Source organism: Bradyrhizobium sp. JR4.3 (assembly GCF_040547695.1).
Classification (GTDB): Bacteria; Pseudomonadota; Alphaproteobacteria; order Rhizobiales; family Xanthobacteraceae; genus Bradyrhizobium; species Bradyrhizobium canariense.
Genome location: NZ_JBEPQF010000007.1, coordinates 223,319 through 280,368, shown reverse-complemented (window position 1 = coordinate 280,368; position 57,050 = coordinate 223,319). Strand labels below are relative to the sequence as shown.

At 65.3% G+C, this 57,050-nt stretch carries 51 protein-coding genes and 1 tRNA gene (1 of these 52 cut by a window edge); 27 read left to right on the top strand and 25 right to left on the bottom strand.

All coding sequences use genetic code 11. The features are described 5' to 3' along the window. A protein-coding gene (locus tag ABIB91_RS14755) for a tetratricopeptide repeat protein (RefSeq protein ID WP_219684687.1) crosses the window boundary here: on the top strand, positions 1–1,412 show its 3' portion. Its footprint begins 391 nt before the window's first position; only the last 1,412 of its 1,803 coding nucleotides appear in the window; the start codon falls outside the window, past its left edge; it ends in the stop codon at positions 1,410–1,412. Between the two features lie 27 nt (positions 1,413–1,439). Then, positions 1,440–2,324 carry a 4-(cytidine 5'-diphospho)-2-C-methyl-D-erythritol kinase gene (locus tag ABIB91_RS14750; protein WP_354162088.1) on the top strand — a complete coding sequence of 295 codons (885 nt, stop codon included), beginning with the start codon at positions 1,440–1,442 and terminating at the stop codon, positions 2,322–2,324. On the opposite strand, the gene ABIB91_RS14745 is transcribed toward ABIB91_RS14750, so the two are convergent. The 5 genes from ABIB91_RS14745 to ABIB91_RS14725 all read right to left on the bottom strand — a co-directional run bounded on the left by ABIB91_RS14745 (position 2,321) and on the right by ABIB91_RS14725 (position 6,972). After that, complete coding sequence (locus ABIB91_RS14745; protein ID WP_354162085.1) at positions 2,321–3,181, bottom strand: alpha/beta fold hydrolase; 861 nt, start codon at positions 3,179–3,181, stop codon at positions 2,321–2,323. The two genes, ABIB91_RS14750 and ABIB91_RS14745, sit on opposite strands and share 4 nt — an antisense overlap. Positions 3,182–3,188: 7 nt before the next feature. Further along, on the bottom strand, positions 3,189–3,821 hold the full coding sequence (locus ABIB91_RS14740; RefSeq protein ID WP_354162083.1) for a LysE family translocator: 633 nt from the start codon (positions 3,819–3,821) through the stop codon (positions 3,189–3,191). Between the two features lie 60 nt (positions 3,822–3,881). Then, positions 3,882–5,138 (bottom strand): beta-ketoacyl-ACP synthase II, encoded by a 1,257-nt coding sequence (gene fabF / locus ABIB91_RS14735; protein WP_354162080.1) that lies wholly within the window; start codon positions 5,136–5,138, stop codon positions 3,882–3,884. A 1-nt stretch (position 5,139) separates the two neighbouring features. Further along, a complete protein-coding gene (locus ABIB91_RS14730; protein ID WP_354162078.1) occupies positions 5,140–5,655 on the bottom strand; it encodes a winged helix-turn-helix transcriptional regulator in 516 nt (171 codons plus the stop codon). A gap of 309 nt (positions 5,656–5,964) precedes the next feature. Continuing rightward, positions 5,965–6,972 carry a polyprenyl synthetase family protein gene (locus tag ABIB91_RS14725; RefSeq protein WP_007594965.1) on the bottom strand — a complete coding sequence of 336 codons (1,008 nt, stop codon included), beginning with the start codon at positions 6,970–6,972 and terminating at the stop codon, positions 5,965–5,967. 132 nt (positions 6,973–7,104) lie between these two features. Here ABIB91_RS14725 and ABIB91_RS14720 point away from each other — a divergent pair, with 132 nt between their 5' ends. The 6 genes from ABIB91_RS14720 to glyS all read left to right on the top strand — a co-directional run bounded on the left by ABIB91_RS14720 (position 7,105) and on the right by glyS (position 12,727). Further along, complete coding sequence (locus ABIB91_RS14720; RefSeq protein WP_007607161.1) at positions 7,105–7,332, top strand: putative signal transducing protein; 228 nt, start codon at positions 7,105–7,107, stop codon at positions 7,330–7,332. Continuing rightward, entirely contained in the window at positions 7,325–8,095 is a 771-nt protein-coding gene (locus ABIB91_RS14715; protein ID WP_354162074.1) for a tRNA1(Val) (adenine(37)-N6)-methyltransferase, read from the top strand. Before ABIB91_RS14720 ends, ABIB91_RS14715 begins: the two co-directional genes overlap by 8 nt. Positions 8,096–8,306: 211 nt before the next feature. Further along, positions 8,307–9,215, top strand: coding sequence for a S49 family peptidase (locus ABIB91_RS14710; protein ID WP_354162071.1), 909 nt, complete (start codon positions 8,307–8,309; stop codon positions 9,213–9,215). A gap of 116 nt (positions 9,216–9,331) precedes the next feature. Beyond that, positions 9,332–9,523, top strand: coding sequence for a hypothetical protein (locus tag ABIB91_RS14705; protein WP_354162142.1), 192 nt, complete (start codon positions 9,332–9,334; stop codon positions 9,521–9,523). Positions 9,524–9,692: 169 nt separating this feature from the next. Then, positions 9,693–10,628 carry a glycine--tRNA ligase subunit alpha gene (locus tag ABIB91_RS14700; RefSeq protein WP_354162068.1) on the top strand — a complete coding sequence of 312 codons (936 nt, stop codon included), beginning with the start codon at positions 9,693–9,695 and terminating at the stop codon, positions 10,626–10,628. Further along, entirely contained in the window at positions 10,628–12,727 is a 2,100-nt protein-coding gene (gene glyS / locus ABIB91_RS14695; RefSeq protein ID WP_354162065.1) for a glycine--tRNA ligase subunit beta, read from the top strand. The genes ABIB91_RS14700 and glyS overlap by 1 nt, the downstream gene beginning before the upstream one ends. Positions 12,728–12,992: 265 nt before the next feature. Here the strand turns inward: glyS and ABIB91_RS14690 are convergent, their stop codons facing one another. Next, complete coding sequence (locus ABIB91_RS14690; protein ID WP_007594952.1) at positions 12,993–13,346, bottom strand: DUF1236 domain-containing protein; 354 nt, start codon at positions 13,344–13,346, stop codon at positions 12,993–12,995. 223 nt (positions 13,347–13,569) lie between these two features. On the opposite strand from ABIB91_RS14690, the gene ABIB91_RS14685 reads away from it, so the two are divergent. From ABIB91_RS14685 to ABIB91_RS14675, 3 genes are all read left to right on the top strand, one after another. Then, positions 13,570–13,725, top strand: a complete 156-nt coding sequence (locus tag ABIB91_RS14685; RefSeq protein ID WP_007594951.1) for a DUF3096 domain-containing protein — start codon at positions 13,570–13,572, stop codon at positions 13,723–13,725. Positions 13,726–13,821: 96 nt separating this feature from the next. Then, positions 13,822–16,776, top strand: coding sequence for a pyruvate, phosphate dikinase (gene ppdK, locus ABIB91_RS14680; RefSeq protein ID WP_007594947.1), 2,955 nt, complete (start codon positions 13,822–13,824; stop codon positions 16,774–16,776). A gap of 473 nt (positions 16,777–17,249) precedes the next feature. After that, complete coding sequence (locus ABIB91_RS14675; RefSeq protein WP_354162060.1) at positions 17,250–18,701, top strand: cell wall hydrolase; 1,452 nt, start codon at positions 17,250–17,252, stop codon at positions 18,699–18,701. 62 nt (positions 18,702–18,763) lie between these two features. On the opposite strand, the gene nadC is transcribed toward ABIB91_RS14675, so the two are convergent. The 3 genes from nadC to nadA form a co-directional block, all read right to left on the bottom strand. Further along, on the bottom strand, positions 18,764–19,642 hold the full coding sequence (gene nadC / locus ABIB91_RS14670; RefSeq protein ID WP_354162057.1) for a carboxylating nicotinate-nucleotide diphosphorylase: 879 nt from the start codon (positions 19,640–19,642) through the stop codon (positions 18,764–18,766). 11 nt (positions 19,643–19,653) lie between these two features. Next, positions 19,654–21,261, bottom strand: coding sequence for an L-aspartate oxidase (locus ABIB91_RS14665; RefSeq protein WP_354162055.1), 1,608 nt, complete (start codon positions 21,259–21,261; stop codon positions 19,654–19,656). 179 nt (positions 21,262–21,440) lie between these two features. Further along, positions 21,441–22,547 (bottom strand): quinolinate synthase NadA, encoded by a 1,107-nt coding sequence (nadA, locus tag ABIB91_RS14660; protein WP_354162052.1) that lies wholly within the window; start codon positions 22,545–22,547, stop codon positions 21,441–21,443. Positions 22,548–22,877: 330 nt separating this feature from the next. Between nadA and ABIB91_RS14655 the strand changes: the two genes are divergently transcribed. The 9 genes from ABIB91_RS14655 (at position 22,878) to ABIB91_RS14615 (ending at position 36,878) form a co-directional block, all read left to right on the top strand. After that, entirely contained in the window at positions 22,878–24,131 is a 1,254-nt protein-coding gene (locus ABIB91_RS14655; RefSeq protein ID WP_219684676.1) for an MFS transporter, read from the top strand. 40 nt (positions 24,132–24,171) lie between these two features. Beyond that, complete coding sequence (acuI, locus tag ABIB91_RS14650) at positions 24,172–25,158, top strand: acrylyl-CoA reductase (NADPH) (RefSeq protein ID WP_219684675.1); 987 nt, start codon at positions 24,172–24,174, stop codon at positions 25,156–25,158. 112 nt (positions 25,159–25,270) lie between these two features. Further along, a complete protein-coding gene (locus ABIB91_RS14645) occupies positions 25,271–25,870 on the top strand; it encodes a hypothetical protein (RefSeq protein ID WP_007594937.1) in 600 nt (199 codons plus the stop codon). A gap of 164 nt (positions 25,871–26,034) precedes the next feature. After that, positions 26,035–26,286, top strand: a complete 252-nt coding sequence (locus tag ABIB91_RS14640; RefSeq protein WP_007594936.1) for a DUF6894 family protein — start codon at positions 26,035–26,037, stop codon at positions 26,284–26,286. 207 nt (positions 26,287–26,493) lie between these two features. Continuing rightward, a complete protein-coding gene (locus tag ABIB91_RS14635) occupies positions 26,494–28,227 on the top strand; it encodes a methyl-accepting chemotaxis protein (RefSeq protein WP_354162047.1) in 1,734 nt (577 codons plus the stop codon). A 328-nt stretch (positions 28,228–28,555) separates the two neighbouring features. Beyond that, complete coding sequence (locus ABIB91_RS14630) at positions 28,556–30,709, top strand: methyl-accepting chemotaxis protein (RefSeq protein WP_354162044.1); 2,154 nt, start codon at positions 28,556–28,558, stop codon at positions 30,707–30,709. A gap of 285 nt (positions 30,710–30,994) precedes the next feature. Continuing rightward, complete coding sequence (locus ABIB91_RS14625; RefSeq protein ID WP_354162041.1) at positions 30,995–32,737, top strand: methyl-accepting chemotaxis protein; 1,743 nt, start codon at positions 30,995–30,997, stop codon at positions 32,735–32,737. 194 nt (positions 32,738–32,931) lie between these two features. Beyond that, positions 32,932–34,902 carry a methyl-accepting chemotaxis protein gene (locus ABIB91_RS14620; protein ID WP_354162038.1) on the top strand — a complete coding sequence of 657 codons (1,971 nt, stop codon included), beginning with the start codon at positions 32,932–32,934 and terminating at the stop codon, positions 34,900–34,902. 287 nt (positions 34,903–35,189) lie between these two features. Continuing rightward, positions 35,190–36,878: a methyl-accepting chemotaxis protein gene (locus tag ABIB91_RS14615; RefSeq protein ID WP_354162036.1), complete on the top strand. Its 1,689-nt coding sequence runs from the start codon at positions 35,190–35,192 to the stop codon at positions 36,876–36,878. 3 nt (positions 36,879–36,881) lie between these two features. Here ABIB91_RS14615 and ABIB91_RS14610 read toward each other — a convergent pair whose 3' ends face one another. The 6 genes from ABIB91_RS14610 to ygfZ all read right to left on the bottom strand — a co-directional run bounded on the left by ABIB91_RS14610 (position 36,882) and on the right by ygfZ (position 43,601). Continuing rightward, entirely contained in the window at positions 36,882–39,596 is a 2,715-nt protein-coding gene (locus ABIB91_RS14610; protein WP_354162034.1) for a DUF2339 domain-containing protein, read from the bottom strand. A gap of 49 nt (positions 39,597–39,645) precedes the next feature. Then, the gene (locus ABIB91_RS14605) at positions 39,646–40,614 is read right to left on the bottom strand and encodes an NUDIX hydrolase (protein WP_007594925.1); all 969 of its coding nucleotides are present in this window, start codon (positions 40,612–40,614) and stop codon (positions 39,646–39,648) included. A 220-nt stretch (positions 40,615–40,834) separates the two neighbouring features. Further along, positions 40,835–41,341: a tyrosine phosphatase family protein gene (locus ABIB91_RS14600; RefSeq protein WP_007594910.1), complete on the bottom strand. Its 507-nt coding sequence runs from the start codon at positions 41,339–41,341 to the stop codon at positions 40,835–40,837. 144 nt (positions 41,342–41,485) lie between these two features. Then, a complete protein-coding gene (locus ABIB91_RS14595; protein WP_007594908.1) occupies positions 41,486–42,100 on the bottom strand; it encodes a YfbR-like 5'-deoxynucleotidase in 615 nt (204 codons plus the stop codon). After that, positions 42,097–42,723 carry a DNA-3-methyladenine glycosylase I gene (locus tag ABIB91_RS14590; RefSeq protein ID WP_007594906.1) on the bottom strand — a complete coding sequence of 209 codons (627 nt, stop codon included), beginning with the start codon at positions 42,721–42,723 and terminating at the stop codon, positions 42,097–42,099. The genes ABIB91_RS14595 and ABIB91_RS14590 overlap by 4 nt, the downstream gene beginning before the upstream one ends. Continuing rightward, the gene (gene ygfZ, locus ABIB91_RS14585) at positions 42,720–43,601 is read right to left on the bottom strand and encodes a CAF17-like 4Fe-4S cluster assembly/insertion protein YgfZ (protein ID WP_354162029.1); all 882 of its coding nucleotides are present in this window, start codon (positions 43,599–43,601) and stop codon (positions 42,720–42,722) included. Before ygfZ ends, ABIB91_RS14590 begins: the two co-directional genes overlap by 4 nt. Before the next feature lie 101 nt (positions 43,602–43,702). Between ygfZ and ABIB91_RS14580 the strand changes: the two genes are divergently transcribed. The 5 genes from ABIB91_RS14580 (at position 43,703) to ABIB91_RS14560 (ending at position 47,837) form a co-directional block, all read left to right on the top strand. Beyond that, positions 43,703–45,037, top strand: a complete 1,335-nt coding sequence (locus ABIB91_RS14580; RefSeq protein ID WP_219678670.1) for a dihydroorotase — start codon at positions 43,703–43,705, stop codon at positions 45,035–45,037. Between the two features lie 168 nt (positions 45,038–45,205). Next, positions 45,206–46,075 carry a sulfurtransferase gene (locus ABIB91_RS14575; RefSeq protein WP_219678668.1) on the top strand — a complete coding sequence of 290 codons (870 nt, stop codon included), beginning with the start codon at positions 45,206–45,208 and terminating at the stop codon, positions 46,073–46,075. Between the two features lie 105 nt (positions 46,076–46,180). Next, positions 46,181–46,885, top strand: a complete 705-nt coding sequence (locus ABIB91_RS14570) for an RNA polymerase sigma factor (protein WP_354162024.1) — start codon at positions 46,181–46,183, stop codon at positions 46,883–46,885. A 90-nt stretch (positions 46,886–46,975) separates the two neighbouring features. After that, positions 46,976–47,509 carry a DUF4142 domain-containing protein gene (locus ABIB91_RS14565; RefSeq protein ID WP_354162021.1) on the top strand — a complete coding sequence of 178 codons (534 nt, stop codon included), beginning with the start codon at positions 46,976–46,978 and terminating at the stop codon, positions 47,507–47,509. Positions 47,510–47,519: 10 nt separating this feature from the next. Beyond that, positions 47,520–47,837: a cupredoxin domain-containing protein gene (locus ABIB91_RS14560; RefSeq protein ID WP_007594893.1), complete on the top strand. Its 318-nt coding sequence runs from the start codon at positions 47,520–47,522 to the stop codon at positions 47,835–47,837. A gap of 92 nt (positions 47,838–47,929) precedes the next feature. On the opposite strand, the gene ABIB91_RS14555 is transcribed toward ABIB91_RS14560, so the two are convergent. The 4 genes from ABIB91_RS14555 to ABIB91_RS14540 form a co-directional block, all read right to left on the bottom strand. Next, positions 47,930–48,196, bottom strand: a complete 267-nt coding sequence (locus ABIB91_RS14555) for a hypothetical protein (protein ID WP_007594892.1) — start codon at positions 48,194–48,196, stop codon at positions 47,930–47,932. Between the two features lie 286 nt (positions 48,197–48,482). Further along, complete coding sequence (locus ABIB91_RS14550; RefSeq protein WP_007594891.1) at positions 48,483–48,860, bottom strand: TIGR02301 family protein; 378 nt, start codon at positions 48,858–48,860, stop codon at positions 48,483–48,485. A gap of 209 nt (positions 48,861–49,069) precedes the next feature. Further along, positions 49,070–49,504, bottom strand: a complete 435-nt coding sequence (locus tag ABIB91_RS14545) for an NUDIX hydrolase (protein ID WP_354162017.1) — start codon at positions 49,502–49,504, stop codon at positions 49,070–49,072. Between the two features lie 18 nt (positions 49,505–49,522). Beyond that, positions 49,523–50,023 (bottom strand): hypothetical protein, encoded by a 501-nt coding sequence (locus ABIB91_RS14540; protein WP_219678657.1) that lies wholly within the window; start codon positions 50,021–50,023, stop codon positions 49,523–49,525. A 63-nt stretch (positions 50,024–50,086) separates the two neighbouring features. Here ABIB91_RS14540 and ABIB91_RS14535 point away from each other — a divergent pair, with 63 nt between their 5' ends. Continuing rightward, a complete protein-coding gene (locus ABIB91_RS14535; protein ID WP_219678655.1) occupies positions 50,087–50,851 on the top strand; it encodes an SOS response-associated peptidase in 765 nt (254 codons plus the stop codon). Positions 50,852–50,976: 125 nt separating this feature from the next. Here ABIB91_RS14535 and ABIB91_RS14530 read toward each other — a convergent pair whose 3' ends face one another. The 6 genes from ABIB91_RS14530 to ABIB91_RS14505 form a co-directional block, all read right to left on the bottom strand. Beyond that, positions 50,977–52,170 (bottom strand): CaiB/BaiF CoA transferase family protein, encoded by a 1,194-nt coding sequence (locus tag ABIB91_RS14530; protein WP_354162012.1) that lies wholly within the window; start codon positions 52,168–52,170, stop codon positions 50,977–50,979. A 35-nt stretch (positions 52,171–52,205) separates the two neighbouring features. After that, the gene (locus tag ABIB91_RS14525) at positions 52,206–53,135 is read right to left on the bottom strand and encodes a hypothetical protein (protein ID WP_007594885.1); all 930 of its coding nucleotides are present in this window, start codon (positions 53,133–53,135) and stop codon (positions 52,206–52,208) included. Positions 53,136–53,416: 281 nt separating this feature from the next. Next, positions 53,417–53,998 carry an NUDIX hydrolase gene (locus ABIB91_RS14520; RefSeq protein ID WP_007594883.1) on the bottom strand — a complete coding sequence of 194 codons (582 nt, stop codon included), beginning with the start codon at positions 53,996–53,998 and terminating at the stop codon, positions 53,417–53,419. A gap of 9 nt (positions 53,999–54,007) precedes the next feature. Next, positions 54,008–54,451 (bottom strand): GNAT family acetyltransferase, encoded by a 444-nt coding sequence (locus ABIB91_RS14515; protein WP_354162008.1) that lies wholly within the window; start codon positions 54,449–54,451, stop codon positions 54,008–54,010. Beyond that, entirely contained in the window at positions 54,448–55,875 is a 1,428-nt protein-coding gene (locus ABIB91_RS14510; RefSeq protein WP_354162006.1) for an FAD-binding oxidoreductase, read from the bottom strand. The genes ABIB91_RS14515 and ABIB91_RS14510 overlap by 4 nt, the downstream gene beginning before the upstream one ends. A gap of 22 nt (positions 55,876–55,897) precedes the next feature. Continuing rightward, positions 55,898–56,887 (bottom strand): L-threonylcarbamoyladenylate synthase, encoded by a 990-nt coding sequence (locus ABIB91_RS14505; RefSeq protein WP_354127348.1) that lies wholly within the window; start codon positions 56,885–56,887, stop codon positions 55,898–55,900. 68 nt (positions 56,888–56,955) lie between these two features. Here ABIB91_RS14505 and ABIB91_RS14500 point away from each other — a divergent pair. Then, positions 56,956–57,032, top strand: a tRNA-Pro gene (locus ABIB91_RS14500). The last annotated feature ends 18 nt before the right edge of the window (positions 57,033–57,050 follow it).

The window sequence follows — 57,050 nt, the reverse complement described above, 5'->3', positions numbered from 1 at the left end:
ACGATCTCAAGTTCAAGAAGTACGCGACCGCGCAGACCAACATCAACCAGTCGATCCGCGGTCCGATCACCGATCTCGTCGCCACGCTGCTGTCGGGCTGGGCCGCCTATGGTGCGGGTGATGCCAAGGGCGGCGTCGCCACCATCGACAAGCTGGCCGGTCCGGAATGGTATCCGCTGTTCAAGGATCTCCATGCCGGCATGATCCTCGAGCTCGCCGGCAAGGAGAAAGACGCGGGCGCCCGGTTCGAGCGTGCCTACAAGCTCGACGATTCCATGTTGCGTGTCACCGAGGCCTATGCGCGCTGGCTGTCGCGCAACAAGGACTCGGCCGCCGCGACCACCGTCTACCAGGCTTTCGACAAGAAGCTCGCCCGCCATCCGCTGATCGTAGAAGGGTTGCGCGACACCAAGGCCGGCAAGAAGATGCCGCCGCTGGTCGATAGCGCGCAAGCCGGCGCCGCAGAAGCACTCTACGGCATCGGCGCCACACTGACCCGCCGCGGCGGCGAGGATCTGGCGCTGGTCTACCTCCAGCTCTCGCTCTACCTCCAGCCCACCCATCCCCTGGCGCTGCTCTCGCTTGCCGATCTCTATGAATCGGTGAAGCGGCCGCAGATGGCGATCAAGGTCTATGAGCGGGTGCCGGCGTCCTCGCCGCTCAAACGCAACGCCCAGATTCAGCTCGCCATCGATCTGGATTCCGCCGACCGCACCGACGAGGCGATCAAGATCCTCAAGGGCGTCACCACTGAGGATTCCAAGGATCTCGAAGCCATCATGGCGCTCGGCAACATCGAGCGCGGCCGCAAGAAGTTCGGCGAATGCGGCGCGACCTATTCGCAAGGCGTCGACGTGCTGCCGGCCGGCAACGACAAGGCCAACAGCGTCTGGTATTATTATCGCGGCATCTGCGAGGAGCGCTCCAAGCAGTGGGGCAAGGCCGAAGCCGACATGAAGAAGGCGCTGGAGCTGCAGCCCGACCAGCCCCACGTCCTCAACTATCTCGGCTATTCCTGGATCGACCAGGGCATCAATCTCGACGAAGGCATGAAGATGATCAAGCGGGCGGTCGAGCAGCGCCCGGATGACGGCTACATCGTCGACTCCCTTGGCTGGGCCTATTACCGCATCGGCAATTACGAGGACGCGGTGAAGAACCTCGAGCGCGCCATTGACCTCAAGCCCGAGGATCCCACGATCAACGATCACCTTGGCGACGCCTATTGGCGCGTCGGCCGCACGTTGGAAGCCAAGTTCCAGTGGGCGCACGCCCGCGATCTCAAGCCCGAAGCGGATGAGCTTCCGAAGATCGAGGCCAAGATTGCCAACGGAATGACCGACGACAATTCGAACTCCTCGGCTGCGCAGGCGGAGAAGGAGAAGAAGAAGGACGACGGCAAGGGCGGCTGAGTGAGTTGAAGGTGGGGCGTGTCGTCAATGCCGGCGTTGATTGAAGAAGGGCGCGCGAAGGTCAATCTGAGCCTTCGCGTGGTCGGCCGTCGTGCCGACGGCTATCATGATCTCGAAAGCGTGGTCGCGTTTGCCGACTGCGCCGACCGGCTCACGCTGGAGCCCGGCAGCGAGCTGAAGCTCACCACGACAGGGCCACTCGCGGCGGCCTGCGGCGATATGGCCGACAACCTCGTGTTCAAGGCGGCCAAGCTCCTGGCCGAAGCCGTCCCGAACCTGAAGCTGGGCGCCTTCGCGCTCGACAAGGTGCTCCCGGTCGCCGCCGGCATCGGCGGCGGCTCGGCCGACGCGGCTGCGGCGCTGCGATTGCTGGCGCATCTCAACGATCTTTCGCTCGAAGACCCGCGGCTGCAGAAGGTTGCGCTTGCGACCGGTGCCGACGTGCCGGTGTGTCTGTTCTCGCGCGCCTGCGACATGACCGGTGTCGGCGAACAGCTGCTGCCGCTCGCGTTGCCGAGCATGCCCTGCGTGATGGTCAATCCGCGCGTGCCGGTCGCGACCAAGGATGTGTTCCAGGCGCTGGGCCTGCGCAACGGCGAACTCCTGGTCGGCGCCACCTCCGTCCTCGACGCTCCGGCCTGGCCGGGCGAGGGCGCCTCCATTGCCGATTGGGTCGACACGCTCGAGACCGTCGCCAACGATCTCGAAGCCCCCGCGATGCGCATCGAGCCTGTCATCGGCGACGTGCTGGAAGCCTTGCGTGGCTCCGCCGGCGTCAAGCTTGCCCGCATGTCCGGCTCGGGTGCGACGTGCTTTGCGATCTATGGCGCATCTTCCGAAGCGCATGCCGCCGCCGAGACGATCCGCAGGGATCATTCCGGCTGGTGGGTGCACGCGGGGACGCTGAGCTAGGCCAGCCCGAGAAACTCCCGGATCTCACCTAACACCTCCTGCGGCTTGTCATGTTGCAGCCAGTGTCCGGCCCCGGCGATGGTCTCGACGCGCGCCTGCGGAAAGTAGCGCTCCAAGCCCGCGGCCCTTGCGCCAGCCAGAAAGCTTTCGCCGGCATTCAAGAGCAGCGTCGGACAGGCGATGCGCGACCACAGCGCGATGTGATCGTCCGGCCAGAGCCGGTGCGGCGCAGAGGCGCGCTGGTGGGGATCGAACTTCCAGCTATAGGTGCCGTCCTCGTTCTGCCGCGCGCCGTGGGTGGCGAGATGCAGCGCGAGGTCGCGGGATAGCCGCTTGTTGTGAAGCACCATCTGCGCCGCCGCATCTTCGAGCGTCGAATAACGGCGCGGTGCGCGGTCGTGCAGCTTGTCCAGCTGACCGACCCATTTGCCGATACGCTCATGCACCGGCGGTTTTGGTGTATCCGGCAACATCGTCACGCCGTCGAGCACGACCAGCTTCGAGACCTGTTCGGGGAAAGCCCCTGTAAAGATCAGGCTGACCATGCCGCCCATGGAGTGGCCGATGAGAGTGACTTGAGGCGCTGCGACGGCACGGACGAGCTGGGCCAGATCGTACACATACTCCGTCAGTGCGTAGCTGCCGCCTTTGGTCCAGTCCGAATCGCCGTGACCGCGCAGGTCGGGTGCGAGCACGTGGAAATGCGGCTGCAGCGACCGGGCGATGACGTCCCAGCTCCGGCAATGATCGCGGCCGCCATGAACCAGGATGGCGACCGGCGCGCCGTCGTTGCCCCAGTCGGCATAGTGCAGCCGCAGGCCGTGAGACTCGTAAGTGCGGCTTTGCGGGGCGGGCATGGTGGCGCTATCCATTCGCGGGTCGCCGCGCCAGTGCGAGCGACAGGCCGAGCCCTGCGATGAAGAGGCCGGAGCCCTGGGTGAGACGTCGCATCAGATGTGGCCTTCCGATCAACTGCGTGCGTGTCGCGGAGGCCATCAGCACCACCACGATGTCGGCGAGCGTGTTCAGCGTCACCGAGATCGCACCCAACATGATGAATTGCAGTGTCGGGTTCGATCCCGCGGGGTCAAGGAACTGCGGAATGAAGGCGAGGAAGAAGGCGGCGGTCTTCGGGTTCAGCGCCTCGACCAGCACGCCGTCGCGAAAGGCGCGCTTGTCGCCGACGGGCTCGCTGTCGAATGACAGCGTGCGGCCGGCGCTGCGAAAGGTCCTGATGCCGAGCCAGACCAGATAGAGTGCGCCGACAAACTTCACGGCGGCGAACAGCTCGGCGCTGGCAAGAATGATGGCGGAGATGCCGAGGCTGCCTGCGACCACATGAACCAGCCCGCCGAGCGCGGTGCCCACGGTCGATGCAAAACCGCTGGCGCGCCCTTCCGACAAGGTCCGTGCCGCGACGTAGAAAATACCGGGGCCGGGAACGGCGGCGATGAGACAAGCGGCGGCCAGGAACAGCCAGAAATTCGTGTTGATCATCCCGCTTTGGTAGCGATGCTTGCCGCGATTGCAAGGCCCCGTCGTCTACAAGGCTTGCGTTTAGCCCATCCGGCGGAAGATCACGCTGGCATTCACCCCGCCGAATCCGAACCCGTTCGAGATCGCGTGCTGCATCGGCATCGGGCGCGCCACACCGGCGATGATGTCGATGCCGTCAGCGGCGGGATCAGGGTTTTCGAGATTGAGCGTCGGCGGCGCGATCTGGTCGCGCAGGGCGAGCACGGTGAAGACCGCTTCCAGCCCACCCGCGGCGCCGAGCAGATGGCCGGTGGCCGATTTGGTCGCGCTCACGGCGATGCCGCGGTGACGACCGAACAGGGCGGCAATCGCGCCAAGCTCGCTCTCGTCGCCGGCCGGTGTCGACGTCGCATGCGCGTTCAGGTGCTGCAAATCCGCAGGCGCAAGCTTCGCCTGCCGGAGCGCGATCTCCATGGCGCGCCGCGCGCCGTCACCGTCAGGCGGACCCGATGTCATGTGATAGGCGTCCGCGGTCGTACCGTATCCGACAATCTCCGCGATCGGCGTCGCGCCACGCGCCAATGCATGCTCCAGCTCCTCGATCACCAGGATGCCGGCACCTTCGCCCATGACAAAACCGTCGCGGTCGCGATCGAACGGGCGCGAGGCGCGTGCGTCATTGAACCCGCTCGACAGTGCGCGGGCCGCAGCGAAGCCGCCGAGGCTGACGATGTCGATGCAGGCTTCCGCGCCGCCGCAGATCGCCACATCAGCCTCGCCCGCGCGGATCATGCGCGCGGCATCCCCGATCGCCTGAACGCCGGCGGCGCACGCCGTGACCGGTGTGCCCAGCGCTCCCTTGTAGCCGTATTTGATCGAGACGTGCCCCGCAGCGAGATTGGCGAGGAAAGAGGGGATCGTGAACGGCGACAGCCGGCGCGGGCCGCGCAGTTCGGTGATGCGCACCGCCTCCGCCATCGCCGGAAAACCGCCGACGCCGGAGGCGATGATCGTCGCGGTTCGTTCCTGTGCTGCCGCGTCCTGCGGTGTCCAGCCGGCCTGCGCCACAGCTTCTGCAGTGGCGAGCAGCGCGAACAGGATGAAGCGGTCCATCTTGCGCTGGTCTTTCGGCGCGGCGGCCTGCGCGGGATCGAAGCCGCCGTCCGCATCATCGGCCTTGTCGGGCACGAGGCCGGCAATGCGTGCCGGCAGCGCCTGCGACCATTCCGGCAGCGGGCGCAGCCCGCTTTGACCGGCCAGCAGCCGGCGCCACGACAGTTCGACACCGCAGCCAAGCGGCGACACCGCGCCCATTCCCGTCACGACGATACGACGCATGTCAGTCTCCAGCCGGCGCGACGGCCGGGTTCATGGCTTTGAGCGAGGTCAGCCGTTTGCGCATGACACGGCTGGCGCGGGGACCGGCGATGATGACCGCATTGGTGAGCGTAATCGGCTGCATGTCGGCGGCATCGACCACCACCGGATTGAATGGACGACGATCGCGCCGGTTCGCGAGCAGGATCGCTTCGCCCTTCGGTGCGAGATGCTTGTTGCCCCAGGCGAGCAGGGTCGCGACCACGGGGAAGAAGTCCCGGGCCTTGTCCGTCAGCACATATTCATAGCGCGGCGGCCGTTCATTGTAGCGGCGGCGGACGAACATGCCGCTTTCGGTGAGATGGGCCAACCGCCGCGACAGGATGTTCGGCGCGATCCCGAGGCTTTGCGAAAATTCGTCGAACTTCGTTGCGCCCTGGAAGGCATCCCGCAGGATCAAAATGCTCCACCATTCGCCGACCGTCTCCACGGCGCGGCCGACCGGACATTCCTGAATGGAGGGGGATTTGGGCTGCATGAGGGGAAGGTAGGAGAGTGGCTTGCAAAATGCAAGTCACTGGGCGAGCAGTGGCCGATGTGGGTGGAGGGAGCCAAGGCAGCTGCGAAGCTGAAGCTGTCGCTGCGCTCGCAATGACGGTGTTGATGAAGTGGCGAGGCTATCTCAACGATGTCGTCCCGGCGAAGGCCGGGACCCATACCCACGACCGTTGGTGCACGATGGTGGCCACAGCGCGCTCAGACAACGCTGACCGGGGTCATGGGTCCCGGCCTTCGCCGGGACGACGCTGAGGGTGTGGCGACCGGCAAGCGCTAAGGATGCGGAGCCCTAATGCGACCGTGCCAGACAGAACGCCACGACCTGCTCCAGCGCGCTCTTCATTGGCGAGGATGGGAACAGCGCCAGCGCGTCCACCGCCATGGCGCCGTAGTGCTGGGCGCGGCTGCGCGTGTCTTCGAGCGCACGATGCTTGTTCATCAGCCCGATGGCGTGGTCGAGGTCGGTGTCGCCGATTTCGCCGCGCTCGAGCGCGCGGATCCAGAAGGCGCGCTCGGTGTCGTTGCCGCGGCGGAAGGCGAGCACGACGGGCAGCGTGATCTTGCCCTCGCGGAAATCGTCGCCGGTATTCTTGCCGAGCTTCGCGCTCTTGCCGCCATAGTCGAGCACGTCGTCGACGAGCTGGAAGGCGATGCCGAGATTCATGCCGACCGAGCGGCAGGCGGTCTGCTCCGCCTTCGGACGGTTGGCGATCACGGGGCCGACCTCGCAGGCGGCCGCGAACAGCTCGGCGGTCTTGCCGCGGATCACGGCGAGATATTCGTCCTCGGTGGTCGCGGTGTTCTTGGCGGCGGCAAGCTGCATCACCTCGCCCTCGGCGATGGTGGCGGCGGCCGCGGAGAGAATGTCGAGCGCGCGGAGCGAGCCGACCTCGACCATCATGCGGAAGGCCTGGCCGAGCAGGAAGTCGCCGACCAGCACGCTTGCCTCATTGCCCCAGAGCATGCGCGCCGACAGCTTGCCGCGGCGCATCTCGCTTTCGTCGACGACGTCGTCATGGAGCAGGGTGGCGGTATGCATGAACTCGACGCTGGCGGCGAGCTTGATATGGCCGTCGCCGGTGTAGCCGGCGAGGTTGGCCATGGCCAGCGTCAGCATCGGGCGCAGGCGCTTGCCCCCGGAGGAGATCAAATGGTTGGCGACCTCCGGGATCATGGTCACGTCCGAACCGGTCCGCGACAGGATCGTGGCGTTGACGCGCTCCATGTCACCGGCGACAAGGGCAACCAGCTCTTCGATCGACGCGCCGGGAGTTTCGAAAGGTACGATGACGGCCACGCCGGTCTCCAATATTTGCCCCGGAAGGGCTATTCTGATGGAGAGACAATAGAAACTGGACGGGGATGCGGCAAGGGCCGTGGAACCATTGACATTTGGCGCTTAATCCCCGCCAGGCAGGAGGCTTGTGTTTTGCGAGAACTGGTTCGGACCAACGATATGGTGCTGGTGTCGGCGATCGGCGCGCTGCTCGACGGCGCCAACATCCATCATCTGGTGCTGGACCAGAACATGAGCATCATCGAGGGCTCGCTCGGCATTTTGCCGCGGCGGATCCTGGTCCACGAGGACGACGCCATCGAGGCCCGGCAGCTTCTGACCGAGGCCGGCCTCAGCCACGAACTGCGCGGCGATGAGTGAAGCACTGGCAGACCTCACCGAGGACGCCTTTCTCGGCGGGCAATTGCGGCTGAAGCAGAAGCGGTCCGGCCATCGCGCCGGGCACGATGCCATTCTGCTCGCGGCGGCGACGGAGGCGAGGGCGGGCGACCGCGTCGTCGATTTCGGCGCCGGTATCGGTGCGGCCGGGCTTGCGTTGGCGCGGCGCGTTGCCGGGATCAGGCTCGGCCTGGTCGAGATCGATCCCGAACTGGCGGAGCTTGCGCGCGTCAATGCGGCAGCGAATGCGATTGCCGCCGAGACGATCGTGCTCGACGTCACCGCGGACGCGCAGGCCTTCGCGGCCAGCGGGCTCGCGCCGGATAGTGTCGACGTGGTGCTGATGAACCCGCCCTTCAACGATCCCGCTCGCCATCGCGGCTCGGCCGACCAGGCGCGCCAGATCGCGCATGTGGCGACGGATGAGACGCTGAATGCCTGGGTGCATGCGGCGCGGCGCATCCTCCGCTCGAATGGCGCGCTGACATTGATTTGGCGCGCAGATGGGATCGCGGAGGTTTTGGCGGCGCTGTCTCGCGGCTTCGGCAGTCTTGTGATTCTGCCGGTTCACGGTGAAGCCGGGCGGCCCGCGATCCGCGTGCTGGTGCGCGCGGTCAAGGGCGGGAGGGCCCCGGCACGATTGTTGCCCGGCCTCATGCTCAACGAAGAGTCACGCGTGCCTAAAAAAGAGGTGATGGATATTCTGGAGGGAAGGGCGGTTCTACCCCTGGTGGAACCGTGCTGAGCTATTGCGGAAGCGATTCCGACTGGTGCTCTTGCGGAGTCGTCAGGCGGATCGCCATGAATAGCGCACCGATCAGCAGCATCAGCAGATAGATTTTCATGGTGTTCTCCGCTGGCCCATTGCAGCCTCTCAACGGGGTTTTTGCAAAACACGTTCCGGGCCCTTCCAATGACAGTCGCGTGATAAGAAATGGTTAATTAGAGGTAACGGCATGGCCGAACAATTGAACGATCGTGAGAGTTCCGGCCTGGCCGACAAGCTCATGCAATATCTGCCGGCGCGCTTCCGTCCCGGCACGGCCGTGGTGCCGGTGGTGCGGCTGTCCGGTGTGATCGGCGCGGTGACGCCGCTGCGTCCGGGTATGACGCTCGCGACCGTTTCGCGGGTGCTGGAGCGGGCGTTTTCGACGCGCAACGCCAAGGCGGTGGCGCTGGTGATCAATTCGCCCGGCGGCTCGCCGGTGCAGTCGCGCCAGATCTACCTGCGCATCAAGCAGCTCGCGGCGGAGAAGAAGCTGCCGGTGCTGGTGTTCGTCGAGGACGTCGCGGCCTCCGGCGGCTACATGATCGCCTGCGCCGGCGACGAGATCATCTGCGATCCGTCCTCGATCCTCGGTTCGATCGGCGTGGTCGGCGGCAGTTTTGGTTTCCAGGAGGCGATCAAGCGGCTCGGCATCGAGCGGCGCCTCTACACCGCCGGTGCGCACAAGGCGATGCTCGACCCGTTTCTCCCTGAAAACCCCGACGACGTCGCCAAGCTGAAGGCGCTCCAGCGCGAGATCCACCAGATCTTCATCGCGCTGGTGAAGGAGAGCCGCGGCGCGCGGTTGAAGGGCTCCGACGACACCCTGTTCACGGGCGAATACTGGGCCGGCGAGAGTTCGATCGCGCTGGGGCTCGCCGACAGCATCGGCGATCTCCGCTCAACTCTTCGTGCCCGCTATGGCGAGAAGGTTCTCACCCCCGTGATTGCCCAGCCGACCGGTCTGCTCTCCAGCCTTTTGGGCCGGAAATCGCCAGGCGCGGGGCAGCTTTCGGCCATGGAATCAATGGCCGGCCTGCCGGACGACCTGATCTCGGCGGTCGAGACGCGCGCGATCTGGGCGAAATTCGGGTTCTAGACGGAGCCCCTCCGCGCCATTTGGTCCCAAGGAGACTTGAGGCTGAACCAATTGCGGCGCGGCCCGGTCTGAGCAAGAATGCGCGTGGGGGCTGAGCATTGAACAAGGATCGACCGATGCCGCCGTTCGTCGCTTTCGCGGGCGTCCTGGGCGGGCTTGCCGTGGTCCGCTGGGCCTACAAGACCGCCGTCAGGATCAACCAGGAGCTGGAGGAGATGCGCCTCTCACGCGTCGCCGAGGCCGCCCATAGGGAGGCCGTCCAGACGCTGAAACAGGATCCTGTGACCGGAGCCTATCGACCGGGTTAGCTGGCGTCTTTCCATACGCCGTCATTCCGGGGCGATGCGAAGCATCGAACTAGGGTGCGCAGTTGCGCACCTGAGAAGCTCGACATTCCACCCCCTTCGCCTTGATTCCCACCCCTGCCGTCGATACGGTCCCGCGCGATTCAACCCCCCGCGAGAGCCCGATCTGACGATGGACGCCTCCTTGCCCGCCCATATGCGCCCGGAACGCTCGTTCCAGGGTTTTATCCTCGCGCTCCAGCGGTTCTGGGCCGAGCAGGGCTGCGTGATCCTGCAGCCCTACGACATGGAGATGGGTGCGGGCACCTTCCATCCGGCGACGACGCTGCGCGCGCTCGGGCCAAAGCCCTGGAATGCGGCCTATGTGCAGCCTTCGCGCCGACCCAAGGACGGCCGCTACGGCGAGAATCCGAACCGGATGCAGCACTACTACCAGTTCCAGGTGATCATGAAGCCGTCGCCGCCGAACCTTCAGGAGCTGTACCTGAAGTCGCTCGCCGCGATCGGCATCGATGCCGCCATGCACGACATCCGCTTCGTCGAGGACGATTGGGAGAGCCCGACGTTGGGCGCCTGGGGCCTCGGCTGGGAGTGCTGGTGCGACGGCATGGAAGTCAGCCAGTTCACCTATTTCCAGCAGGTCGCGGGTGTCGAATGCGCGCCGGTCGCGGGCGAGCTTACCTACGGGCTCGAGCGGCTCGCGATGTACGTGCAGGGCGTCGATCGCGTCTACGACCTCAACTTCAACGGCCGCGACGGTGACGCCAAGGTCACCTATGGCGATGTCTTCCTGCAGGCCGAGCGGGAATATTCGAAGCACAATTTTGAGATCGCCGACACCGCGATGCTGTTCGAGCAATTCAAGATGGCTGAAAGCGCGTGCAGAACGTACCTAGAAGCCGGCTGGAAAGATGGCAAGCGCGAGGCGCATTTGATGGCGCTGCCGGCCTATGACCAGTGCATCAAGGCGAGCCACGTGTTCAACCTGCTCGACGCGCGCGGCGTGATCTCGGTGACGGAGCGGCAGAGCTACATTCTTCGCGTGCGCGAATTGGCAAAGGCTTGCGGCGAGGCCTGGATCCATACTGAAGCGGGCGGAGCGGCCTGATGCCCGATCTTTTGCTTGAACTGTTCTCCGAAGAAATCCCCGCGCGCATGCAGGCCAAGGCGGCGGAGGACCTGCGCCGCATGGTCACCGACAAGCTCGTCGCCGAAGGCCTCGTCTACGAGGGCGCGAAGGCGTTCGCGACGCCGCGCCGCCTCGCGCTCACCGTGCACGGCATCCCTGCGCGCCAGCCTGACCTGAAGACCGAACGCCGTGGACCGAAGATCGGCGCGGCCGATGCGGCCGTGCAGGGGTTCCTCAAAGCGACGGGCCTGACATCGCTCGACGAGGCCAAGATCCAGCGCGACCCAAAGGGCGACTTCTACATCGCGCTGATCGAGAAGCCCGGCCGCGACGCCATCGACGTGCTCGCGGAAATCCTTCCCGTCATCATCCGCACTTTCCCCTGGCCGAAATCGATGCGCTGGGGCGCGCGCTCCGGCAAGCCGGGCTCGCTGAGCTGGGTGCGCCCGCTGCACGCGATCACCGCGACGTTCGGGCTCGAAACCGAAGAGCCCGACGTCGTGAAATTCGCGGTCGATGGCATCGAGGCCGGCCAGACCACCCACGGCCATCGCTTCATGGCTCCTAGCGCGATTTCCGTGCGCCGCTTCGAGGACTACGAAGCGAAGCTGAAGGCTGCCAAGGTCATCCTCGATCCGCAGGCGCGCAAGGACATCATCTTCGCCGACGCCAAGGAGCTGACCTTCGCGCAAGGGTTCGAGCTGGTCGAGGACCAGGTGCTGCTCGACGAGGTTTCGGGCCTCGTCGAATGGCCTGTCGTCATGATGGGATCGTTCGAGCCGGAATATCTGGCGATCCCGGACGAGGTGATCCGCGCCACGATCCGCAACAACCAGAAGTGCTTCGTCGTCAGGGATTCCAAGACGGGCAAGCTGACCAACAAGTTCGTCCTCACCGCCAACATCGAGGCGCCCGACGGCGGCAAGACCATCGTCGCCGGCAACGAGCGCGTGATCCGTCCGCGCTTGTCGGATGCGAAGTTCTTCTACGAGACGGATTTGAAGACGAAGCTCGAGGATCGTCTGCCGAAGTTCGAGCAGATCGTGTTTCACGAGAAGCTCGGCACTCAGGCTGAACGCATCAAGCGGATCGAACGCCTCGCCGCCGAGATCGCGCCGCTTGTCGGTGCCGATGTCGCGAAGGCGACGCGTGCCGCGCATCTGGCCAAGGCCGATCTGCTGACCGAAGTCGTCGGCGAATTCCCCGAGGTGCAGGGCCTAATGGGCAAATACTATGCGCTGGCCCAGGGCGAGGATGCGTCCGTCGCCGCGGCTTGCGAGGAGCACTACAAGCCCCAAGGTCCTGCCGATCGCGTGCCGACCGATCCGGTTAGCGTCGCCGTGGCGCTCGCCGACAAGCTCGACACGCTTGTCGGCTTCTGGGCGATCGACGAAAAGCCGACGGGCAGCAAGGACCCGTATGCGCTGCGTCGCGCGGCGCTGGGTGTGATCAGGCTGATCGCTGAGAACGCACTGCGTCTGTCGATCATGAAGACGGCGGCGTCCGCACTCGCCGGCTTGTCCTTGAAGCCTGCCGATGCGCAGAAGCTTCCGAGCGACCTGCTTGCTTTCTTCGCTGATCGCCTGAAGGTTCAGCTCCGAGAGCAGGGCGCGCGGCATGATCTCGTCGATGCCGTGTTCGCGCTCGGCGGCCAGGATGATTTGCTGATGATCGTTCGCCGCGTCGAGGCGCTCGGCAAGTTTCTCGAGACCGACGACGGCAAGAATTTGCTCGCCGGCATCAAGCGCGCCAGCAATATCCTGGGCATCGAGGAGAAGAAGGACAAGCGCACGTTCGACGGCGCGCCCGACGCTGCACTCTACAGCCTCGATGAAGAGAAGGCGCTGGCGAAGGCGATCGGCGAAGTGCAGGCGGAAGCAAGCGCCGCCGTCGCCAAGGAAGACTTCGCGGCTGCGATGAGCGCGATGGCAAAGCTGCGCCCGCCGGTCGATGCGTTCTTCGAGAAAGTTCGCGTCAACGACGAGGATGCGAAGGTGCGTGAGAACCGCCTGAAGCTGCTCAACGAAATCCGCAGCGCCACGCGTGCGGTGGCGGATTTCTCGAAGATCCAGGATTGACCTCGTGCCCCGGACGCGGCGCAGCGCTTCTTAGCGGTGCGCTGCAGAGCCGGGGCCCATGCCGCCGCAAAAGATTCTGGGTCCCGGCTCTGCGCCGCAACGCTACGCGCTGCGTCGCGTCCGGGACGCGAGAGCACGCACACACGAAGCACAAAAAGCCCCGCCCGGCGGGGGGAGGACCGGGCGGGGCCTGATGTCCGACTCTACTGCTCGCGTCAGCCTGATTGATGTGACGCGCCGGACACCTAGTCGATCCCTGAAGACGCTAGTCCATCACCTCGACGATGCGCCGCGAGCGCGGCTCGACCAGCACGGTCTCGCCGTTCACGACGGTGTAGCGATAGGTGGTGGCGCCGAAACGTTGCGGCACGTCATAATAGGTCACGCCGCTTTCAGGTAAGGTGGCACCGACCACCACGCGATCCGGGATGCGGAAAGCCGGCACACGTTGTTCGACGACATAGTCGCGGAACGCCGGCCGCTGCTCGACCGCAATGGTCGGACCGCTGTCGACGACGACGGGTGCGCGTCCCACTGTGACGCTGCTTTGCGCCTGCGCCGCAAGGGGCGAGCCGATCGCGGCCGCGAGCGCTGCAAGAGCAAGAATCCTGTTCCGCATGGGCAACTCCTTCGAGAAGGTTTTCGGGAAGCGCCAATGGCGCGACCGGTTGCCAATGCATGCGTCTTCGCGATGTTCCGGAAAACGGCCGCCGCATTCGCGGCATTTTCGGGCAGTTTTCGCGAAGCCGGGAACTCGCGCCCGCCCAGTGCGTCTCTACCCGCGGAACCTAGTCCGCTATGATCCCGCCGCGATTCGCCCCCACCCCACGGAAAGAAAGTTCATGCACATCACCGTCGCCCATATCTCGCCGATCCTGTCGCTGCTTGCGGGTGTGCTCATCCTGATCATGCCGCGCCTGCTGAACCTGATCGTCGCGATTTTTCTCATCATAAATGGTGCGATCGGGCTCGGATTGTTGAAGTGGCTCCATCTCTAGGCCTTCATTCTACGGAACTCTTCGACTTGCGCGGACCTGCCCAAAGTGGTGTAAGGCCCGCGATTACCCATTCCTCTCGCAGGTTGTGTGCAAGCTATGGCCAAAGCCGCCTCGAAAACTTCAGCGAAAATGCCAGCGAAATCAAAGTCCTCTGCCAAGGCGAAAGCCGCGCCGGCGGCCCGCAAGGCACTTGCCAAGCGCGCCCCGAAGCCCGTGGCCAAGGCTGCTGCCAAGCCGGCTGTGAAGCCTGCGGCCAAGGCCGTTTCCAAGGCTGTTGCGAAGGCGCCGAAGAAGCCGGTTGCGCCGAAGGTCGCCGCGAAGTCGGTACCGAGCAAGGCTGCTTCAACCAAGGCGGCGCCTGTTGCGGCCAAGGCCGGCAAGTGGGTGTTCACGTTCGGGGACGGCAAGGCCGAGGGCAAAGCGGAGATGCGCGACCTGCTCGGCGGCAAGGGCGCCAACCTCGCCGAGATGGCCAATCTCGGCCTGCCGGTGCCTCCGGGCTTCACCATCCCGACCTCGGTCTGCACCTATTTCTACGCGCACGACAAATCCTACCCCAAGGAATTGAAGTCGCAGGTTGAGAAGGCGCTCGACCATGTCGGCAAGTTGACCGGCAAGATCTTCGGCGATTCCAGGAACCCGCTGCTCGTCTCCGTGCGTTCCGGCGGCCGCGCCTCGATGCCGGGCATGATGGACACCGTGCTCAATCTCGGCCTCAACGACGAAACCGTGGAAGCGCTGTCGGAACTGTCGGGCGATCGCCGCTTCGCCTATGACAGCTATCGCCGCTTCATCACCATGTATTCGGACGTGGTGCTCGGCTTCGAGCATCATCATTTCGAGGAAATCCTCGACACCTTCAAGGACAGCCAGGGCTACACGCTCGACACCGATCTCACCGCCGACGACTGGGTCGATCTGGTCGGCAAGTACAAGGACGCGGTCGCGCGCGAAACCGGCAAGGATTTTCCGCAGGATCCGCACGACCAGCTCTGGGGCGCCATTGGCGCGGTGTTTTCATCCTGGATGAACGCGCGCGCGGTGACCTACCGCAGGCTGCACGACATTCCGGAATCCTGGGGCACCGCGGTCAACGTGCAGGCCATGGTGTTCGGCAACATGGGCGAGACCTCGGCGACCGGCGTTGCCTTCACGCGCAATCCCTCGACCGGCGAGAGCAAGCTCTACGGCGAGTTCCTGATCAACGCGCAAGGCGAGGACGTGGTGGCGGGCATCCGCACGCCGCAGGACATCACCGAGGAAGCGCGCAAGGACTCGGGCTCCGACAAGGCGTCGATGGAATCGGCGATGCCGGAAGCCTTCAACGAGCTGACCCGGATCTACACGCTGCTCGAGAAGCACTACCGCGACATGCAGGACATGGAGTTCACGGTCGAGCAGGGCAAGCTCTGGATGCTGCAGACCCGCGGCGGCAAGCGCACCGCGAAAGCGGCGCTGCGCATCGCGGTCGAGCTCGCCAATGAAGGCCTGATCACCAAGAAGGAAGCGGTGACGCGGATCGACCCCGCCTCGCTCGATCAGCTGCTGCATCCGACCATCGACCCCAATGCCAAGCGCGACGTGATCGCGACCGGCCTGCCGGCCTCGCCGGGTGCGGCCTCCGGCGAGATCGTGTTCTCCTCGGACGAGGCGGCCAAGCTTCAGGCCGACGGTCGCAAGGTGATTCTGGTCCGGATCGAGACCAGCCCCGAGGACATCCACGGCATGCACGCCGCCGAAGGCATCTTGACCACCCGTGGCGGCATGACCTCGCATGCTGCGGTGGTCGCGCGCGGCATGGGCAAGCCATGCGTCTCCGGTTGCGGCACCATCCGCGTCGATTACGGCCGCGGCACCATGAGCATCGGCTCGCGCACCTTCAAGACCGGCGACGTCATCACCATCGACGGCTCGCTCGGCCAGGTGCTCGCCGGCCGCATGCCGATGATCGAGCCCGAGCTGTCCGGCGAGTTCGGCACGCTAATGAAATGGGCCGACCAGGTCCGTAAGATCGGCGTGCGCGTCAACGCGGACACGCCGGAAGACGCGCACACCGCGATCAAGTTCGGCGCGGAAGGCATCGGCCTGTGCCGTACCGAGCACATGTTCTTCGAGGAGACGCGCATCCGCACGGTGCGCGAGATGATCCTCTCCGAGGACGAGCAGTCGCGCCGCGCTGCGCTGGCAAAGCTGCTGCCGATGCAGCGCGCCGACTTCGTCGAGCTGTTCGAGATCATGAAGGGTCTGCCCGTCACGATCCGCTTGCTTGATCCGCCGTTGCACGAGTTCCTGCCGCACACCCATGCCGAGGTTGAGGAAGTGGCGCGCGCCATGAACACCGACCCGCGGCGCCTGGCCGACCGCGCGCGCGAGCTGTCGGAGTTCAACCCGATGCTCGGCTTCCGCGGCTGCCGTATCGCGATCGCCTATCCCGAGATCGCCGAGATGCAGGCGCGGGCGATCTTCGAAGCGGCGGTCGAGGCCGAGAAGCGCACCGGCAAGGCCGTCGGCCTCGAGGTGATGGTGCCGCTGATCGCCACCAAGATGGAGCTCGACCTCGTCAAGGCGCGCATCGATTCCACCGCGAAGGCGGTGATGCGCGACACCAACACCAAGCTGACCTACCAGGTCGGCACCATGATCGAGCTGCCGCGCGCCTGCCTGCTCGCGGCCGAGATCGCGGAGAGCGCCGAGTTCTTCTCGTTCGGTACCAACGACCTTACGCAGACGACGTACGGCATCAGCCGTGACGATGCCGCGAGCTTCCTCGGCACCTACGTGTCCAAGGGCATCCTGCCGATCGATCCCTTCGTCGCGCTCGACCAGGAAGGCGTCGGCGAGCTCGTCAAGATCGGCGTCGCACGCGGCCGCAAGACGCGCGCCTCGCTCAAGGTCGGCATCTGCGGCGAGCACGGCGGCGATCCCGCCTCCGTCGCCTTCTGTCACGCGATCGGCCTCGACTACGTCTCCTGCTCGCCCTACCGCGTCCCGATCGCCCGCCTCGCGGCGGCGCAAGCCGCGCTCGGCAAAGCGGTTGCGAGCCAGGCATAAGCCGATTTGAAATGCTGAATGCGGAGAGGCGGGGCCAAGCCCCGCCTCTTTCTTTTTGAGGCTCGACTGCTTCCACGCCGTCATTGCGAGCGTAGCGAAGCAATCCAGAATCTTCGTGCGGCAGCAGTCTGGATTGCTTCGTCGCAAGAGCTCCTCGCAATGACGAGCTTGAGGAGCGTGCGTGTGAGCACATCGCGCAATACCGGGAACCCATCGCGCGTCCCGTAATGACACGTGCGAGCAAGAGTTCCTTCACCATTCGCGTTGACCAATTGTTTACCGCGCAGCGTGAGGGCGCGTTTACCAACGCGCATCGTCGCCCTGTGAAAACACCTGCGATTGCTTGCGTGTGCCGCATGCGCAACGCCGATTAACGCCCCGGCAACCTAAATTAGATACTCACGATAAAGATCGAATTGCACGGATGTACTGCGGCTCGATTTTTCTAGCGTAAGCGTAGCGTGAGCGTATCGATGTTATTGTTGCGTACCCATCCGAAGGGCGCGCGGTTCGCGTCCTTCGGCATCGGTCTCTGCATCTTCGCATTGATGCCGAGAGAGACCGGCTATCAGGACATTGCCTCGCTGCTGGCGCGCCAACCCGGCGTCGCGGAGCGTTGGCAGAAGCAGGTATTCTCTGCTGCGTCCTCCATACAGCTGGCCACTTACAGTTTTTCCCGGCCGATCGGCACTTCGGCTCCGCAGAGCGCGATGGTTCGCCTCGCGAGCCTCGATGGCCGCGATGTCACCGGCGCGATCAGCCGCAATCCGGCGCTTCAGGCGCCGCCGCGCTACCAGGCCGCCGATTTTCCCAAGGTCGATCGCTCCATGAAGGGTGATCGCCTCGCAACGGTCACACCGACGCAGGCTCCCGAAGCGGGCGCGCCGACGGCAGCGCCGACGCAGGAAGATCCCGCGACATCGAACAGTTCGGTGTTCGGCGCCAAGACCGTCGCACTGCCACAGGCGATGTCGCCGGAGTCCGCGGCCGCGCTCGATCCCGAACTCGCGGAGGCGCTGCGCGCGCCGCCGCTGCCGCAATACACCAATGCGCCACAGGCCAGCGACGCCGCGCGCTCGATCGCGCTCCAGCCGCTCGAAGCGCTGAAGCAGGCCACCATTCCGGCTGCACCGCCGCGCGATCCGTTCCGCGTCAAGACCTCGAACCTATTCTTCGGCAGTTCCTCGCTCGGCGGCAATGTCGAGAGCATCGAGAGCTGGCAACCCGGTGCGGAGCCGCTGATCGTGATGCCCGACCCCGACATGAAGGTGACGGCCTCGCTGTCGCCGCCGGAGGATCTTGCGAAGGATATCGAAAGTGGCGAGAGCGTCGCGCCGAAAGGTGAGGTCAACGTCGACAACCAGCGTGCCAGATCGCCGGCGGAGCGGCTCGCGCTCGACGACAAGTCGCGCGCGAAGTCCGAAAAATGCCTCGCGGAAGCCGTCTATTTCGAATCCCGCGGCGAGGCCGTGCGCGGCCAGATGGCGGTTGCGCAGGTGGTGATGAACCGCGTGTTCTCCGGTAAATATCCCGACACCGTGTGCGGCGCCGTCTATCAGAACAAGCACCGCCATCTCGCCTGCCAGTTCACCTTTGCCTGCGACAACAATGCCGACGTGATCCGCGAGCCCGAGATGTGGGAGCGTGCGAAAAAGATCTCGAAGGCCATGCTCGACGGCCAGATCTGGCTACCCGAGGTCGGCAAGTCCACGCACTACCACGCCTATTGGGTGCGCCCATCCTGGGTCGCCGAGATGAAGAAGATGTACAAGACCGGCGTCCACACCTTCTATCGCCCGCGCGCCTGGGGCGACGGCAGCGAGGAGCCGAGCTGGGGAACCCCGGCGCAGACCGCCGCGCTCTCCGCCGAGCTCACCCAGGAAGCCAAGAGCTCCGCCGAGATGGGCGTAAGCGAACGAAGATAGGCGTTCACAAGAATTCGTCATGCCCGGGACAAGCCCGGCCATGACGGAGAGGGAAGTCCGCCTCACATCTCGATATCCAGCGCGCAGTCGAAATTCGGCGCCGAATGCGTCAGTGCGCCGGATGAGGCGTAGTCGACGCCGGTCGCCGCGATGGCTGCGATCGAGTCCAGGGTGACGCCGCCGGATGCCTCCAGCTTGAGGCGTCCCTCGTTGATCCCAACGGCTTCGCGCAGCGTCGCAATGTCCATGTTGTCGAGCAGCACGGCGTCGGCAAGGCCGGTGTCGAGCACCTCGCGCAACTGCGCCAGCGTGTCGACCTCGATCTCGATCTTGACGAGATGGCCGGCATGGGCGCGGGCGCGCTCCAGCACGGGGCGGATGCCGCCGGCAACCGCGACGTGGTTGTCCTTGATCAGGATCGCGTCGTCGAGCCCGAAGCGGTGATTGAAGCCGCCGCCGCAGCGTACCGCGTATTTCTCTAATGCGCGCAATCCCGGCGTGGTTTTTCGCGTGCAGCAGATCCGCATCCGGGTGCCCTCGATGCGCGCAACATAGTCCGCCGTGAGCGTCGCAACGCCTGACAGGCGGCCGACGAAATTCAGCGCGGTCCGCTCCGCCGTGAGGACGGCGCGTGCCGGCCCCGAGATCGTCAGCACCTGCTGCCCGCGGGCGACGCGCGCGGCGTCGCGAACATGTGCGCGTACCTCGATGTCGGGCGAAAGCCTTTGCAGGGTGGCGAGCGCCAGCGGCAAGCCGGCGATCACGCCGGATTGCCGTGCGACCAGGATCGCTTGCGCCTTCGTTGCCTCGGGGATCGTCGCAAGCGAGGTGATGTCGCCGGCGCGGCCGAGATCCTCATCGAGCGCGCGGTGCACAGCCTCGTCGATCGCGAGCGGGGAGAGGAAGGCGTCGGGGTAGAGCAGAGAGGTTGGGGTGATCATGGCGGACTCCGTCAAGCGATCATGGGTTGCGCGATGCGTGGTGTCGGGCGTTCGGTTAGGCCATCTGCGATCTCGCGCACTGCTGCGAGCGTCGTCATCGTGCGTTGTGCGAGCGCGGGAACGTCCGCGGAATGGTCGGAGCGGAAATGCGCGCCGCGGCTCTCGCGCCGGTTCCAGGCCGACGCCGCCACGAGCAGGGCTGCCGTTGCCATGTTGCGGACCGTGATGCTCGCGGCCTCGCATTCGAGCGCGGCGAAGCTGCGGACCGCCTCCGCAAGCCCCTCACCATTGCGGATCACGCCGACATGCGCGCTCATCAGCGTCCGCAGCCGGTTCACGTCCGCAGCATCCGGCGCGTCGCCCCGCGGCGTCGGCACGTCCTCAAGGCGCGCGGGCGAGGGAATGGTGCGGCCGGCGATGTCGTCGGCGATGCGCGCGGCGTAGACCACGGCCTCCAGCAGCGAATTCGACGCAAGCCGGTTCGCGCCATGCGCGCCGGTGGACGACACTTCGCCGCCGGCCCAGAGCCCGTCGATCGAGCTGCGGCCGCGATCGTCCACCGCGATGCCGCCCATGTGATAGTGCGCCGCCGGTGCGATCGGGATGGCCTGCGTGGCGGGGTCGATGCCGGCGGCGATGCAGCTTGCATGAACGGTCGGGAACCTGTCGGCAAAACGTGCGCCCAGCGCCTGCCGCGCATCGAGGAAGGCGCCGCGCCCGGCCGAGATCTCCGCGAATACGCCGCGGGCCACGATGTCGCGCGGTGCGAGCTCGGCGAGCGGATGGCGCGCCGCCATGAAACGCTCGCCACGGCCGTTGATCAGCGTCGCGCCTTCGCCGCGCAGGGCTTCCGTGGCGAGCGGCGCGGGATCGCGGCCGACCATGATGGCGGTCGGGTGAAATTGCACGAATTCGGGATCTGCAATGACCGCGCCGGCGCGTGCGGCGATCGCAAGGCCGGATCCGCTGGCCTCGCGCGGATTGGTGGTGACGGCATAGAGATGGCCGATGCCGCCGGTGGCGAGCACCACCGTCCGCGCAGCGAGGAGGACCGGCCGTGCGGCGTAATTGCGGACTTCGCGCAGTTGAAGGCCGATGACAGCGCCGTCCTCGGTCAACAGCGCTTCGGCGACAAAGCCTTCGATCAGCCGGATCGATGGTGTGCGCCGCACGGCCTCGCTCAGGGCTGCGATGATGGCGGCGCCCGCGCCGTCGCCGCGCACATGCACGATACGCCGCGCCGAATGTGCGGCTTCGCGCCCGACGGCGAGCCTGCCTTCGAGATCGCGGTCGAACGGCACGCCATAGGCGAGAAGATCCTGAATCCGCGGTGCGGCCTCGCGCGCGATCCCCAGTGCGACAGCTTCGTCGACGATGCCGCCGCCGACGGCAACCGTGTCCGCAGCGTGCGCTTCCGGCGTATCGCCTTCAGCCACGGCCGCGGCGATGCCGCCTTGCGCCCATGCGGATGACGCGCCCTGTCCGAGCGGCGCGGCCGAGATCAATGTCACCGGCCGCGGCGCGAGCTTCAATGCGCAAAAGAGTCCGGCGAGACCGCCGCCGACGATGACGACATCGTCGGCGCTGCGGGCGAGGGGGTGGATGGTGTTCGTTGTCATAGCTTTCTCCAAGCTCTCAGCTGTCGTCCCGGCCTAGTGCGCAATTGCGCACGGGGGGGCCGGGACCCATGCTCCGCAGCAGCTGTTGTTTGGCTCAGCTGCTTGACGCTGTTCTTTGCAACCGGCGGCGTTCGGTGGTTATGGGTCCCGGCCTTCGCCGGGACGACCGCTGTGTGTTGCTAGTTCTTCAAATTGATCATCCGCTCGACCGAGCGCCTTGCGCGGTCCGCAAGCGTGGGATCGATCGTGACCTCCTCGCGAAGCGTCAGCAGGCTCTCCAGAATGTTGGCGAGCGTGATGCGCTTCATGTGCGGGCAGATGTTGCAGGGACGCAGCATCTCCACATCGGGCAGCTCGGCGCGCACATTGTCGGCCATCGAGCATTCCGTGATCATCACCAGCCGCCGCGGCCGCCGCTCGCGCACCCAGTTGATCATGTGCGCGGTCGAGCCCGTGAAGTCGGCCTCGGCCAGCACGTCCGGAGGGCATTCGGGATGGGCGATGATCTGAACGGAGGGATCGGCCTCGCGGTAGCTGCGCAGCTCGGCGCCGGTGAAACGCTCGTGCACCTCGCAGGCGCCCTTCCAGGCAATGATCTTCACGTCGGTCTTCGAGGCCACGTAAGTGGCGAGATAGCGGTCGGGCAGGAAGATCACGCTGGGCGCGCCGAGGCTCTCGACCACCTGAACCGCGTTCGACGAGGTGCAGCAGATATCGACCTCGGCCTTCACCTCCGCGGAGGTGTTGACATAGGCAACGACAGGCACGCCGGGAAATTTTTCGCGGAGCAGGCGGACGTCGGCGCCAGTGATGCTGGCGGCGAGCGAGCAGCCCGCGCGCGTATCAGGGATCAGCACCGTCTTGTCCGGATTGAGCAGTTTCGACGTCTCCGCCATGAAGTGCACGCCGCACTGGACGATGATGCCGGCCTTCACCCTGGTGGCTTCGACCGCGAGCTGGAGCGAATCACCGCCGATGTCGGCGACGCAGTGGAAGATCTCCGGCGCCTGGTAATTATGCGCGAGAATCACCGCGCCGCGCGCCTGCTTCAGTTCGTTGATCGCCTTGATCGTCGGGGCCATCAGCGGCCATTCGATCGGCGGGATCACCTGTTTCACGCGCTCGCAAAGCGGTGCGGTGGCTCGCTCGACCTCCGGCGTCCATTCCAGTGAAGGCATCGGCAGCGGAGGTCCGGTTCGCGCCTGCCCCGGCCGTGCCGGCGCGATGACGTGGCCCTGCGGCCGGTTGGCAAAGTCGTCGGGGCCGTAAATTCCAGTTAGCGGCATCGAAGCCTCCCGAGTATGTCAGTTGTACTCAATATGAGTATATTTGTGGCCTGAGAAATCCGGCCGAGGGGGCCGGTGGACCGTCGATATGCTCAACTTGAGTAAATCGAAGATAACACGGCGCGCGGCGGGCCGCCAGATCTTGCCGCACACATTTCCGTCAAGTCAGGTGCCCGGCGCGTCGGGCTAGGCCGCGAGGAAATGCAATGCTCCCGCGCCAGCTCTTCGCGGAATGCAATCGTTTTTGACTTGGGGTTTTCATGCAGATGCATTAAACGAGCTGGCTCGCGGCTGCCATTTGCGAATCCGCGACGACGCACGAGGAACAGCATGTCGACACAGATGGGCGAGCTCGGTTCGGTCTCCCGTTCCTCCTCCTGGCGTACGCCGGCGATCATCATTCTCTGCGGCTGCGCGATCGGGATGCTCGGCTTCGGCCCGCGCTCGGCGCTCGGTTTCTTCGTACAGCCGATGAGCCATGAATATGCCTGGGGCCGCGACGTGTTCGGCCTCGCGATCGCGTTTCAGAATTTGCTGTGGGGACTGGGCCAGCCCGTCGCCGGCGCGGTCGCCGATCGCTTCGGCCTGTTCCGGGTAATGTGCGTCGGCGCTCTGCTCTATGCCGGCGGCTTGCTCCTGATGCGCTATTCCTCGACGCCGCTGTCGCTCAACATCGGCGCTGGCGTCATGGTTGGCTTCGGTCTCGCCGGCTGCTCGTTCAATCTGGTGCTCTCGGCATTTACCAAGCTCTTGCCGGCCGAGAAGCGCGGCCTTGCGCTTGGCGCCGGCACTGCGGCGGGATCGTTCGGGCAGTTCCTGTTCGCGCCGATCGGTGTGGCCCTGATCGACAATTTCGGCTGGCAGCAGGCGCTCACCGTGTTCGGCTTCCTGATGCTGCTGATCATCCCGCTGGCGCTGGCGCTCTCGACGCCGCCGGTCGCAAGCACGGCAAACGCGGCGCCTGCGGACCAGCAGACTTTCACCAAAGCGCTCGCGGAAGCCTTCGGCCATCGCTCCTACGTGCTGCTTGTGCTCGGCTTCTTCACCTGCGGCTTCCAGCTTGCCTTCATCACGGTGCATCTGCCGGCCTTCCTGGTCGATAACGGGATCTCCACGCAAATCGGTGGCTGGGTGATCGCGGCGATCGGCCTGTTCAACATCATGGGATCGCTGAGCGTCGGCTATCTCCAGAACTCACTTCCCAAGCGCTACATCCTCTCGAGCATCTATTTCACCCGCGCGCTTGCGACGTTTGCCTTCATCTCGTTCCCGATCACGCCATTCTCGGCGATTGCGTTCGGCGCGGTCTCCGGCCTGACCTGGCTGTCGACCGTGCCGCCGACCTCGGCGCTGGTCGCGATCATGTTCGGCACGCGCTGGTTCGCCACCCTCTATGGCTTCGCCTTCGTCAGCCATCAGGTCGGCGGCTTCCTCGGCGTCTGGCTCGGCGGCATTGTGTTCGAGCGGTTCGGTTCCTACACGCCGATCTGGTGGCTCTCGATCCTGTTCGGCGTGCTCTCGGCGCTGATCAATCTTCCGATCGTGGAAAAACCGGTCCAGCGGGCGGTTGCGCAGCCTGCCTGATCGGCTAAACATCCCCTGAAACAAGTCAGGGAGTTTTGCTGTGGCGACGTTCAAGGCGATCCGGATCGACAAGGCGGACAAGGGCACCACCGCGCAGCTCACGCAGTTCGACGAAGCCGAGCTGATGGAGGGCGACGTCACCGTCCGCGTGGAATGGTCGACATTGAACTACAAGGACGGCCTTGCGCTCACCGGCAAGGCGCCGGTGGTGCGCCGCTTTCCGATGATTGCCGGCATCGATTTCGCCGGCACCGTCGAGCAGTCCTCGCATCCGCAATGGAAGGCGGGCGATAAAGTCGTCTGCACCGGCTGGGGCATGGGGGAGACCCATCTCGGCGCCTATGCCGAGAAGGCGCGGGTGAAAGGCGACTGGCTGGTCGCTCTTCCGCAGGGCCTGTCGGCGCGCGACGCCATGGCGATCGGCACCGCCGGCTTCACCGCGATGCTGTCCGTGCTGGCGCTGGAGAAGCACGGAGTGTCGCCGAACAGCGGTCCGGTCGTGGTGACAGGCGCGGCGGGCGGCGTCGGCTCGGTTGCGACCGCCGTGCTCTCGAAGCTCGGCTATCACGTCATCGCCTCCACGGGACGTGCGTCCGAAGCGGACTATCTGAAAGAGATCGGCGCGACTGAGGTGATCGACCGCAACGAATTGTCAGCGGCCGCCAAGCCCATCGCCAAGGAGCGCTGGGCGGGTGGCGTCGACAGCGTCGGCTCGACCACGCTCGCAAATCTCCTGTCGATGACAAAGTATGGCGGCGCGATCGCGGCCTGCGGCTTGGCGGCCGGCATGGACCTGCCGTCTTCCGTCGCACCCTTCATTTTGCGCGGGGTGTGCCTTCTCGGCATCGATTCCGTGATGTGCCCGATCGAGCCGCGGAAAGCCGCCTGGCAGCGCCTGGCGTCCGATCTGGACCGGACGAAACTAGCTGAAATTACTCACGAAATTCCGCTTTCCGAAGTTCCGGAGTGGGGCGCGAAAATCCTGGCCGGCCAGGTCCGCGGTCGCACCGTGGTAAAAATTCTCTAACGGCGTTCAGACTTTACCAACCATGCTGCTTCAATGTCGCCATGGTTAGTATGGTAAGCAGCGGGTAAAGAGATAAGGCATAGCCCGCTGCGGGGTTGGTTCGGAGTTGAGCATGCTTGCGCGTATTGTGTTGGGGGCGGTCACGGCGGTAGCGACGTTTGCGCCGGCCATTGCTGGAAGCATGAACGCCGATGAGGCGCGCCGCTTCGTCGCCGGGAAGGTGTTTGCTTTCACCTGCTTTGACGGCACCCGCGGGGCTGGCCGCATCATGGACGACCTCGGCGCCGCCGGCGCCGTGCAGTTCTCGGGTGCAGGTCCGGTGAAACATCTCCGTCTGCCCGGCAACACGCTTCAGATCCGCGGCCAGAACGTCTGCGCCTCGATCAAGGGCATTCCGTTCGAGCCCTGTTTCAATCTTGAAAAGACCGACGATCGCAGTTTCCGCGGCTCGGTGTCGGGGATGGGCTTTGCCTATTGCGACTTCCATCACCAAGGCGGCAACCAGATGCTGATGGCGCGCGCCGTCGCGCGGCCGCGCTCGCTGCGCACCTCGGAACACACGGGTTCGGTCGGCGCGACCAACACCGAAGTCGCCGCGCGTGTCGAGACCCCGCGCGTCGAGAGCAGCCGGCTCGAGCCGGTGAAGCCGCAAGTTAAATCGGAGCCCGCCAGGGACGACGCCCCGCTGGAGCTGCGCCGCTCGACCCAGTGAGTTGGCTGCGCGGGACAGTCCGCGCACTTTGTCGTTGAGAGCTGCCATCAAACACGAAGCCGCCGCGCCGTAGTCATACGGACGGCGGCTTTCATGCGTTGGTAGCTGTTCGCGCCCCAGTTTGCGTACGGCCGGGGGGCGCGGCCCGATCAAAGGGTTCAACGATGTCGCTGTACTTCTTCCGTATCAGCACGGGCCGCTATTCCGGTGCTGCCGACCAGCCATATGAGTTCGAGGACCGCGCCGCGGCCTGGACCGAGATGACCGAAGTCTGTGCCAATTTGCTCGGCGGCATCTCACGCGGCCTGAAACAGGACGCCGAATGGCGCATGGAGCTGCTCGACGAGAACAAGGAGCCGGTGTTCCGGATCAGCCTGATCGGCGAGAGCCAGAAAGCCCTTGGTCGCACTGGCTAAAAATCGGGCATCCTACCGCCGCGTGTGGTTAACCTGTTAAGCGCGCGGACCGTGCCATTTTTCAAGGGATTTCCCGGCGAAGCCGGTATTTGTCCGGGGGCGGCCGTTAACCGGATCACCACACCTGAAGCTCAGTTTTTAGGCAAGGGCGATCAACGCCGAGGGCGGCCGACAATGACTTGGCCGCGCATCCCGGGAAACGCCCTCATGTCGAGACTCATCCAGAATCTACAAATTGGTACCAAGCTCGCGCTCGCTTCGGTGTTCGGCGTTATTCTCGTCGGCGCCATGATCGCGAGCCAGGTCATTGGCAACAACACCGTGCGTCATTCCAACCAAGCAGCAATTGCGCAGCAGGAATTGGTGCGCGAGGCCACCGAAGCCAAGCTTGGAATACGTGGCATGCAGCTCGCTGTACGCGACATGCGTCTCGCCAACAATCAGGGTGACTTGCAAAAGGCGAGCGAGACTCTGCTGGAGCGGTCGAAAGCGCTGAACGGCGTCATCGATTCCATGCTCAGATTGACGCACTCCCCGGGAAATCGCGCGCGAATGGAGAAGCTCAGGTCTACGTCCGCCGATTACCTGAAGGGCGCACAGCAGAACGCCTCTTTTCGCAGCGAGGCCATTGCCGTTGCGGCCACGGACCCAGCGCGCGCGGCCAAGATTTCCGAGGAAGGCGCGCGCCAGATCCGTGAGGTGACGCTGCCGCTTGCGACGCAACTGGATAATTTGACCAGCGAGATCGCCGATTTCGCCAAGCACAAAGGCGAGGAAGAAATCGCTGCCGCGACCCAGGAGATGGCCGCGAGCGAGCGTCTCGGCATGGTGGTCGGTGCGTGCGCCGTGCTCGTCCTCGTCGGTTCATGGCTGATGTCCTTCCTGACCATCGCGCGGCCGATCCGCGCGCTCACGGTTGCCATGGACAAGCTCGCTGGTGGTGACTTCTCCGTGGTGCTGCCGGGGCTCGGCCGCAAGGACGAGGTTGGCGGCGTCGCCGCGTCCGTCGAGAAATTCAAGATCGTATCCGAGCAAAAGGCGCGCGAGGATGCCGAGGCCAAGATCAGGCAGGACCAGGTCGCAGCCGCGCAACGCAAGGCAGAGATGCACAAGCTCGCGAACGGCTTCGAAGCTGCCGTCGGGGAGATTGTCGACACCGTCTCCTCGGCCGCGACGGAGCTCGAAGCGTCGGCCTCGACGCTGACCTCGACGGCGGAGCGGGCACAGGAACTGACGATAGTGGTTGCTGCGGCCTCGGAGGAGGCGTCGACCAACGTGCAGTCGGTGGCGTCGGCCACGGAGGAGCTGTCGTCCTCGATCACCGAGATCAGCCGACAGGTGCAGGAATCGGCGCGGGTGGCAAGCGAGGCGGTTACCCAGGCCCGCACCACGACCGAGCGTGTCGGCGAATTGTCCAAGGCGGCGGCTCGCATTGGCGACGTGGTCGAGCTGATCAACACCATCGCCGGCCAGACCAATCTGCTGGCGCTCAATGCCACCATCGAGGCCGCGCGCGCGGGCGAGGCCGGCCGCGGCTTTGCCGTGGTGGCTTCCGAAGTGAAGGCGCTGGCCGAGCAGACCGCAAAGGCGACCGGCGAAATCGGCCAGCAGATTTCCGGCATTCAGGCCGCGACGCAGGACTCGGTCGCCGCCATCAGCGCCATCAGCAACACCATTGAAAAGCTGTCCGAGATATCGTCCACGATCGCCGCGGCCGTCGAGGAGCAGGGCGCGGCGACGCAGGAAATTTCCCGCAACGTGCAGCAGGCGGCGGAAGGCACCCATCAGGTCTCGTCCAACATCACCGACGTGCAGCGCGGCGCGGGCGAAACCGGCTCGGCATCCTCGCAGGTGCTGGCAGCGGCACAGTCGCTGTCCGGCGACAGCAACCGCCTCAAGCTTGAGGTCGGCAAATTCCTCGACACCGTGCGCGCCGCCTAAGAACCTCGTTCCGGACAGCTCGGAAGACGCCCTGCCTCCTTAGGCGGGGCGTTTTTGCATCCGATCGTCGCCGCGAACGTCTCGCGCACGCCTTCGGCGAACGTCGGCTGCAAAAACAAACAGCGGCGACCTCAAGCTGAAATTTACAACTTGCTCGCGAAATTACCCCTTCGATTTCAACTATTTGGGCTGAAATCTCAGTATTTCTCCGAACCCTCCCGTTAACCAGAATGCGAAAACACGAGGACTAGATTCTCCGGCAAGGGCGATCAACGTCCATGCAGCCGGCAAGGACTTGGCTGCGTGTTTCCTTCGGGGAAAACGTACCATGTTGAGCCCTGCACATCATCAGGCCCGAACTCAGGCCGCCAGCGCGTGGAGTCGGCTCGGACATGTTCGGATCGGCACGATCTTGCCGATCATCATCTCTGCCCTGGTCTTGCTGGGGTTGGCCTCGGCCGGATTCATCGCCTATGAGGCCATCCTCAAGAGGCGAGAGTCCGAGGCATTCCTGAAGGTCAATGCAGTTGCCCAGCTGCTGCTGCGCAGCGCAGGACATTGGGCGATTGAACGCGGGCTGACCAACGCCGTGCTGAAGTCTCCTGATGTCGTCAGCCCCGAGCGCCGTGCCGAAATCGCAAAGGCGCGCGCGACGGCCGACGAGGCCTTTCGCCAAGCCATCCTCGATATCAGCGCGATTCCCGAAATGGGGGCGGGGCAAAGACAGATTGCGGACGCAGCGACGAAATTCGAGGCGCTGCGTCTCCTGCGTGAGAAGGCCGACGTGGGAATGTCGCGCCCGCGCGTCGAACGCGAACCTGACCTCGTCGATGGCTTCGCGCCAACGATTACGGAGGTGATCGACGTCGCGAGCAACCGCTTGCGGCTGACGCTCGAAACGCTCACCAGCCCGCCCGTGGCAAGGCTGGCGCAGCTCATCGGCTTGCGACATCTGACAGCTCAGATGGCCGAGAATGCCGGAAGGGAGCGGGCCCTGCTGGCCGGTGTCGTCGGTGCGCGTGCGAAGCTCGGGATGGAGGGCCATGAGCGCCTTTCGGCGCTGCGGGCCAAGGTCGAACTCGCATGGGACACCGTATTGCCGGTGCGGCTGCGCTCGGACTTCGCCCTGCAGATCGGCGAGGCAATGACGGAGGTCGAGAAGTCCTATTTTGGACTCTACGGTGAAACGCGGGCGCTTGTGCTCGCCGGTGGCGAAGGCGGCAACTACAAGATCACCGGACCCGAGTACTTCACGCGGGCCACTGTCGGCATCAATGCGGTGCTGAAGCTCGGTGAAGCCATTGGCGCGGCCGCTGACCGCGAAGCCACGATGCAGGCAGAAGTCAGCACTCGTAATTTCGCTTTCACGGTCGTGTTGCTCTGCGCCTCGGTGATGCTCGCTGGCCTCAGTTTCTGGATCACCTTTGGCCGGATCCTCAAGCCGCTTTCAGCCATTTCGGTTGCGATGGGTGGGCTCGCCAATGGCGACTTCACGACGGTCGTACCAGGCACCCGCCGAGGTGACGAGGTCGGCGAGATGGCACGGACCGTTGAAGTCTTCAAGCAAAACGGCCTCGAAGTCGAACGCATGCGCGGCGATCACGCTGCGGCCGAGAAGCGGGCAGCCGAGCAGCGCAAGGTGGAAATGCGGAAGCTGGCCGACGGCTTTGAAGCCGCGATCGGGGAGATCGTCGACACCGTGTCCTCGGCAGCGACCGAACTGGAAGCCTCGGCGTCGACGCTCACGTCGACCGCGGAGCGTGGGCAGCAGCTCACGACCATGGTTGCTGCGGCCTCCGAGGAGGCGTCCACCAACGTACAGGCGGTGGCGTCGGCGACCGAGGAGCTGTCGTCCTCTATCACCGAGATCAGCAGGCAGGTGCAGGAATCGGCCCGCGTGGCCCACGAAGCTGTCGGCCAGGCGCGTGTCACCACCGAGCGTGTCAGCGAATTGTCCAAGGCGGCGACGCGGATCGGCGCCGTGGTCGAGCTGATCAGCACGATCGCAGGTCAGACCAATCTCCTGGCGCTCAACGCGACCATCGAGGCCGCGCGCGCCGGCGAAGCGGGTCGCGGCTTTGCGGTTGTCGCCTCCGAGGTCAAGGCACTCGCCGAACAGACCGCGAAGGCCACCGGTGAGATCGGGCAGCAGATCGCCAGCATCCAGACCGCGACCGAGCATTCGGTCGGCGCAATCAAGGACATCAGCGGCACTATCGAGAAGCTCTCGGAGATTTCCTCCACGATCGCGGCGGCCGTGGAAGAGCAGGGCGCGGCGACACAGGAAATCTCCCGCAACGTGCAGCAGGCGGCGGAAGGCACCCATCAGGTCTCGGCCAACATCACCGACGTGCAGCGCGGGGCGAGCGAGACCGGCTCGGCGTCGTCGCAGGTGCTGGCGGCGGCCCAGTCGCTCTCTGGCGACAGCAACCGCCTCAAGCTCGAGGTCGGCAACTTCCTCAATACCGTGCGCGCAGCGTGACGCGGCATCGCGCAGCGCAAGCGGAACGCGAGATCGGCTTCGTCTGCTGAGCGACGACGCGCCCGCGCACTGGGATCGACGTTAACGCACGTGACGCGGCAAATTCGCGAGGCGTGTTTCGATTGCGCGGGATGGTTGCGATAATCCGGCAATTGAGCGACATATTCAGTATTTCTACTCAAGCGGCATCGCCTCGCGCTTAACATTAATGGAAAGCTCGCAGACTAGCCTCCAAGGCTGTTCGCGCGCTTCGCCGCGACAATGCGTATCCCGGGGACGTTTTCGATGATGTTCATTCAGAATCTGCGAATTGCCACCAAACTCGCCATCACCTCGGCGCTGACCCTCGCGCTCGTTGCGCTGATGATCCTCCTCCAGATGAGCGGAAGTGCCGAGGTCCAGAAGCTCAACAATAGCGCATCGGGACAGCAGGCGATCGCGCAAAACGCCGCGGAAGCGAAGGCGTCGGTGCGGGGCATGCAGATCGGCATTCGCGACATCCTGACCTCGTCCTCGCCTGCCGAGTTGCAGAAGGCCGCCAGCTATTTCAACGACCGCCAGACGGCTGCCCTTAAGTTTTCCGGTGAAATGGCAGGGCTCTCGCAATCGCCGGAGAACCACAAACGTATCGACCGCCTGACCGTGTTGATTGGCAATTTCCAGAAAGGCGAGCAGCAGATCGAGGCGATCCGTAAGCAGGAGCTCGCGCTCGAGTCGAGGAAGGACGGCGAAGCGGCGACGCAATTGGCAAAGCTGACCGCTGAAATCATCCGCATCCGCAAGGAGATGCTGATGCCGACCAACGCGGAAATATCGGAACTGGCCGACGAGATCACGAACTTCGCCAAGCATAAGAGTGCAGAGGCGCGCACGGCGGCGGAAACAGAGGCTGCGTCCGTTGCGCGGACGTCATTCGTCGCAGGCGTGCTGGTCGCGCTGGTCCTGATCGGCGCGTGCGTCTTCTCGATCTTCAGCATTGCCCGTCCGATGCGCGCCCTGACTGTCGCGATGGAGAAGCTCGCGGGCGGCGACTTCGCTGTGGTGCTGCCGGGCCTCGGCCGCAAGGACGAGGTCGGCGGCGTTGCCGGTGCCGTCGAAAAATTCAAGACCGTATCCGAGCAGAAGGCGCGCGAGGAAGCGGAAGCCAAGATGCGGCAGGACCAGATGGCGGCCGAGCAGCGCAAGGCCGAGATGCGCAGGCTTGCCGACAGTTTCGAAGGCGCCGTCGGCGAGATTGTCGGCACGGTGTCGTCGGCCTCGACCGAACTCGAAGCGTCGGCCACGACGCTGACCTCGACCGCCGAGCGCACGCAACAGCTCACGACCGTGGTTGCAGCAGCCTCGGAGGAAGCCTCGACCAACGTGCAATCGGTGGCGTCTGCGACCGAAGAGCTGTCGTCCTCGATCACCGAGATCAGCCGCCAGGTGCAGGAATCCGCACGTGTGGCAAGCGAGGCGGTAACACAAGCCCGAACCACGACCGACCGTGTCGGCGAATTGTCCAAGGCGGCGGCTCGCATTGGCGACGTGGTCGAGCTGATCAACACGATCGCCGGCCAGACCAACCTGCTGGCGCTCAATGCCACCATCGAGGCGGCACGCGCCGGCGAAGCCGGTCGTGGCTTTGCCGTGGTGGCTTCCGAAGTGAAGGCGCTCGCGGAGCAGACCGCAAAGGCGACCGGCGAAATCGGCCAGCAGATTTCGGGCATCCAGGCCGCGACGCAGGACTCGGTCGCCGCCATCAGCGCCATCAGCAACACCATCGAAAAGCTGTCCGAGATATCGTCTACGATCGCTGCGGCCGTCGAGGAGCAGGGCGCGGCGACGCAGGAGATCTCGCGCAACGTGCAGCAGGCGGCGGAAGGTACCCATCAAGTGTCGTCCAACATCACCGACGTGCAGCGCGGCGCGGGCGAAACTGGATCGGCATCCTCGCAGGTGCTGGCAGCGGCACAGTCGCTGTCCGGCGACAGCAACCGCCTCAAGCTCGAGGTCGGCAAATTCCTCGACACCGTGCGCGCCGCCTGACGGGCGCATATCTCCGAGAGAACTGCAACCGCCGCGCGTAGAAGCGCGGCGTTTGCGCGCGTGCATATTGCGGCGCCGCGACGAAGACCGCGCAGGGTTAACTTTCCGGAAAACCGATGCAGTCATGATCCCCGCAATATTCCGGGCGCTGAGTCGCCCTCACGTATTGCGTATCGACGTATTGGAGCACACTCATGAGCGGCCCTTCCATTCGCCTCGCCCACAAGGTCATGGCGATCGGACTGTTCGGATTGTTGGGCCTCGTCGCCTTCGGCGCGATCTACGAGATCGGCAGTCTCTCCCAGGACGCCTCTCGCGAGATTGCCAACCGGGCTCGTGCGATCGCCGACCTCGACGAGCAGCTCTCGATCGAGATGCTGGAGGCTCGCCGGGACGAGAAGAACTTCCAGCAGCGCCGCAACGAAAGCTACGCCAAGTCCCATGCCGAATTGATCGGGCCGATCAACCGCGACTTCGAGGAGATCGAGCGGCTGGTTGCGGCCGGCGGCATGGGCGCGCTGTCCGACCGGATGAAGCAGGCGCATGACGGCTTCAAGCGATACGCGTCGGACTTCGGCGCATTGGTGGCCGCGGAGACCCGGCTCGGCCTGAACGAGACGCTGGGCCTCTCCGGCTCGCTCCGCGCCGCCGTGCACGACATTGAGGCCAAGCTCAAGGAGATCGACGATCCCAGGTCCACGAGCTGGATGCTGATGATGCGCCGGCATGAGAAGGATTTCATGCTGCGGCGCGACCCAAAATACATCGCCGAGATGAAGAAGGCCGCAGTTGAATTCTCCAAGGCGATAGAGGTTGTCGCGGTCCCTACGGCGGTGATGACCGACATCACGGCCAAGCTGCAGAAATACCAGTCCGAGTTCGCGGCGTGGGCCGACACTGCACGGCAGAGCGCAGCCCTTGACGCCAGCATGATGAAGACCTTCCGCGAGCTCGAGCCGGGTATGGTCGAGGTACGCAATACAGTCGAAGGCCTGTACAAGCAGGCCGAATTTGGGGAAGCTGCGACCCGCGATGCCGTGCGCGTATGGATGATGGTCGCCTTCGGCGTCACCGTCGTCGTGCTCGCCGCAGTCGGCTTCCTTCTGGGGCGTTCGATCTCGAAGTCGCTTGCCGGCATGGTCGGTGCGATGACGCGGCTTGCGCGCGGCGAGCTTTCGATTTCCGTTCCCGGCATCGGGCGCAGGGAGGAGATCGGCGAGATGGCCGGTGCCGTCGAGGTGTTCAGGACCAACATGGTGGAGGCCGAGCGGCTGCGCGTCGAGCAGATCGATGCCGAGGCGCGCGGGCGCCAGCAGCGTAAGGCCGACATGCACCGGCTCGCCGATAGTTTCGAAGGCGCGGTCGGCGAGATCATCGATACTGTTTCATCGGCTGCAACCGAGCTCGATGCGTCTTCGAACACGCTGATGCAGGCCGCCGAGCGCGGCAACGGGCTTGCCACCGTCGTGGCGGCCGCCTCCGAAGAGGCCTCCGCGAACGTGCAGTCGGTGTCTTCAGCGAGCGAGGAAATGACCTCCTCGATCTCCGAGATCAGCCGTCAGGTGCAGGAATCGGCGCGTGTCGCCGATGTCGCCGTCGAGCAGGCCCAGCGCACCAATGCGCGCGTCGCCGAGCTGACCAAGGCCGCTTCCCGCATTGGCGACGTGGTCGAGCTGATCAACACCATCGCCAGCCAGACCAATCTGCTGGCGCTCAACGCGACGATCGAAGCGGCGCGAGCGGGCGAGGCCGGCAAGGGTTTTGCCGTGGTCGCGACTGAAGTCAAGGCGCTCGCCGAGCAGACTGCGAAAGCGACCGGCGAGATCAGCCAGCACATCGGTGCGATCCAGACCGCAACGCAAGACTCAGCCGGGGCGATCAAGGAGATCGGCGACACCATCGCGCGGATGTCGGAGATCTCGTCGACCATCGCGGCCGCGGTCGAGGAGCAGGGCGCCGCCACGCAGGAGATCTCCCGCAACATCCAGCACGTCGCGAATGGCACCTCCGAAGTCTCAGCGAATATCGGCCACGTCCAGCGCGGCGCAGGCGAAACCGGGGCTGCCTCGGCGCAGGTGCATTCGGCTGCGCAATCCCTTTCGCAGGAGAGCAACCGGCTGAAGAGCGAGGTCGCGCGCTTCCTGGAATCGGTACGGGTGGCGTGACAGCCGCTGCCGCGTTGGTCGCATGTTGCGGCGCAAGCGGACACGCTGCGCGTGGCAGCATGAGGTGGCTGCGAGCTGCAACAAATGGTTGCATGAGAAATAGCGACTGTCGGAAGTGTCCCGTAATTTTACGTAGGTCCCTGTTAACGCCTGCTTGCGACTATGTGTGCAATCTCACGGGATAAGAACCAGCCAGCATTGTTGAACTGACATCCGTCTCGCCACCGTCGTGGCGATCACGGCGCAGGTGATTTGCGCGTTGTCAGGTAACATCGGGATTTGTCGTGATGTCGAAATTGTCGATCGTCTTCAAGCTTCTGGCCGTGCTGTCGGTCCTCGTTCTTTCGCTCGCCGGTGTCGGCGTGACGGCGATCGGCACCATGCAGAACATCAATTCCCATACGGTCGAGATTGCGGAGAGCTGGCTGCCCAGCGTGCGCGCGCTTGGCTCGCTTCGCGCCGACATCAACGAGCTGCGCGTGGCGCTCCGTCTGCATCTGATGCAGGACAGCGTCGAGGGCAAGGACGCCGCCGAGAAGCGCTTGGCCTCGCTGCGCGCGCGCATCGACCAGACCCGCAAGGTCTACGAGCCGCTGATCACCTCCGCCGAGGAGCGCTCGCTCTATGGGCAATGGAGCACGGCGTGGGCCGAGTATCTGAACGGCGTGCAGGACGTGATGGCGTTGTCGCGCAAGGGCGTGGGACGTTTCCCGGCCGACGCTAACGAGCTGTTGCAGACCAAGGTCGCGAAGATGGCCCAGGCCGCCGACCCGCTGCTTCAGAAGGGCATCGAGATGAACAATCGCGGCGCCGAGCTGGAGACCAAGCAGGCCGCCGACAGCTATGCCATGATCTTCCGCGTGCTGGTCGGCATCATCGTGCTCTCGGTCGTGATCGCGATTGGCGCCGCCTATTATCTCGTGCGCGACGTTTCCCGTGGCATTGCCTCGATTATCCGCCCGATGCAGTCGCTCGGCGAGGGTGACCTTTCGGCCGAGGTGCCGCATCGCGGCGAGCGGACCGAGATCGGCTCGATGGCGGATGCGCTGCAGATCTTCAAGGAGGCGCTGATCGCCAAGAAGGCCGCCGACGAGGCCGCCGCGCGCGACGCCGAAGTCAAGATCGAACGCGGCCGCCGCGTCGACGCCATCACCCGCAAGTTCGAAGCCATGATCGGCGAGGTCGTCGGCACCGTATCCTCGGCCTCCACCGAGCTCGAGGCCTCCGCCTCGACGCTGACCAACACCGCGCAGCGCGGACAGGAACTCGCGACCGTCGTCGCAGCCGCCTCCGAGGAAGCCTCGACCAACGTCCAGGCGGTAGCATCCGCTTCGGAGGAGCTGTCGTCCTCCATCACCGAGATCAGCCGCCGGGTGCAAGATTCGGCGCGGATGGCCGCGGAGGCCGTCGAGCAGGCGGCGCGGACCAACGACCGCGTCAACGCGCTGTCGCAGGCGGCGTCCCGCATCGGCGACGTCGTCGAGCTCATCAACACCATCGCGGGCCAGACCAATCTGCTGGCGCTGAACGCGACCATCGAAGCCGCGCGTGCCGGTGAAGCGGGCCGCGGATTCGCGGTCGTCGCCTCCGAGGTCAAGGCGCTGGCCGAGCAGACGGCAAAGGCGACCGGTGAGATCGGGGCGCAGGTCTCGGGCATCCAGGCAGCGACGCAGGAATCGGTCAGTGCCATCCAGGAGATTGGCGGCACCATCGAGCGGCTGTCCGAGGTGGCTGCGGCCATCGCCGCCGCCGTCGAGCAGCAGGGCGCGGCCACGCAGGAAATCTCGCGTAACGTCCAGCAGGCCTCGGTCGGCACGCAGGAGGTCTCGTCGAACATCACCGATGTGCAGCGGGGTGCGTTCGAGACCGGCGAAGCTTCGAACGAGGTGCTGTCGGCGGCGAAATCGCTCGCGACCGACAGCACCCGTCTCAAGGTCGAGGTCGCGCAATTCCTGGAATCGGTTCGCGCGGCGTGAGCCTCAAATGCTCGTCTGCGGAGCCGGCGGCGGTGCGACCTGCCGCCGGAACAGGATACGCTGGTAGAGCCAGCCGATCGCGACCAGCACGATGCCGAGGCACATGAAGGACAGCGCGCGGTAGACGCCCGTCAGCGTCGACATGTCGATGACGAAGGCCTTCAGGATCGTCAACGCGATCACGACGGCCGACGCCAGCCGCGCCCGCTCCGAATTGACGAGAATGCCGACGCCGAGCAGCACCACGCCGAAGCCGAGCCAGCCGATCGAATAGGTATATTGCTCGGCGCCCGTCGTCTCCCCGGAGGAGAGGATCGGGCCGTGATAGAAGCGGCGGATCTCCAGCGTGACATAGGTCAGCGCGAACAGCAGCGCGCCGCCCGCAATCGTGTTGGCGTAGGCCTTGCCGCGTTCGCCGGCCACGGCATATGACAGCAGCAGCATCAGCACCGCCGGCAGCGCGTAGCCGAGCAGCAGCAGGTTGAACACGGTCCCGCCGACATCGGTGCGCCACAGCAGCGGGTTCTCCAGGATCAAGAGGCCGAACACGCCGACGAGCCCCGCGATTGCCGTGAGCACGACCGCGCCGACATTGTGCACGATGCTGCGGCTGCGCTGCCGCAGACGCTCCAGCCCGATCGCCATGGCGAGCGCGACACAGGCCTGCAGCGCGCATTCGAGCAGCGACGGTGCCGACGTCACGTCGCCGCCGGTCGCAAAGTGCCGGATCTCCATGAAGGCGAGCAGTGCGGTGAACAGGATCGCGGCGCTCTCGATCATGCGCAACGGGGCGTCGTCGCCGCGGCGGCGCAGGAACAGGCTCGCCGCCCAGAACGATGCCGCCGGCACGCCGTAGCCCCACAACAGCCAGTTGAAGATCGGCGTGGTTCCGACGGCGTCGCCGACGATGCGTGGATCATAGCCGATCCGAGCGGTGACCAGGCCTGCGAAGATCGCGGCCAGCCAGCGCAGGAACGGGATCGGCCGCTGCATCGAGATCCAGGCGGTGCCGAGCGACATCAGCGCGAGTGCGATCGTGAGCCAGCCCTTCTCCAATGCAAATGTCAGCGCCAGCGCCAGCGCACCGAGCGTGCCGGTCGCGAACAAGGCCGTGGAGATCATGGCGCCCGGCCGGGTCTCGCGGCGCGCAAGCGCTTCGGTGGCAGCGCCGAAGGCGGCGGCGAGCAGTACCGCGAGGATGGCGAACGGGATCGAGCGGTCGAGATGCGCGATGCGTGCGTAGAGCGCGACCAGGATCGCGATCGGCGTCGCGACACCCGCGACCGACCACACCACCGGAATGATCGCCGAGTTCGAACGGCCCTGCGCGAGGAAGCCCGCGATGCCGAAGCCGGCGGCGAAGATCGCTGCCATCACCAGATGTAGCGTCACCGCGCTGTCGATCGCCGTCGGCGCGATGCCGGCGATGGGGCCGCCCGGCAGCACCAGCATGTCGGGATTGGCGCGCACCGCCCATTCGGCGAACACGATGAAGACGGTCGCGGCGGCCGCGCCGAGCGCGCCGGTGGCCGCCGGCGCGCGCCAGGCGACAAGCAGCGTCGCGCCGACGAGCAGCGTGAAGGCGATCAGCGCCAGGTCCGCATGCGCGCTCGACAGCACGATCAGCATCGCGCCGAACAGATAGGCACCGAGCGAGCCCGACGAGACCGGCTCGATCTCACCGTCCTCGATCGTCGGGCCGAACATGAAGCCGCAGACGACGAGAAGAGCGGCAAGAACGAAGCCTGCGATCACATGCAAAGCGTGCGGCGCGACCTGCAAGTCGCTGGTATCGAGCCCCGGAAAGATCCAGAGCACGGCGAAGGCGATCGTGGTGACCGCAAGCCAGCGCCACAACCGGATACGGGCGAGGCCGAAGCTCGCGGCGGTGACGATGGCGAGATAGATGTAGAGTGCCCAATAGTTCGGCTTGTCGCTCGAGACGAGGATCGGCGTCACGAACGCGCCGACTACGCCGAGGCCCGCGAGCGCGGGCCCGTGCAAGAGCGCTGCAGCCAGCGTGCCGAGCGCGACGAGGCCGAGCAGCACGAAGGCGGTCGCGGGGACGAGGAATCCATAGAGCGCGTAAGCCGCGTAGATGGTCGCAAATGCCACCGCCGTGCCGGCCGCGGTGAGGATCGCGGGAATGTTGGCGATCGGCAGCGCGGCGATGTTGGAGATGCTCTCCTTGCGGCGTGACCATTCGCCGGCGCCAAGCAGCGCCAGCGCGAACACGCCGCCAAGGAACACGCGCACACCGGGGCCGACGAGGCCGGCCTCGATCGAATAGCGCACCATGAAGAAGCCGCCGAGCGCGAGCGCAAGGCCGCCGATCCACACCACCCAGCGCGTGCCGAGCCGTTCCTCGAAGCCGGGCGCGGGCGCGGGTGCGGGCCGCGGCGGCGGCGCGTCGGCCTCGGTGCTCGCTTCGAGCGGAGGCGGTGAAACATCCTCCGTGACGGGCGGGGGCGGCGCCTCGGCTCCCGGTTCGGCTTGGGGCACAAGCGGCGGCGGCGCTGCAGAAGTCGTCGCGGACGCTTCAGCCCACACATCTGCCGGGATCCGCGGCGGCTGCACGGGCCGTTGCGCGTGGAACGTCGCTTCGAGCGAGCTCAGCCGTCGTCGCAGCTCAGCCGCCTGGCTGGAGGCCTTGATCGCGATGATGAAAGCGATGACCGCAATGATCAGCGCGAAGACGTCGAACGGGCCGTCAGACATAAAGCCTCCAGGCAATCGGCGGGCAGGGGCCGATCACGCATTTCTCGGGTTAGCGCCGGGAGCGTACGCGCAAGCCCGGCGCGGGCCGCTCCTGGAGCACGTCGCGACGGAAGCGGTAGAGCGCCGCCGGACGTCCGCCCGTCTGTGTCGACATCACCCCGGTCGGTTCGACCAGGGCTTCCATTTCGACCAGGCGGCGGAAATTTTGTTTGTGCAGGTGTCGGCCGGAGATCGCCTCCACCGTATACTGCAATTCGGTGAGTGTGAACTCGGCGGGCAAAAGTTCAAAGACCACAGGACGATACTTCAGTTTTGCACGCAGTCGCGCGATCGCTGTCGCAAGAATCCGGCGGTGGTCGAAGCGCATGGATGTGCCGAGCGCGGGCAGTGCCTTGCGCGCTAATGCCGCAGGGCGACCGTCGCGCCGTGCTTCCTCGACCAGCCCGGCCTCGTACAGGAGCTCGTAGCGGTCGAGCACGCGCTCCTCGTCCCAGGACGCGCCGTCGAGACCGAAATAGAACCGCACGCGATCCTTGCGCGGCAGTGCGCGCGTCGTCTCCGGCGTCTCCTCTTCGGCCCACTCGGTCAATGCCGGGATGATGTCGTCCGCGATGATCGCGGGCGGCCCCTCGCGCCAGTCCTCCCACGGCAGGAAGCGATACCACGGCGCGAAGCTCGCACTCGTGGCTGCGAGTTCGCCGCCGATGGCGCGCGTCAGTGCGAGATAGCCGATCGACACCATGTGCGCGCCGATGTCGCCGGCTTCGGCATGCCGGCCGCGATCGCCGAACGTGTAGAGCTGTTCGACATAGCCGAGCCGCAGGCCCGTCTGTTCCTCGACCCAGGCCCGCAGGCCGATCTCGAAAGTGCGATGGCTCGGCGCATCGAACGGGCCGAACGGCAGGCCGGCCAGGCCATCACTGTCGCGCGCGGTGAGGATCAGCGGTTCATGATTCTCGATCGCGACGATCGCGGCAGTCAGGCCGATCTCGATCGGCGTCAGCAGCTTTTCGCTCATGCGACGGCGATCGCGTGAGTGATGAGATAGGTATGCCAATTGTTTGAGCCGGTCTCGCCGCGGGCTCGCTGTAACCTCTCCCGCTTGCGGGAGAGGTCGGCGCGCAGCGCCGGGTGAGGGCTTTCTCCTCTAGGGGACTGTCCCGATGCGGAGATACCCTCTCCCCACCCCTCTCCCGCAAGCGGGAGAGGGAGCGCACCTGTGCTGTGGTGCGCAACGATCATTCGAGCTCGATCACAAAGGGGCGGCCCTCGACCATCATCGCGCCCGGTCCCATCTCGTCGAGTGCGCGCAGCATGCGGCCGTTGCGTCCCAGCGCACGGTCGGCAAGGCTGACGATGCGGCGGTTCGGCGAGGCGATCGGGGAAGCCGCTCTAATCTTCTTTGCGATCTCGGTCTCGTCGCGATCCGGATTGAGTGCGCACACGGCGGCGAAGGCGCTCGCGGTGGAGCGGCTGATGCCGGCATAGCAATGCACCACCAGCGGCGCGTCGCGGTCCCAGCTGCGCACGAAGTTCAGCACCTGCTCGATATGCGTTTCCGATGGCGCGACGAAGCCGTCCATCTCCTCGGTGATGTCGTCCATCGATACCTTGAGATGGTTGGCCGGCAGCACCGACACCGGCCGCGCCACCTGCTCGACATTGGCCATCACGGTCAGCACGTGGCTGGCCTTGGTGAGGCGGACGGTTTCGGGAAGGGCGGCGAGGGAACAGACGTGGATCATGGCGGACCTTTTTGGCGGCGAGTATAGCGAGCGCCCGTAGGGTGGGCAAAGGCGCATCGCGCCGTGCCCACCATTTCGCAACTGCGCATCTCCACCAGTTTGGTGGGCACGCTTCGCTTTGCCCACCCTACAAAGGGATAGGGTTCACGCAAACACTGCGCCAAACCGCTCCAGAAACTGCTTCTCGGCCCGGGCAGCCGTCCAGGGGGTGAGATAGTCGCGCCGGACGCTGTCGGGCAGGCCCGGATCGCGGCCGAACAGGCGCCTGGACTCGCTTTCGCTGAAGCCGGCGAGCGTCGTCGCCTCCAGATAGGCCGCGCCGCGATCGGCGGCCTTGATCGCCAACGTGATCTCCTCCGGCAGCACCGGCGGCAGGCCAAAGCGGATGTGGATGGCGCCGAGTAGGCGTTTTTCGACTGCCTTGTAATGACCGTCGAGCACGGCCTTGAACGGCGATATCATATCGCCGATCACGTATTCGGGCGCATCGTGCAGCAGCGCGGCAAGCCGCACGCGCAGATCCACGCGCGGGTTCTCGTGCCGAATCACGGTTTCGACCAGCAGCGTATGCTGCGCGACCGAGAAGATGTGTGCGCCGATGGTCTGGCCGTTCCAGCGGGCGACACGCGCCAGCCCATGCGCGACGTCGGCGATCTCGATATCGAGCGGGGAGGGATCGAGCAAATCGAGCCGCCGGCCCGACAGCATGCGCTGCCAGGCACGAGACGCCACATCGGGTGACGACTTCCTGGCCGTCATTTGGACTTGAGGCGCGGCTTGCGCTGCGTCTTGCCGCAGCTCGCGTGACAATGGCAGTCGACGAGATGATCGTTGACCATGCCGGTCGCCTCCATGAAGGCATAGACGATGGTCGGGCCGACGAATTTGAAGCCGCGCGAGGACAGCTCCTTGGAGATTTGCGTGGAGAGCGGCGTCGAGGCCGGTACGCTCGCGGTGGTCTTGAAATGATTGACCTTGGGCCTTCCGTCCATGAAGTCCCACAGGAATTTCGAGAAGCCGGGGCCCTTCTCCATGATGTCGAGATAGGATTTCGCGCTTGATATCGTGCCGTCGATCTTGGCCTTGTTACGCACGATGCCGGCATCGTTCATCAGCGCGTGAACTTTCTTCTCGTTGTAGCGTGCGATCTTTTCCGGCTGGAAATCGTCGAAGGCTTTGCGGAAATTGTCGCGCTTGCGCAGGATCGTGATCCAGGACAGGCCGGCCTGGAAACCGTCGAGGATCAGCTTCTCATAGAGCGCGCGGTCGTCATATTCCGGCACGCCCCATTCGGTGTCGTGATAGGCGACGTAGAGCGGATCCTCGCCGGGCCAGGGGCAACGCGTCTTTCCGTCGGGATGCAAGCGTGGAGCACGGCTCATGCGATGGGTTGCTTCGTCGGAATGCGGACGATTTCAGGTTCCGCTAGCCTCACAGCGAGGCCACCGGCAGTCAGCGCCTGTCCTGCGTCGAGCGCATCGGCGACGCGGTCGATGCGCACCAGCGCGATACCCTTGCCCTGCGCCGACGAGCCCATCGTGCCGACCGGCTTGTCGCCGGCGAGAATGCTGACGCCGGGCTCAGGCGAGGAGTCCTCGAGCAGTACCTTGACGCTGCGGGTGCGGGCGGTGCCGCGATGCTGCATGCGCGAGACGACCTCCTGGCCGACATAGCAGCCCTTGTCGAAATCGACGCCGGAAAGGCGGTCCATGTTGGTCTCGTGCGGGAACGCATCGCTGTACGTGAAATCGAGCCCGCCGCGCGGCACGCCGAGCGCGATGCGGTGGGTCTCGTATGCGGCGGCGTCGACGAGCTCGGCGCCGATCAGATCGGACAGCTTCTGTTTGAGATCTTCGGGGATCAGGATGCGGGTGCCGAGGTCTTCATTGCGCGGATCGGCGAAGGCGAGGTCGGGCTGGGCCGCGGGCTTGCCGTCCCAGGCCGCGAGCACGCCGAGATCGTCGGACAGGTTTTCCACAGTGACCTTGGCGCGCAGCTTGTAGAATTTCAGCTTGGTGGCGAGGCCATCGGCAAGCGGCTTCGGGCAATCGATCAGGAACCCGCCGCCATGGCCGGCAGGCGCCTCCGTGATCAGGAAATCCACGATGATCTTGCCCTGCGGCGTCAGCAGCGCGCCGAATCGGCCGAGGCCCGGCTTCAGCTTGTCGGCATCGGTCGTGACGAGGCCATTGAGGAAGTTGCGCGCATCCTCGCCCGCGACCTTGATCACGCCCCGGTCCGGAAGAAACGCTGATTTCATACGAAAATCTCTTGCGACATGTTGCTCCGGAACGTAAGCCCGCAAGGCAAAAACGACAAGACCTCAAGCCCTGCGCTTGGGGACGAGAGAGGCCTTCAGCCATGACCCAGCGTTTCGACGTGATCCTCAAGGGCGGCACTGTCGTCAACCAGGACGGCGAGGGAGCCCGCGATATCGGCGTCGTCAACGGCCGCATTGCCGAGATCGGCACCCTGTCGCAGGCTTCCGCCGCGGAGGTGATCGACTGCAAGGGCCTGCACATCCTGCCCGGCGTGATGGACACGCAGGTGCATTTCCGCGAGCCCGGGCTGGAGCAGAAGGAAGACCTCGAGACCGGCTCGCGCAGCGCCGTGATGGGCGGCGTCACCGCCGTGTTCGAGATGCCGAACACCGCGCCATTGACCGTGACGGAGGCCACCTTCACCGACAAGGTGAAGCGCGCTCATCACCGCATGCATTGCGACTTCGCCTTCTTCATCGGCGGTACCCGCGAGAACGTGCAGGATCTGCCGGTGCTGGAGCGTGCGCCGGGTTGCGCAGGCGTCAAGGTGTTCATCGGCTCCTCGACCGGCGCGCTCTTGGTGGAAGACGACGAAAGCCTGCGCCGCATCTTCCAGGTGATCCGCCGCCGCGCGGCGTTCCACGCCGAGGACGAGTACCGCCTCAACGACCGCAAATCGCTGCGTATCGAGGGCGACACGCGCTCGCACCCGGTGTGGCGCGACGAGACCGCGGCGCTGATGGCGACGCAGCGCCTGGTGAAGCTCGCGCACGAGACGGGCAAGCGCATCCACGTGCTGCATATCTCGACCAAGGAAGAGATCGAATTTTTGCGCGACCACAAGGACGTCGCCTCCTGCGAGGCGACGCCGCATCATCTCACGCTGGTGGCGCCCGAATGCTACGAGCGGCTCGGCACGCTGGCGCAGATGAATCCGCCGGTGCGCGGCGCCGATCATCGCGCCGGGATCTGGCGCGGCATCGAGCAGGGCATCATCGACGTGCTCGGCTCCGATCATGCCCCGCATACGCTCGAAGAGAAGCAGAAGATCTATCCGGCCTCGCCCTCCGGCATGACCGGCGTGCAGACGCTGGTGCCGCTCATGCTCGATCACGTCAATGCGGGTCGGTTGTCGCTGGCGCGTTTCGTCGATCTCACCAGCGCCGGCCCCGCGCGCCTCTACAATATGGCCTGCAAGGGCCGCATCGCCGCCGGCTACGACGCCGACTTCACCGTCGTCGATCTCAAGCGCAGCGAGACCATCACCAACAAATGGGTGGCCTCCAAGGCCGGCTGGACCCCCTATGACGGGTTGCGCGTCACCGGCTGGCCCGTCGGCACCTTCATCCGCGGCCGCCGCGTGATGTGGCAGGGCGAGCTCGTGACGGCCTCGCAAGGTGAGCCGGTGCGGTTTCTGGAGACGTTGAAACAGTAGGGAGCGGCACAAGCGTTCCGCACTCCCGGCGTCGTCCTGGCGAAAGCCAGGACCCATTACCCCGACTGCATCTTGTGCGAAGACTGGTGGCCAACACTTGCGCGCCACAACTTGATCCTGTGGTAATGGGTCCTGGCTTTCGCCAGGACGACGCCGAGGGAGGAATGAATGTCCCAACCGACACCCCTCATCACCACCGAGCAACTCGCCGCCATACTCGGCGATCCCAATCTCCGCCTCTACGACTGCACGACCTACAACGAGCCGGTGCCGCCGGGCAGCGACGTGCCCTATCGCGCCGTGCCCGGCGACAAGACGTTCGAGGCCGGCCACATTCCAGGCGCCGATTTTCTCGACCTGCAAGGCGAGTTCTCCGACGCCTCTGCGCAGCAATTCTTCATGATGCCTGACGTGGCCCAGCTGGAGACCGCCTTCGGCCGCCACGGCCTCGATGCGTCCAAGTCCGTCGTGCTCTACAGCATCGGCACCATGATGTGGTCGACGCGGTTCTGGTGGATGCTGCGCTCGCTCGGCGTTGACGCGCGGGTGCTCGACGGTGGCCTCGACAAATGGAAGGAAGAGGGGCGGCCGGTCGAGACAGGTGCGCCGAAGGGCTATCCGGCCACCACCTTTAAGGCCATACCGCGCGCAGGCTTCTTCGTCGATAAGAATGCAGTGAAGGCACGGCTCGGCGATCCCGCGACTGTTATCGTCAACGCGCTCGGTTCCCAGTTTCATCGCGGCCTCGAGCCGAGCCGCTATGGGCGGCCCGGCCGGGTTCCCGGCAGCGTCAACGTTCCCGCGGCGGTTCTCACCAATGCCGACAAGACGCTGACGACGCTCGCCGATGCCGAAGCCAAATTCGCCGCGGCAGGCGTCACCTGCGACAAGAATGTCATCCTATATTGCGGTGGCGGCATCTCGGCGACGATCGATCTGCTGCTGCTGACGCAGCTCGGTTATGACAAGCTGACGCTGTACGATGCTTCGATGGGGGAGTGGGCGAAGGATCCGGCGCTGCCGATCGAGACGGATTAGGACATTCCCTGGTCTCTCCCCCAGGGGAAGGACAGAAACTTGGGAACCTTTCCCTTGGGGCGGCATCCAATGTCCGGAACGAAGCCAAACGAGCAGGTGACCGCCATGCCACGGACCGCAGCCGGCCTGTCCGCCGGCGCTAAGACTTCAGAAACCCGGACATTGGAAGCCGAACTGGTCGAGCGGGCGCGGGGCCGTGACGAGGCCGCGTTACGCGAGATCATGCAGGCCAACAATCGCAGGCTCTATCGTCTGGCGCGCGGAATTCTGCGCAGCGACAGCGAAGCCGAGGATGTCGTTCAGGAAACCTATATCCGCGCCTTCACCCATCTCGACGGTTTTCGCGGCGAGTCCGGTCTGTCGACATGGCTGTCGCGCATCGCCATCAACGAGGCGCTTGGCCGGACGCGAGGCGCCAGGCCGCATGTCGAGCTGGGCTCGGTGCCCGAAGCGACGCTCGAGGCGCAGATCATCAAATTTCCCGCTTCTCCCGCAGGCGATCCGGAAAGGACCATGGCCCAACGTGAAATCCAGCGCGTCGTCGAGCGCGCCATCGATGAGTTGCCGGATGTCTTCCGCATGGTCTTCGTCGCACGCGTGATGGAAGGCATGAACATCGAGGAGACCGCCGAGCTGCTCGGCGTCAAGCCCGAGACCGTGAAGACGCGACTGCACCGTGCGCGCACCATGTTGCGCGAGAACGTCGAGAAGGAGATCGGTCCGGTGGTGATGGATGCGTTCCCGTTCGCCGGGTGGCGCTGCGAGCGGCTGACCGTGTCAGTGCTGAAGCGGCTCGGCATCGGCGGCTGAATTTTTCGGGAACGTTCGCGCGAAAATTCCATCCAACGCCTGTGAAGCAACGCGCCGGCAAAACATCCGGCACCACAGGAGTGTCAAACCATGTTCGTTCGTTGGACCACGGCGATCGCCGCTGCAATTTTGTTGTCGAGCCCCGCGCTGCTGCAAGGCGCCAGAGCAGCCGACAAGCTGACCAATCCGCAGATCGCCCATATCGCCTACACCGCGGGTGTGATCGACATCAACGCAGCCAAGCAGGCGCAGAAGAAAGCCAAGAACAAGGACGTGAAGGTGTTTGCCGACGACATGCTGCGCGACCACGAGGCCGTCAACAAGCAGGCGCTCGCGCTGGTCAAGAAGCTGAACGTCACGCCTGAAGACAACGACACCAGCAAGGCGCTGTCGAAGCAGGCGAGCGAGAAGCTCGCCGAATTGGACAAGCTGAGCGGTGCGGCCTTCGACAAGGCCTACGTCGCAAACGAGGTCGCCTACCACAAAACCGTCAATGGCGCGCTGGAAACCCAGCTCATTCCGTCCGCCAGCAATGCCGAACTGAAGAGCCTGCTGCAGACCGGCCTGAAAATTTTCCAGGGCCATCAGCAGCACGCCGAGCACATCGCGGCGGAGCTGAAATAGGGAGGCGATGATGCCGGGACGATTGTCTGCGATCGCGTCAGCGGTCCTGCTCGTGGCGTTGGCCGTCCCGGCGCACGCTGCGACCATAGAGATCACGATGGAGAATCTCGAAGTGTCGCCGAAAGACGCTTCGGCCAAGGTCGGCGACACCATTGAATGGATCAACAAGGACGTCTTCGCCCACACCGCGACGGCCAGGAACGGCGATTTCGACGTGAACTTGCCAGCGAAAAAATCGGGGACGTTGGTTCTGAAGAAGGCAGGCACGGTGGATTATTACTGCCGCTATCATCCCAACATGAAAGCGACGCTCAAGATCGAGCCGTAATGGGCTGGGGAGCGCATTCCCGACGGCAGCGGAAACTGGCCCGCCCGCGTGGCGGGGGCGTTTTCGGCAAGGCTTACTGCCTGAAGAAAGACTTACTGTCGGGAGATGTCGACCGAGAATTCGCCGTTGCGGATGCGGCCGGGAAAGCCTTCGACGAACTTCGCCACCGCGTCCTCGCCATAGGTGCCGACGAGCTCGGCAAGGGCCGCGAACAGGCTCGCCTGCGCCAGGCAGTCGCCGTCGACGCCGTCATGGCGCGCTTCGGCCCAGGCCTCGTTGAGATAGCTCAGTGCGGCCTGTTTCTGCTCGTGATCGGGCAGCGGCGCGCGTGCGGGGGCGTAGGACACTGGATGGCTCATGAAACTCGTCAGGGCTGGGGCGCAATCCACGGCGATGCGCTGTGCGAGAGGTGTAGCACGCGGGTTAACGCCCGCTAGGCCACTTCTTTAGGAACGGTTAACGGCTGTGTACAAAGTCGATGACAGGGTTCCCCGATGCCCAACCCTCATGGTGAGGAGCGTGCAAAGCACCCGTCTCGAACCATAGAGGCCCCGCTGCTGCAGCCGGGCCTTTCATCCTTCGAGACGCGCGTTCCGCGCTCCTCAGGATGAGGAATTTACAGGTCTGGATGTGATTGGCGGTAATTCAGTTCGCGTAACGCGCCGTGAGATCGCGCGAGATCTTCGCGCCTTCCTCGATGTAGCGGCGGATCGCTACCGTCGCGGCCGGCGTGCAGCTCCGGTAGGTCTGCTGAAAACCGTTATAGCCGCGGTTGAAGCCGGCGATCATGCGGGTGCGGCGTTCGCCCGCGGGGGTTTCGGCATCGATCAGCGCCTGCATCTCGCTGCGCCATTTGTTGCCCTCGTTGGACCCGCAGATGCCGCGCAGATAGTGCAGCCCGCCGAGGATCTCCGCCAGCCGCTGCAAATCGCCGTCAAACGGCGCTGCCCCGTCCTGAGCCCTCGTGGGCACCGAGGCGCAGGCGAGAATCAGGGCAAAAATGGCCAGAAATCGCATCGACATCGGCCGGGTGTATGCCTCCTCGGGGCGACAGACGCAAGGCGCCGGGCCGCGCGAGCGGTGCGCTCCCTCCCCCGCTTGCGGGGGAGGGTCGGGGAGAGGGTATCTCCGCAGGCGAGCACCCCCAAGAGGAAAAAGCCCTCACCCGCCGCGCTCTCGCGCGTCGACCTCTCCCGCAAGCGGGAGAGGTGCGGCGGAGTTCGCTGTGCTGCCTATGCCTCGATCAGGCGCGCGGCGGACTGGATGACCTCTTCCAGCCCGCCGGTCAGCTTGAGGTCGCCAAGGCTCGCCAGGGCCTGCGGGGCGATCCAGCGGAAGTCGTCGAGCTCGTCGTTGAGAACCGGCTCCCGGGCCACCCAGCGGGCGGCAAAGGACATGATCAGGTAGTGGCCGGCGCCGGCCGCGGCCGGCAGCACTTCGCGCCAGCCCGCGAGGCCAATGATGTCGATATCGAGCCCGGTCTCCTCGTCGATCTCGCGCGCCAGCGCCTGGTGCAGACATTCGCCGAACTCGACCCGGCCGCCGGGCAGCGAATAGAACCCCTTTGCCGGCGATCGCGCGCGACGGGTCAGAAGCACCTTGCCGTCACGAAAAATCGCGGCACTGACCGCGATCTGGGGACGGGTCGGCTGAACGATCGCAGCCATGACTTCACCTGCTCGAGCTCAGTTCGCCATGATATTGTCGACGTCGGCTTCAGCGCCGCCATTGATGATGCCGCCGCAGGCCGCGATCAGCGGCCTGACCCACTGGGCGGCCTGCTCGGCGAGGCGCACCCGGGTCGTGTCCTTCTCGACCTCGCGCATGGCCGAACCGACCGCCGACAGGATCGAGGTCATGGTGTCCGTGAGGTGGTCAAACTGGGCGCGCACGTTCGGATCAGCCTTCTCATAGGCCTCGATCGCCAGATCCCGGGCCTTGAAATTCGATGCGGTGAAATGCTCGGCATAGGACAGCGGCGACCAGGTCAGAAAATCTTCCGCGCATTCCGGCATGTCCGGCACCATTTCCAGCAGCATCACGGCTTCATTGAAATGGTTGAGATAGTCGGTGGCAAGCCCGGTCCGCGGGTTGATGTTGGCCACGCGCAGCCGCTCGGCCCAGGCCACGGCCTCGGGCGCCGTCTGTCCATGCATTCGCGCCGGCTGGGAGACCGTTGAGCTCATCTGCCGCAGTGTTAACGTTCGGGGTTAAAAGGACCTGAACGGACCCTATATAGGCCCTCAAGGATGTGTGGACGCTTCGTCATAACTTCGGCCCCCGCGGCTTTGCGGCAACTATTCGGCTACATTGAGCAGCCGAACTTCCCGCCCCGGTTCAACGTGGCCCCGACGCAACCGATTCCGGTCGTGCTGGCCGAGAACGGCGCGCGCCATTTTCGCCTGATGCGCTGGGGCCTGTTGCCGGGCTGGGTCAAGGATCCCCGCGGATTTACGCTCCTGATCAATGCCCGTTCCGAGACGGTGCTGGAGAAGCCCGCCTTCAAACGCGCGATCCGCCGGCGCCGCGGCCTGATTCCGGCCGACGGCTATTACGAATGGAAGGCGGAGGGTGGCCGCAAGCAGCCCTTCTTCATCCATCGCGTCGACGGCGCGCCGCTCGGCTTTGCCGCATTGTTCGAGACCTGGGTCGGGCCGAACGGCGAGGAGCTCGACACGGTCGCGATCGTCACGGCGGCGGCGGGCGAGGATCTCGCCACGCTGCATGACCGCGTGCCCGTCACCATCAGCCCGCGCGATTTCGAGCGCTGGCTCGACAGCCGCAGCGATGACGTCGATGCCGTGTTGCCGCTGATGACCGCGCCGCAAATCGGCGAATTCGCCTGGCATCCGGTCTCCACCCGCGTCAACCGCGTCGCCAATGACGACGACCAGTTGCTCCTTCCGATCAGCGCGGAGGAGATGGAGGCGGAGGTAGAGGCCGCGAAACCGAAGCGGACGGTGCGGAAGGCCGCGGTCGGCTCGGCGGATGACGGGCAGGGGTCGTTGTTCTGAACACTGGCGCCGTAGGGTGGGCAAAGCGAAGCGTGCCCACCATTGCGCACCGAAGAAGCGGATAGGTGGTGGGCACGGCGCGTTGCGCCTTTGCCCACCCTACGGCAGCGGAGTTTGCGGCAGCCCTACACAATGTCTTTCGCCCGTAGTCCCGCGATCTCCGCCGCGTCAAATCCCAGCTCGCCCAGCACCGCGTCCGTATCCGCACCGAGCTCCGGCGCCATGCGGTCGAGCCTGCCGCCGCCATGCGCGAGCTTGAAGCCGCTGCCGGCGAAGCGCAGGCGACCGTAGGGCGTATCGAGCTCCTGGATTGCGCCGCGCGCCTTGATCTGCGGATGGTCGATGACTTCCTCGACCTTCCAGATGCTGGCGCAGGGCGCGCCGGCATCCTCCAGGATTGTCTCCCATTCGCGCGCCGGCCTGGCCGCGAGCGCCGCTTCGATGATGGCACGTAGTGCCGGCTCGTTCTCGTTGCGCGCGAACCAGTCGGCGAAGCGCGGATCGGACAGCGTATCCTCGCGGCCGAGCGCAGACATCAGCGCGCGATATTGCTTCTCGTTGTTGACGGCGAGCAGGATGTGACCGTCGCCGCATCTAAACAAATTCGCAGTGGTCCTGCGGCTGACGGCCTGATTGCCCGACAGCTGCTGGCGATGGCCGGCGACCGACCAGTCCGCGATCTGTCCCGACAGGAACGCCATCGTCGCCTCCAGCATGGAGACGTCAATGAGTTGGCCCTTGCCGGTGCGATCGCGCTGGTACAGCGCGCTCGACACGCCAAAGGCAGCCGTGGCGCCCGACAGCACGTCGCACACCGCAAAGCCCGCACGAGTTGGCCCAGTCTCCGGATGACCCGTGATCGCCATGATGCCGGACAGCGCCTGCATCTTGCCGTCATAGCCGGGGCGCAGCCGATCCGGACCGGTCTGGCCGAAGCCTGACACCGCGCAGTAGATCAGTTTTGGATTGATTGCGGACAGCGCCTCATAGCCGATGCCGAGCTTGTCCATGACACCGGGGCGGAAATTCTCCATGACCACGTCGACCTGCGCGGCGAGCTTCTTCACGATCGCGATCGCATCGGGCTTTTGCAGATCGAGCGTCAGGCTGCGCTTGTTGCCGTTGATGGCCTGGAACGCCGGCGCCAGCCCGCGCTCGGCCCATTCGCGGCTGAGCGGCGTGCGGCGCATGTCCTCGCCCTCGCGCCGCTCGACCTTGATGACGTCGGCGCCCAGGAGCGCGAGCTGGTAGCTCGCATAGGGGCCTGCCAGCACTTGCGTGAAGTCCAGGATCTTCACGCCCTCGAACGGTCGCGTCACGTCGCTCTCCCTTTTGTTGTGGTTGTCGGAGGACGTCAGGCGGCGCGATTGCCGCGCGCGATCTCCTTCTGCTTGTCGAATTCGGCGCGGCGGCGCGCCAGCTCTTCGGCTGAGAGCTGCGCGACGTTGTTGTAGTCGAGCTTCCAGGAGGCGTCCTCGCTCCAGCGCAGCGGCGACTGCATGGTGGTCTGCGGGCCGCTCGCGGTCTCCAGCAGTTTCAGCGCCAGCTCGAGCGTCTGCGCCTGCGAGACGATGTCGTGCGGCTTGCCGGCGGAATTGCCGAGCGGGAAATCCGAGAACAGGAAACGCGGCACGGCGGCGTGCTCGATGATGTCCTTGGCGCAGCCCATGATCACGGTCGGAATGCCGTTGGCCTCGAGATGCCGCGCCACCAGCGCCGTGGTCTGATGGCAGACGGGACAGTTCGGAACCAGCACCGCGACATCGACCTTGTCGGCAAGGCAGCGCGCCAGAATTTCCGGCGCGTCGGTGTCGAGGGTGACGCGATGGCTGCGGTTGGTCGGCGCCCCGAAGAAGCGCGGGGCCACCTCGCCGATGCGCTCCGCAGCGCTCGCCTTCAAAAGCTGCGGCAGCGGAAACCAGGTGCCGTTGTCGGTGGCCGTGGTGTGCTTGCGGTCGTAGCCGATATGCGAGATGCGAAGGTCGTGCTGCTTCGCCGTGTCGCCGTCATAGACCTGGTAGAATTTCGCGCCGCCATTATACGCCGCGCCCGGGCCCTGGTCGCCCTTGGTGGGGTCGTACGGCGCGGCCGTCGTGATGATAGTGACGCGTGATTGCGACAGCGGCTTCTTCAGCGGCTGGAACGGCGCCTCGGTGTAATGGGCCCAGCGATACGCCGTGGTGTAGCCAATCGCGGCGTAATAGTCCCGCGTGCGCTGCATATAGGGGACGGGGGCGTCATAGTCGGGCGCAAAGCCAAATTCGTCGTCGCGCGAAGCGGACATGGGCGCGTCTCCTGGTTCTTGTTGGCGACAGACTAGAGATAGTCGGGGGAGAGCTCAACGGGGGGCAGTGCGATGCAGGTCAGAATTGCAGCGCTGATACAGCGAGTCCCGCTTTTTCCCCTCTCCCCTTGCGGGAGAGGGTGGCTCGCCGCGAAGCGGCGAGACGGGTGAGGGGTCTCCGTCCGCGTGCTCAACTGCATGAGATGCGCGCGCGGAGAGAAACCCCTCATCCGGCGCTTCGCGCCACCTTCTCCCGCAAGGGGAGAAGGAAGGAAGACAACCTACCGAAACACATGCAGCGCCACATGCTGCAGCAGCATGATCGCCTTGGCGTCGATGATGCGCCCGTCCGCGATCATCGCCAGCGCCTCGTCGATGCCAAGCTCCAGCACCTCGATGTCCTCGCCTTCGTGTTCAAGGCCGCCACCATCGCTGACCCGCATCTCCGGCTCGTACTCGGCGACAAAGAAATGCAGCTTCTCGGTGATGGCGCCGGGACTCATGAACGCTTCGAACACCTTGTGGACGTGGTGCAGGCGATAGCCGGTTTCTTCCTCCGCTTCGGCGCGGATGCGTACCTCGGGCGAGGCATCGTCCAGCACGCCGGCGGCGGCTTCGATCAGGAGATCGTCGTAACCGCGGATGAAGGCCGGCAGGCGGAATTGCTTCACCAGGATCACCGTACGGCGTGCCAGATTATACGGCAGCACGGCGGCGGCGTTGTCGCGCTCATAGGTCTCGCGGTGCTGGGTCTGCCATTCGCCATTGGCGCGCCGGTACTCGAACGTGGTGTTCTTCAGCGTGGTCCAGCCGTCCGAGAGCACGCGGACGTCCTTGATGCGGACGCGGTCGGAAATCGTCATGGCTCGATCTCAATTGCTTGGCGTTGTGGTGCGGCCGTCGAGCCACTTCTGAAACATCACCGAGGTCGATTCCTCGAAACCCAGCGACTGGTAGAACGCATTGGCCTGCTCATTGCCGCGCCGGACCAGGAGCTGGAGCTTTGCGATGCCGGCCGCGCGCAGCCAGTCCTCGGCCGCCGCCATGATGACGCGGCCGTAACCACGTTTCTGGCTATCCGGATCGACCGCGACGTAATAGACCCAGCCGCGATGGCCGTCATGGCCGACCATCACGGTGGCGACGATGGCGCCGCCGTCGCGGCCGAGCAGGACGGTGGAATTGTCGCGCCGCCGCGCCAGCGCGATGTCCGCATGCGGATCGTTCCACGGCCGCGTCAGGCCGCAGCGCTGCCACAGCGTGACCACGGGCTCGACATCGGCCTCGGTGATCGCATCGATCGTGAGCGCACTCACAGCACTTTTCCCGGGTTCATGATTCCAAGCGGATCGAGCATCGCCTTGATGGACCGCATCAGCTCGATTGCAGTCTTGTCCTTCACATCGGGAAGCTCGTCGCGCTTGAGCACGCCGATACCGTGCTCCGCCGAGATCGAGCCGCCCATGCGCAGCACGATGGCGAACACGACCGCGTTCATCTGGTGCCAGCGCGCCAAATAGTTCGCGGTGTTGGCGCCGATGGGCTGGCTGACATTGTAGTGCAGATTGCCGTCGCCGAGATGGCCGAACGGCACCGGCCGCGCGCCGGGGATCAGCTTCACCACGGCTTCATTGGCTTCGGCGATGAAGGCGGGCACGGTGGCCACCGGCACGGAAATGTCGTGCTTGATCGAGCCGCCCTCCGGCTTCTGCGCCGACGACATCTCGTCGCGCAGCTTCCAGAAGCCGGCGCGCTGGGTGAGATTGGCCGCGATCACCGCGTCGTCGACAATCTCGTCCTCCATGGCGCGGCCGAGGATCGTTTCCAGCGGCGTGCGGGCGTCATCGCCGGGGGACGACAATTCCATCAGAACGTACCAGGCATGCTTTTGCGCCAGCGGATCGCGCACGTCGATGCCGTGGCGGATCGAGAAATCGACTGCCATCTCCGACAGCAGCTCGAAACTCGTCAGCGCATTGGCGGCCTCGCTTTGCGCGATCGCCAGCAGTTTCAGCGCGGCGTCCGGCGACTTCAGCCCGACGAAGGCGGTCTCGATCGACCGAGGCTTCGGAAACAGCTTCAGCGTCGCCGCGGTGATGATGCCGAGCGTGCCTTCGGCGCCAATGAAGAGGTTGTGCAGATTGTAGCCGGTGTTGTCCTTCTTCAGCTTCGAGAGCACGCCGAGCACGCGCCCGTCCGCCAGCACCACCTCGAGCCCCAGCGCCATCTCGCGCGCGACGCCATAGGCGAGCGCGGCCGTGCCGCCGGCATTGGTCGAGAGATTGCCGCCGATGGTGCAGCTCCCTTCCGCGCCCAGCGAAAGCGGAAACAGCCGGTCCACGTCCGCGGCCTTCTGCTGCGCGATCTGCAGCACCACGCCGGCCTCGCAGGTCATGGTGTTGGAGGCGGTGTCGATCTCGCGGATCTTGTCGAGCCGCCGCAGCGACACCACCACCTCGCCATTGTGCGGGGTCTGGCCGCCGACGAGCCCGGTGTTGCCGCCCTGCGGCACCAGCGCGATCTTGTGCTCCGAAGCGAGCTTGCAGATCGCGGCGACCTCCGCGGTCGAGCCTGGGCGCAGCACCAGCGGCGAGCGGCCGTGGAACAGATTGCGCTCCTCGGTGACATAGGCCTCGATGTCGGCCGCATCGGTGATGGCGTGCCTCTCGCCGACGATCTTGCGGAATTGTTCGATCAGCTCGGGCGCAAGCGGAGGGGTGGCGGAATGATTAATGTTCATTGTCTTGTCTCTTGCTTCGCTCTTATCTCGCCACGGCCGCCCGGCGCAGCCGGTCGTTGATCGCTTCGCCTAGATCCTCCTCGGGGATCGTCATCACCGCGATCGCCCGCGGGCGCCTCTCATCGAGGGCGCGAAGATAGCCGAACAGATTGGCGGCGGCTTCATCGAGATCACCGCTGGGCGACAAATTCATGACCGCGGCAGCGGCCTCCAGGCCAGGCAGGCGCGCGGGGCCGAACGCCAGCAGCGCTTCGCCCGGCGCGACGTCCTGCGCATTGAGCCGCACATGGGCGCGCGGCGCGTAATGCGAGGCCAGCATGCCCGGCGCCAGCGGCTGGCTGTCGTCGCTGTCGGCCTCCGCCGGCAGTCGCGCCAGCGGTGCGCCGAGCACGGCCTCGATCCGCTCGCGTGACAGGCCGCCGGGCCGCAGCAGCATCGGCGCCGCAAAGCAGCCGACGATGGTCGATTCGACGCCGACCGTAACAGGCCCGCCGTCGACGATCAGGTCGATCCGGCCCGCAAGGTCGCCCTCGACATGAGCTGCCAGCGTCGGCGAGACGTGGCCGGAGAGATTGGCAGACGGCGCCACCACAGCCCCGCCAAAGGCGCGCAGGATCGCCTGCGCCACCGGATGGGCCGGAATGCGGATCGCGACCGTGTCGAGGCCCGCAGTGGCAAGCTCGGCCACCGGGCAGTTTTCCGTCTTCGGCACCACCAGCGTCAGCGGCCCCGGCCAGAACGCCTCCGCAAGGCGCGAGGCGCAGGCGTCGAATCGCCCGATCCTGCGCGCGGCCGCGAGGTCGGCGACATGCGCGATCAGCGGATTGAAGGCCGGCCGCCCCTTGGCGGCGTAAAGATGGGCGATCGCGCCGGCATTTCCGGCATCCGCCCCGAGCCCGTAGACCGTTTCGGTCGGGAACGCGACCAGCCCGCCGGCGGCCAATGTCCGGGCGGCAGCCTCCGCGCCAGCCTCGCCGGCCGGTAAAATCAGCGTTTCAAGACCCGTTTTCACAGGGATAAGATTCCTCAGCTCGGCCGCTTGCGGTGCGCCAAACCCGACGCTATAAGCCGGCCTCTTGTCGGAGTGTGGCTCAGCCCGGTAGAGCACTGCGTTCGGGACGCAGGGGTCGCAGGTTCGAATCCTGCCACTCCGACCAATCTTCCAAAAGTCGACG

Coding starts and splice junctions, on each gene's coding strand:
- ABIB91_RS14700 (WP_354162068.1), top strand. CDS start 9,693: ATGGACGCCTCCTTGCCCGCCCATATGCGCCCGGAACGCTCGTTCCAG.
- ABIB91_RS14655 (WP_219684676.1), top strand. CDS start 22,878: ATGTCGACACAGATGGGCGAGCTCGGTTCGGTCTCCCGTTCCTCCTCC.
- ABIB91_RS14740 (WP_354162083.1), bottom strand. CDS start 3,821: ATGATCAACACGAATTTCTGGCTGTTCCTGGCCGCCGCTTGTCTCATC.
- ABIB91_RS14570 (WP_354162024.1), top strand. CDS start 46,181: ATGCCACGGACCGCAGCCGGCCTGTCCGCCGGCGCTAAGACTTCAGAA.
- nadC (WP_354162057.1), bottom strand. CDS start 19,642: ATGATCACCCCAACCTCTCTGCTCTACCCCGACGCCTTCCTCTCCCCG.
- ABIB91_RS14750 (WP_354162088.1), top strand. CDS start 1,440: ATGCCGGCGTTGATTGAAGAAGGGCGCGCGAAGGTCAATCTGAGCCTT.
- ABIB91_RS14630 (WP_354162044.1), top strand. CDS start 28,556: ATGTTGAGCCCTGCACATCATCAGGCCCGAACTCAGGCCGCCAGCGCG.
- ABIB91_RS14730 (WP_354162078.1), bottom strand. CDS start 5,655: ATGCAGCCCAAATCCCCCTCCATTCAGGAATGTCCGGTCGGCCGCGCC.
- ABIB91_RS14705 (WP_354162142.1), top strand. CDS start 9,332: ATGCCGCCGTTCGTCGCTTTCGCGGGCGTCCTGGGCGGGCTTGCCGTG.
- ABIB91_RS14535 (WP_219678655.1), top strand. CDS start 50,087: ATGTGTGGACGCTTCGTCATAACTTCGGCCCCCGCGGCTTTGCGGCAA.
- ygfZ (WP_354162029.1), bottom strand. CDS start 43,601: ATGAAATCAGCGTTTCTTCCGGACCGGGGCGTGATCAAGGTCGCGGGC.
- ABIB91_RS14665 (WP_354162055.1), bottom strand. CDS start 21,261: ATGACAACGAACACCATCCACCCCCTCGCCCGCAGCGCCGACGATGTC.
- ABIB91_RS14595 (WP_007594908.1), bottom strand. CDS start 42,100: ATGACGGCCAGGAAGTCGTCACCCGATGTGGCGTCTCGTGCCTGGCAG.
- ABIB91_RS14645 (WP_007594937.1), top strand. CDS start 25,271: ATGCTTGCGCGTATTGTGTTGGGGGCGGTCACGGCGGTAGCGACGTTT.
- ABIB91_RS14590 (WP_007594906.1), bottom strand. CDS start 42,723: ATGAGCCGTGCTCCACGCTTGCATCCCGACGGAAAGACGCGTTGCCCC.
- ABIB91_RS14710 (WP_354162071.1), top strand. CDS start 8,307: ATGGCCGAACAATTGAACGATCGTGAGAGTTCCGGCCTGGCCGACAAG.
- fabF (WP_354162080.1), bottom strand. CDS start 5,138: ATGCGTCGTATCGTCGTGACGGGAATGGGCGCGGTGTCGCCGCTTGGC.
- ABIB91_RS14525 (WP_007594885.1), bottom strand. CDS start 53,135: ATGTCCGCTTCGCGCGACGACGAATTTGGCTTTGCGCCCGACTATGAC.
- ABIB91_RS14620 (WP_354162038.1), top strand. CDS start 32,932: ATGAGCGGCCCTTCCATTCGCCTCGCCCACAAGGTCATGGCGATCGGA.
- ABIB91_RS14575 (WP_219678668.1), top strand. CDS start 45,206: ATGTCCCAACCGACACCCCTCATCACCACCGAGCAACTCGCCGCCATA.
- ABIB91_RS14685 (WP_007594951.1), top strand. CDS start 13,570: ATGCACATCACCGTCGCCCATATCTCGCCGATCCTGTCGCTGCTTGCG.
- ppdK (WP_007594947.1), top strand. CDS start 13,822: ATGGCCAAAGCCGCCTCGAAAACTTCAGCGAAAATGCCAGCGAAATCA.
- ABIB91_RS14555 (WP_007594892.1), bottom strand. CDS start 48,196: ATGAGCCATCCAGTGTCCTACGCCCCCGCACGCGCGCCGCTGCCCGAT.
- ABIB91_RS14550 (WP_007594891.1), bottom strand. CDS start 48,860: ATGTCGATGCGATTTCTGGCCATTTTTGCCCTGATTCTCGCCTGCGCC.
- ABIB91_RS14610 (WP_354162034.1), bottom strand. CDS start 39,596: ATGTCTGACGGCCCGTTCGACGTCTTCGCGCTGATCATTGCGGTCATC.
- ABIB91_RS14540 (WP_219678657.1), bottom strand. CDS start 50,023: ATGAGCTCAACGGTCTCCCAGCCGGCGCGAATGCATGGACAGACGGCG.
- ABIB91_RS14715 (WP_354162074.1), top strand. CDS start 7,325: ATGAGTGAAGCACTGGCAGACCTCACCGAGGACGCCTTTCTCGGCGGG.
- ABIB91_RS14635 (WP_354162047.1), top strand. CDS start 26,494: ATGTCGAGACTCATCCAGAATCTACAAATTGGTACCAAGCTCGCGCTC.
- ABIB91_RS14565 (WP_354162021.1), top strand. CDS start 46,976: ATGTTCGTTCGTTGGACCACGGCGATCGCCGCTGCAATTTTGTTGTCG.
- ABIB91_RS14580 (WP_219678670.1), top strand. CDS start 43,703: ATGACCCAGCGTTTCGACGTGATCCTCAAGGGCGGCACTGTCGTCAAC.
- ABIB91_RS14520 (WP_007594883.1), bottom strand. CDS start 53,998: ATGACGATTTCCGACCGCGTCCGCATCAAGGACGTCCGCGTGCTCTCG.
- ABIB91_RS14690 (WP_007594952.1), bottom strand. CDS start 13,346: ATGCGGAACAGGATTCTTGCTCTTGCAGCGCTCGCGGCCGCGATCGGC.
- ABIB91_RS14560 (WP_007594893.1), top strand. CDS start 47,520: ATGCCGGGACGATTGTCTGCGATCGCGTCAGCGGTCCTGCTCGTGGCG.
- ABIB91_RS14625 (WP_354162041.1), top strand. CDS start 30,995: ATGATGTTCATTCAGAATCTGCGAATTGCCACCAAACTCGCCATCACC.
- ABIB91_RS14675 (WP_354162060.1), top strand. CDS start 17,250: ATGTTATTGTTGCGTACCCATCCGAAGGGCGCGCGGTTCGCGTCCTTC.
- ABIB91_RS14640 (WP_007594936.1), top strand. CDS start 26,035: ATGTCGCTGTACTTCTTCCGTATCAGCACGGGCCGCTATTCCGGTGCT.
- ABIB91_RS14615 (WP_354162036.1), top strand. CDS start 35,190: ATGTCGAAATTGTCGATCGTCTTCAAGCTTCTGGCCGTGCTGTCGGTC.
- ABIB91_RS14745 (WP_354162085.1), bottom strand. CDS start 3,181: ATGCCCGCCCCGCAAAGCCGCACTTACGAGTCTCACGGCCTGCGGCTG.
- nadA (WP_354162052.1), bottom strand. CDS start 22,547: ATGCCGCTAACTGGAATTTACGGCCCCGACGACTTTGCCAACCGGCCG.
- ABIB91_RS14600 (WP_007594910.1), bottom strand. CDS start 41,341: ATGATCCACGTCTGTTCCCTCGCCGCCCTTCCCGAAACCGTCCGCCTC.
- ABIB91_RS14510 (WP_354162006.1), bottom strand. CDS start 55,875: ATGAACATTAATCATTCCGCCACCCCTCCGCTTGCGCCCGAGCTGATC.
- glyS (WP_354162065.1), top strand. CDS start 10,628: ATGCCCGATCTTTTGCTTGAACTGTTCTCCGAAGAAATCCCCGCGCGC.
- ABIB91_RS14605 (WP_007594925.1), bottom strand. CDS start 40,614: ATGAGCGAAAAGCTGCTGACGCCGATCGAGATCGGCCTGACTGCCGCG.
- ABIB91_RS14545 (WP_354162017.1), bottom strand. CDS start 49,504: ATGGCTGCGATCGTTCAGCCGACCCGTCCCCAGATCGCGGTCAGTGCC.